Here is a 55,705-nt window from a genome sequence, read left to right as displayed (position 1 = left end):
GTGCTGCTCGGTTGCGCCCAGCGGCAGGACGGCGATGGTGTCTGCGGGCAGATCGCGGAATGCGGGGGACGGAAGGTCGGCCCAGAAGCCCCGAACACTCATCGGACGTCCCCCATGAAACTTGCCAGAAAGCCGTGAAACCACGCCTCTTGCGCGGCATCGTGCTGCTCCATCAGGCGGTCCTGTTCCTGTCTGGTCTGCACGCCGGGGCGGGTGTAGGCGTCGCGCTTCTGCTCCTGCCAGCGGCGGAAACCGGTCTTGGTCACCTCGGCGTGGAACTGGAGTCCAAAGGTGCGGTCGCCGTAGCGGAAGGCCTGGTTCTCGTAGTTGGAATTGCCGGCCAACCGGACCGCGCCCTGCGGCAGGTCGAAAGTGTGGTAATGCGCCTGGGTCACGACCAGGGGGGCGTCGAGGAAGCCGGCGGCCTCGGGCGTGGGCGTGATCGGGTAATAGCCGAATTCGAAGATCTCGACATCGCGCGGGCCGGCCCAGGCGCCGAGGTGGTGCGCGATCATCTGGCAGCCCTGGCAAATGCCGAGGACCGGGATGCCCGCAGTCAGGCAGGCGTCGATCCAGCGGTACTCCTCGTTCAGGAACGGGTGGCGGTCCGTCTCGTACACGTTAAAGGGGCCGCCGTAGATGATGGTCGCGGCAATACCCTCGTCGGGTTCGCCCAGCAGGTCGCCACGAAACGGACGAAGAGTTTGTACATCGTAACCGGCCTGTCCAAGCCAGGCCGTTGCACGATCATCCAGAGGCTCGTCGCCATGGCGCACCGAAAGCACACGCGATGCCATGTTTTCCCCCATGAGAAACTGGTTTGCGTGGCCCTGAGAATGATCCGTGCCAGAGATGTGAGAAAAATGTTTCCAGAATGTGCCCCTTCTGGCAAGGCTTTTTATCAGGCAGAGAAAGTGAAGAGAAATGAGAGCGTTAAATCCTGAAATCCTGCGAAAGCCCTTTGCCGCCTATTCTCACGGCACCGAGATTCCGGGCGGATCCCGGCTGGTCCGTACCTCTGGTCAGCTGGGGATTCGGGCCGATGATTCGATCCCGGACAGCGCCTTCGATCAGGCCGCGATCTGCTTCGAGAATATCCGCGCGATCCTGGCCGAGGCGGGCATGACCCCTGCGGATGTGGCCCATGTCACCGGTTATGTCACGGCGCGTGAACACATGGCCGGCTACATGCAGGCGCGGGACAGGTTCATCGGCCAAACGGATCGCCTGCCCGGTTCGACCCTGCTGATCGTATCGGGGTTCACCCGCGAAGAGTTCAAGGTCGAGGTCGAGGTCTGGGCAGCAAAGCCTGAATGAGACCCAGTACTGAAAGATGCTCTCAGCCTGGCTCACAGGCGGCGGCGCAAAAGACTTTGGACCGATAGCGGAATTGCAGGGAGTGCCGTAAAACGGCACTCCCGCATCTGTCAGGCTTTCAGATGAATGTCGTGCAGGGCCAGTTCGTAGAACGGATGCACATCGACATTTGCGAACTTGCCGTTCGAGTGGTTGAACACGGAACGCCAGTAGGACTGGATCAGCACGCCTTCGTCCTGCATGATCTTTTCCATCTTGGCCATGATCTCCCGACGCGCGTCTGCATCAGCGACGGAAAGACCCTGTTCCAGCAGGCTGTCGAATTCGGCGTTCGAGAATGCGCTTTCGTTCCACGCCGCGCCACTCTTGTAGGCAAGGGACATGATCTGGATGCCCAGCGGTCTCGGACCCCATTCGGTTGCCGAAAACGGGTATTTGGTCCAGTCGTTCCAGAAGGTGGCGCCGGGCAGGATCGTGCGCTTGACGTTCATTCCGGCATCTCTGATCTGTGAGGCGACCGCGTCACAGGTATTCCGCTGCCAGCCGGTATCGAGCGAAATCAACTCGATTTCGGTATCGGAATGCCCGGCAGCCGCAATCATCTCTGCGCCTTTTGCGGGATCGACTTCCAGGGGCGGCAATTTCGCATATTCGGGATGAATGGGGCAGACATGGTGGTTTTCACCGGGCAGTCCCAGACCGCCGATGCCCAGTTCGAGCACTTTTGCGTTGTCTACCATAAGCTGAATGCCCCGCCGAACCTCGCGGTTGTCATAAGGGGCGGAAAGCTGGTTGAACCGGACAGCCAGGGTATTGGCGGTGACAACCTCGCTCGATTGCCAGCCGATCCCGTCAAAGAGCGCCACGAAATCGCCATCCGTCCGGTAGGTCAGATCGATCTCGTCACCTTCTGCGGCGGCCGCAAGCGACGCCTGGTCCGTGCCGAGGTCGATGAACTCGATCCGGTCCAGCCAGCCACCCTCGCGCCAATAGTTGTGGTCGGGGTTGCGAACGAGAACCGCCTTGACACCGACCTCGTAGCTTTCCGGCAGATAGACGCCGGTGCCGATCGGGCTGGCAACGGGGTCTTCTCCAGCGTAGCTGCGGTGTACGACCGCGGCGGGGTAATCCGACAGCGCGGCCATGACGCTGATGTCGGATGTATTCAGGTTGAGTTGCACCGTGTGATCGTCGATGGCGACAACGGATCCTTCGCGCAGCTTTTTCGTGTCCGGGTCCTGCAAAGCCGCGACGCGCGAGGCCATCGAGTTACCTTCGACGGTACCATCGGCCCAGCGGTCGAAATTGTGCAGCACGTCAACCGCCGTGAAGTCATCACCGTTGTTCCACTTGACGCCCCGACGCAGGTTCAGCGTGTATTGCGTGGCGTCGTCGTTCGCCTCCCATGACTCGATTAGGCTTCCGGTGACGCTGCCGTCACGGTTGAATTGCGTCATATAGTCGAGCCACCCCCGGCAGAAGTTGGCATATTCCGTCCAGTCCCAAAGGCGAGGGTCTTTCATCGCCTTGGTTTCCATATTGACACGCAGAGTGCCGCCTTTGGCGGCCGCGGCATTCACCTTTGACGGCGCAATGGCGCCGATCAGCGCATAGGCAGCCGTAGCCGAAACCCCAAGCATGGTGGCGCGGCTCAGGAATTCTCGGCGGCTCAACTCTCCTGCGTGGTATTCGGCAGCGTACATCTCTGCGGCCGGATGCAGTCTTTTCTCTGTCATTTTCCTCTCCCTGACGAAGTTTCGCGCTTTCAAAGCGATTCGTGGACAGAACTGTCTAGACATGAGTGTCCACATCTTCTCATGCCTGCGTCAACTGAATTGATGGGTCAGGCCACGCGGGTCGTGCCGCAGCAGATTCGAAAGCCAAGGCCGCAGCGAAAACCGTGTCATCATCATAGGAGCGCCCGACGATCTGCATCCCGATCGGCACTCCATTCGCAGCTTGTCCGAAAGGGATTGAGATGGCTGGCCGGGTTGACAGCATGTTGAAGGGAACGGTCATGACCCAGCCTAGCAATGCAGGCACGCTGGTTCCCCCGATCTCGACCGTGCCGTTTGAAACATCCAGATCGGCCGGGACAGAGGGCAAGGCGTTGGTGGGACAGATCAGCAGGTCGTATCCTGCCATCGCGGCATTCAGTTCGACACCCATGCGGCCAGCGCGGGTCAACGCAGCGAGAAATTCTCTTGGTGTGATCCTTAGACCAGCGGCTGCGAAATCGCGGGCATAGGGACTCATCAACTCCCAATCCGTTGAATTCTCCGGCGCGATCGAAGTTCCGAAAATTGTATGCAGGTGAGCCATGGCGGCGTCGATCACGTCCCAGCCCCACGGCAGGTCGATTTCCTCGACGATTGCGCCAAGGTCGCGAAACCTGCGTGCTGCATCTTCCATCGCCCGCTCGACTTCGGCATCCACGGCGTAGAACCCGAGGTTTCGCGACATGGCTATTCGCAGCCCTTGGGCATCCGGTTCGGCAGAAATCCGATGGCGTGGCAGGCCTGTCGGGTCCGCCGGATGCAGCCCGCATAATACATTCTGAAACAGCAGTGTGTCTGCCACCGTCCGGGCCATCGGTCCTGTGTGGCAATAGAAGTCCAGGTTGAATGGAGGGTCCACCGGGTTGCGCCCGCGCGGCGGCTTGTATCCGACAATGCCGCAGCATGCGGCAGGAATGCGGATTGACCCCGCGATGTCGGACCCCGTGGCCAGCGTTGCCGTTCCCGCCGCCAGCGAGGCGGCAGCACCACCCGAAGACCCGCCCGGTGTCATTTTGATGTTCCAGGGATTGCGCGTCACACCCCAGCGGCGTGACCAGGTGACGGATGAACAGGAGAATTCAGGGGTGGCGCTGCGCGCATGTACGATACCGCCTGCCTCGAGGATCCGAGTATTGATCGGCGATGTCACCGGCTGTGGGTCAACATTCGTCAGGAGAGAACCTGCCGAGGTTGGTTGGCCCGCAACGTGACCTGCATCCTTGATCGCTACGAACAGACCGTCAAGAGCGCGGGATTCACCGCCCTGTCCCGAATAGCGTGCTTCGGCGTCTCGGGCCGCGTCGAGTGCGGTTTCGAAATACCTGTAGGTGAAAGCGCCGATGACCGGTTCCACGGCTTCTGCCCGGTCGATGATAGCCCTTGCAAGATCCACGGGAGAAATCTCCCGGCTGCGGAATTTCGCAAGTACCTCTGTCGCGGAGAGATAACAAAGTTTCAGGGCATTGCGGCGTCTGTGGCATCCGCGAGAACCGCCATGATCTTTGCTATGTCCGCCTCGGTGCAGATGTAGGGCGGCGCGATCGCAACGACCGGGCCAATTATCCGGAAGAACACGCCCCGTCGAACGGCCTCGTCTCCAACAGCCCTTGCCTATGCTTCTGTCTCGAACTCCACGGCGGCGAGCATGCCAACGCGACGGCACTTCAGCACCTCGGGACGGTCACGGAACGGTTCGAAGCCTTTTTCGATTTCTTTCCCAAGCCGGCCCACAAGCAGCGGCAAGTTCATCTCTTCGTAGATATCGAGGCATTCCAGCGCCACGGCAGCGCCCACGGGGTGCCCGCCATAGGTGACACCATGGCCGAAAATCCCTTTCTCATGCGCGAGGCTCTTCATCGTTTCATAGACCTCGGCCGTCATCGCGACGGCGGACATCGGGAAGACCGATGCGGTCAACTGTTTGGCCAGGGTCATCATGTGCGGCCGAATGCCGTAGGTTTCGCAGGCGAACCATTCGCCGGTTCGTCCGAAACCGGATATGATTTCGTCCGCGATCAGCAGGATACCGTGTTTCGACAGCACGTCCTGGACCGCGTCCCAATACCCGTCCGGTGGCAGAATGACCCCGCCCGCACCCATGGCAGGCTCGCCGATGAATGCGCCGATGGTGCCAGGGTCTTCCCGTTGGATCAGGTCGTCCAACTCGCGCGCCCGGCGCCTGGAAAATGCGGCTTCGCTTTCTCCGGGTTCGGCATCGCGCAGATAATGTGGGCGACCGGCACGCGGAACCGCGGACAGCGGCAAGTTGAACCCGTCGTGACAATAGCCCAGTCCGGTGAGCGCCGCACTCATCTGCTCGGAGCCATGATAAGCGCCTTCACGCGCGATGATCCTGTGCCGACCGGGATTTCCCCTGGCCGACCAGTAGTAGCGCACGAATTTGGCGGTTGTTTCGACCGCCTCGGATCCCGAAGTGCCATAGAACACCCGCGCCATGCCGGGAAGTCTTGCGACCAGCCGGTCGGCAAGCCTGTCGGACTGCGAAGGGGTACGTCCCATGAAGGAATGGTAATAGGCCAACCGCTGCATCTGCTCGGCCGCGGCGCGGGTCAGTCGTTGCGGAGAGAACCCCAGATTCGAGCACCAAAGCGCGGAAACCGCGTCGATATAGGTGTTTCCTTGCGTATCGGAAACCCGGATGCCATCGCCGCGTTCAAAGCGAACCGGCGGCTCGGACTCAACTGTCACCGGATCATTGAATGGATAGAGCTGCGCCATATGAGACTGCCCAATAAATCTGGTTCAGCTTTACGGATGCGAAAAAGTCAGTCAAATTCGAATAAATCCGGCATAGAACTCGAAAAACTCACGACAAATCGCCTTCCCAATCTGAATGGCTTGAGGGTTCTCGTCGCCGTCGCGCGGAATAACAGCTTTACCCTGGCGGCTGATGCCTTGGGTGTGACCCAATCGGCTGTAAGCAAACAGATTTCGGCGCTTGAAGTCGAGTTTGGGCAAGCTCTGTTCCGTCGATATCACCGGAGGATCGAAATCACGTCGTTCGGGCAGCGTGTGGCGGATCTGGCCGGATCCGCATTCGCGCAGATCGAAACCGGTTTGCGCGAGATGGACGTTCCCGCACCAGACCAGATCAGGTTGTTCGGGGATGCCGATTTCCTGGAACAATGGCTGTTTCCCCGGCTGCCCGAGTTCGAGGCGCTCCATCCGACGATCCGGATTTCGATCACAGCGAATATCGGAATGAACAACCCGCCCGAGGGCGAATGGGACTGTGCCGTGATCTGGGGGCGCGGGGGCTGGAACGGCTGCCGGTTCGAGGCGCTGATGACAAACCGGGTGTTCCCGGTCGCCGCGCCCAGCTATTTCTAGTCTCTTGGCCGCCCACCCCGGCTGTCCGACATCCCGGAACGGCACCTGATCCATGACCAGACACGGTTCTGGTGGCGCGCATTTCAGGAAGCGACCGGCGATCGTGTCATGGATCCGGGTTCCGGTCGGATCTACAACAGGACTGTCCTTTGTCTTGTCGCCGCCGCGCGCGGAGATGGCGTAACCATAGGCGACGAAGTGACGACCCGGTCACACCTGCAAAGCGGCACACTGGTATGCCCGTTCGATACTGTGCTGCCGTCCCCGGATGCGTATTTTCTGGTCTATCCCGAAGGCGCGGGTCGCCAGCCACCTGTAACGCTGTTTACGGATTGGCTTCGGCACGAGGCCGAGGAACATGCCGCCTTCTTTCGCCGATTCTGGGCAGGTCATGGGGCATGACATGCGGTTCCGCCATATCGCCACCGCCCTCAGCTGTCGAACGCAGGGCCCGCGTTCCGACCAATACGGGCAATGAAACCCGTGAGATAAGTCAGGTGGGCCTGGTCAACCCAGAGCTTCAGGCCCGTTCTCGTTCCGGTTACCAGCACAGGCAACCCGACGAAATACAGGGCGGCTGACGGGGAACCGACCGGAGCAGCAGAGGCCAACCCATGCGCCAAAACGTCCATTGCACCGTGTCCGGCAAGGTCGAGACAGGCGAACCGGTTGCCCGCATCGCTCAGCGCAAAGCCGGCGCTGTGCCAGCCCGGGTCCTCTTGAACGGGATTTGACGTGACCAACAGGGCGTGATCGCGTGCTATCCGGATCGCTTGCTCGGGTGTATCGGACACCTCGGCAAACCCGAGCAACGGGGCATCCGGCGCCAACATGGAAATTGCCGCCGTCAGGTCACCGGAAACAAGAGTTTGATGACCGGTCCCGGAACGCGAAATCCGGCATCCTGCGGCCGCAATGGCTTCTCCATCGGCCAGTGCCCGGTCTGTCCAAAGACGCTCATCCATCGAGATACTCCCCCTTGGGATCAAAGGCGCAAGCCATGGTGACTTCGGCTGAGCGTACCTCTCCGTCGTTGAACACCTGCACGGAACCGCCGATCCTGTCGCGTCCGTTTTCCAGCAAGGCAAGGGCAATCGGACGCTTCAGCGTGGGGCTGAAACAGCTTGACGTGACAAAGCCCAAGGACCGGCGCGCGCCCTGATCCTCGATCAGGTGCGAACCGGTTGCGATGACGGCATCGCCGTCACGCACACGCAGGCCAACCAGTTGCCGGCGCTTGTCGCCTTGAGCTTCCGGAGTGAACAGCGAACGTTTGCCAATATACTCGTCCTCGCGTCTGGTCCGAGGTCCTCCCCAGCCCAGATCATGGGGCATCGTCGCGCCATCGGTGTCCTTGCCGATGAGAATAAATCCTTTTTCGGCTCGCAGGATCAGCACGGCTTCAAGACCTATCCAGCATCCACCGACCTCCGGCAGGGCGGTATCCAGTCGGTCATGCAGAGCATGCGCCAGATTTGCCGGGACGCTGAGTTCATAGCTCAGGTCGCCGGTAAAGCTGATCCGGGCCACGCGCATTGGCGAACCTTCAAAGCTGGTCTGGCCGACGCCCATGTGCGGCAGGTCCGGCAGTTCGATCCCCGCCTTCCGGCACATTTCACGGGCCTTGGGTCCTGTTACCGTAAGTGTTGTGAAGCCTTGCGTAATGTCGTGAATGAACACCCGGCCGCGTCCAATCCTGTCCTGCCGTGCATCTTCCAGGCGATAGCGGACTCCTTCGACATGGCTGGATGACGTGGAAACCAAAAAATGATCCTCCGCCAGCCGAAGGACGACCCCGTCGTCATAGACGATGCCGGTCTCGGACAGCATGAAACCATATCGGGCACGGCCCGGTTTCAGCGTCGACATGCGGACATAACCGGTAAAATCCAGCAGGTCCGCAGCACCCGGCCCGATCACGTCCAGCTTGCCCAACGGAGAGGCGTCGAAAACCCCGACAGACTGGCGGGCTGTCTGTGCCTCGATCCGAGCCACCGTCGTTTCATCGCCCGCGCCATAGGTTGCAGGACGCAGCCATCCGCCATATTCGCGGAACCGCGCCCCGGCAGCACGATGCATGTCCTCCAGTGTCAAGCGCTTTGGCGCATGGTAAAGTGCGCCGCGGGCCGGTCCGGCTATTGCACGCAGCGGAACAGGCTGGAAGGGGGGACGATAGGTGGTTGTTCCCGTGGCCGGGATCGTGCGGTCGGTTACCGCGGCCATGGCGGTAAGGCCCGCAAAATTCGATGTGCGGCCCTGATCGGTTGCCATGCCCAGGGTCGTGTAGCGCTTGAGGTGCTCGACCGAGGAAAAGCCCTCGCGCGCGGCCAGCGTTACATCCTTGAGCGTGACATCGTTTTGCAGGTCGATCCATTGCCGTCCGGGCAGAGATGGATCGGGACGGAAAACGTGGTCCGGGGGCGATTTCGGGGCAGGGCGGTTCGTCGCCTCGATCTCCGATCCGGCGGCCCACCCATCCTCAACGGCGGTTTCCAGATCGAGTACGCCGGCCGCCGCGCCGACCACGGTCATCGGCGCAGTACCTGGGCGCGGCACCAGCATATCGCGGGAGGCGTCCCAATCCAGCTTGCCGCCCGCCTGACACCAGATATGCAGGGTCGGGGTGGTGCCGCCGGCGCAAAGGATCGTATCACAGGCAATGCGTTTTCCATTGACCGTGGCGCTGTCGACGCCCCGCCGTCCGTGGGCTGCCTCGATGCGGCCCGTCACCCTGGGCACGCCGCAATCCACCGGGGTCTTTCTGGCATCCACCAGGGTCACCTCGACACCGGCGTCGGTCAGTGCACGGGCGACCGGAACGCCGCGGTCGCTGGCCATCGCCAAAAGAACCCGTCGCCCGGGTGCGGCACCGTAGAGGATTAAATGGTGAAACGCGGCTTCGGCCGACATCACGCCCGGCAGGTCATTGTTCGCAAACCAGACGGGCCGTTCGATTCCGCCCGAAGCCAGGATCGTCCTGGTCGATCGGATACGCCAATGCCTTTCAGGGACCCCACGCTCCCACGCGGCGAAACTGCCATGATCGAAAGCGCCCCAGAGCGTCGTTTCGGTCAGGATGCGCCCGCCGGCCGCCAACACGATTTCGCGCGTTGCAGCTGCGAATTCCTGCCAGGGGGTACCGCCGATTTCACCGCCGCGCCAGCGCAACGTGCCGCCAAGCTGGCTTGACTCTTCGACCAGCCAGACCCTCTTGCCGGTTTCCGCCGCCGCTTTGGCCGCAGCAATCCCGGCAGGGCCGGCTCCGATCACCAGCACGTCGCATTCCGCCGACACCTGAGCCACATCGGCCCGCGGCGCGCAAGAGGGATCGACCCGCCCAAGCCCGGCCATGCGGCGGATCATCGGTTCATAGAACCGCCAGGGAAGGGCCATGAACGTCTTGTAGTAGAACCCTGCCGGCAGAAAGCGATGCGCAAGGTCCATCAGCCGGAACATGTCGCCGCGCGCCGTTGGCCATGCATTGACCGATGTCACGGTCATCCCGTCCTGCGCCCTTGCCAGCGTTGCCCTGGTGTTGGGCCAATGTTCCGATCCATGCCGCACGTCGAGAACGGCATTGGGTTCTTCCGCACCCATCCCCCATAGTCCGCGGGGCCGGTGGTACTTGAAACTGCGACCCAGGATACGTTGCCCGGATGCGATCAGCGCCGAGGCCAGGGTGTCGCCTGCAAAACCGTCGACGTCTTGTCCGTCAAAGGAAAACCGCAAGGGTTTCGACCGATCTATGTTTCTACCCAGGGTCTGGTGCCGCCAGCCAGTCATCGGGTCACCCCCGGTAATGTCACCGATCCAAGAACCGCGCGGGTGACGGTATCGCGCGACAGGATGAAGTACTCGCCGCAACTGAGGTGCAACCAGACTTCCCGGGACTCACCCTTGGGCGACTTGTTTGCATAAAGATAGGCCGCCCATTCGGCGTCTGACACGCGTTCGGCGGGTTCGGGGCGGCTGTGACCGGCCTCGACCGCGAAATGAAACTCTGTCTCGTTACGCAAACCGCAGAAGGGGCAGGGAAAATGTTGCATCTTGAACCTCCTAATGCGCGATCCCGGAACCCGCTGCCTCGTCGATCAGGCGGCCGCGCGCGAAACGGTCCAGATCGAATGGGCGGCTGATCTCGTGATGTTCGCCTTTCGCCATGAGATGCGAGAGGAGCCAGCCGCCGGCTGGAATTGCCTTGAACCCGCCGGTCCCCCAGCCGCAGTTGATATGCAGTCCGGACGGACCGACAGGCCCGATCAGAGGCGAACTGTCCGGCACGACATCCACAACGCCTGCCCACTGGCGCAGGAGTCTCAATTGGCCGAAGGCGGGGAACATTTCGAGCAAGCCTGCCGTTACGGCCTCCTGCACCGGCAGGTTGCCGCGCTGTCCATGCGTGGGCACACGGTCCAACCCGCCGCCAAACACCAGTTCGCCCTTGTCGGACTGGCTGACATAGGTGCCAGTGCCGAGATACAGCAGAACCGTGTCCAGACAGGGTTTGACGGGTTCCGAAACGAAGGCCTGAAGCGCGTAGTCATGGATCGGCAGGTCCACACCCACATGCGCGGTCAGTCCGGGGGTGGCACCAGCCGCCGCCAGCCCCAGCCTTTCGGTGCGGATCGGGCCAAACGTCGTCTCGACACCGGCGACCGCACCGTTTTGGACATCTATACCCGCCACCTCGCAGCCTTCGATGATATCGACGCCGAGGGCGCTGGCAGCACGGGCATATGCCCAGGCTACGGCGTCATGTCGTGCGGTCCCGGCCCGTCCTTGCCAGATGCCGCCCATCAACTTGTAGCGCGCATCCGGGCCGGTGTTGATCAACGGTACACGTGCGGCCGCTTCCTCCGGCCCCATCAGTTTGCCGTCGACATTGTTGAGTTGCATCGCGTTTGCGATGCGGTTGCAAATCTCCATCTGCGCCGGCGTGTGGGCGGCGATCAGCATGCCACGTTGCGACAGCATGATGTTGTAGTTCAATTCTCGGCTCAGCCCTTCGTAGAGGCGCAGGGCAAGGTCATAGAGGGCTACGCTTTCGGGGTAGAAATAATTCGACCGGCAGACGGTCGTGTTTCGCCCCGTGTTGCCGCCGCCGATCCAACCCTTTTCCAGCACGGCGACCCGATTGATCCCATGGATCCTGGCCAGGTAGTATGCCGTGGCCAGCCCATGACCGCCGCCGCCCACCACAACCGCGTCATAGGCGGGTTTCGGACGCGCCTTTGTCCATGCGGGCTGCCAGCCCCGATGAGCGCGCAAGCCTTCGCGGAAAAGGGAAAGTGCCGAATACCGTTTCATTGGGAAGCAACCTGCCGGGCAAAGACCTTGAAATCCTCAACCTCTTCCGGCAAAGGATGAACGCCTGTGAACGCGTAAAGATACAGCGCCGCGCGCGAAAGCCGCTCTTCAAGGGTCTCCTTCAGATCCAGCGCATAATACCCGATCTGCTGATAATAGAGAACACGGGCGCGAATGTCGGCCTCGGAAGGGTCGTAACCGTGTGCTTCGAACATTTTCATCAACGCCGAGGTGCGTATTTCGTCGGATCTGTCGATAACCCGACGTACCCCGCCATCCCGGCGCGCCCATTCGCGAACGGCAAAGTCCAACGGATGATTGAACCCGTTGGGATCCACAATGCATCGGAAAAAGTTGTTCAACGCCGCAGTTATGGTTGGCGCCGGTGTCTGGGCGGCTCGGACCAGGATCCCGGTGTTGGTCCGCTCCCATTCATGCAGAAGCTGGTCGAGCAGGTCTTTGTGGCTCTTGAAATACCAATAAAACGATGACCTCGAAACCCCGAGACGGTTGCCGATGGTCAGCACCTTGACCTCGGAGACACCATCGGACACCAGCAGGTCCATGGCGACGCGAAGCCAGTCATCACGCGTGACCTTGACATAGCCGGGCAAATCCTCCCGGTCGATGCCATCCTTGATCTGATTTGCCGTGCGTTCTGTCGCCATATGTCAGCTTTCCGGAGGGGCGCCACCCTCCATGGTGCGTTTGTCGATGAATGCCCGCAATGCATCCAGCCGGTCCGACGAAATGGCGGATTTGCGCGGGCTCGCCAGTATGGCTTCCCATACATCGGTTGCACGGATGGTGGCATCTTTTCCACCACGTTCCGTCCAGGTTCCGAAATTGGCATAGTCATGTACGATCGGTTCATAGAATTCGGTCGAATATCGCTCCATGGTTTGCGGCGCGGAAAAGAAGTGACCCGATGGCGCGACATGTGCCAGGGCATTGGCAAACCCGATCTCGTTGACTCCGGCCTTTCTTCCGGCACAAAGCTCGGCCACCATGTTGAGCACCTCGACATCGGTAACGATCTTTTCGTAGCTGACCGAAAGCCCGCCTTCGAGCCAACCGGCCGAATGGATGATGATGGTGGCCCCCGACAGCAGGCAACCCCAAAGTCCCAATTGGTTCTCGTTCGCCGCTTGTACGTCGTTGAGATTCGCGGCCGATCCGGCGGCGGACCGCCAGGGCAGACCCAGAAGGCGCGCCATCTGCCCGGCTGCCAGCGAAGCCTGGAAATGTTCCGGTGTGCCGAAAGCGGGCGCGCCGGATTTCATGTCGACATTCGAGGTGAATGTGCCGTAGCAGACCGGGGCGCCCGGTCTGGTGAGTTGTGCAAGTGTGATCGCGGCAAGGCACTCGGCATGGCTCAGTGTAATTGCGCCGGCCACCGTGATCGGCGCCATGGCTCCCATCAACGTGAACGGTGTCACAATGGACAATTGTCCCTGTCGGGCAAAGTCTATGAGACCTTGCGCCATGGGGATGTCCAGCGTTCGCGGTGAATTCGTGTTGATGATGGTAAAGGCATACACGCCAGCCTGAAACATGTCATCGTCCAGGCCACGCGCGATCTTGAGCATTTCGAAGTTGTCGCGAGTCTGCGGTGTGCCCCGCGCAAACAGAAATGGCAGCTTGTCGGTCAGGTCCAGCTGGGTCAGCGTGGTGAAATAGTGCCGCAAATGGACGGGTACGTCCTGCGGTTCAACCGAGGGGGACATCATCTGGAACACGTCGAAATGGTGCCCGATCCGTGTGTATTCCTCGTAATCCCGCGCACTGCCCGGTCGACGCCCACGCTTCAGGTCCGTGGCATGCGGCGCACCGGCCCCGGGCTGGAAGGCGAGCGCGCCAAGCTCCAGCACGATGTCGCGTTCCGCATTGCCGCCACGGCAATGAATGGACCTGGGCGCACTGGCCAGCGCGGCCTGCACGATCTCGCGCCCGAGATAGACCATGTCCCCTTCCACGCGCGCGCCAGCGGCGCGATAGATCTGTACGGCCTCGGGCAAAAGCACCTTCATGCCCAGCTCTTCCAACATCCGCAATGCGGTCTCGTGCATGTTCACCGCTTCGTCGTCGGAAAAGACCGACATGACGGGGAACGGGTTGCGTAACTGCCGATAGTTGGTTTTGCGCTGGCTGACCGGGGCCGTGCCCGAGCGTCGGTTTTTCGAACGCCGCTGAAGGGCGGCTTCGGACTCATTCCCCGTCATGCGCGCATCGCCTTTCCTTCGGGGTCATAGGGTGAGACAGGAATGACCTTTGCCTTGCGTTCCTGGCCCACGATATGCACGGACAATTCCGTTCCCGGGCTGGCCATATCCCTGTCGACCATGGCCAGCGCCAGCGACTTGCCTACCGTGTGCCCGTATCCGCCCGAGGTCACGAACCCGACCCGCCGGCCGTTTTGCCAAATCGGTTCAAAGCCGCTGGCGTCGGCGCCGGCATCCTCGACCTCCAGCATCGCAACAACCTGAGCCGGACCTGCGCCATCGCGTTCGGCCAAGGCTGCCTGACGGCCCACGAAATCGCCCTTGTCCCAATCTATCCAGCGATCCATGCCTGTCTGGGCGGGCGTGTAGCCCTGGGTAAACTCCGCCGACCATATTCCAAACGATTTTTCCAGCCGCAGGCTGAGCAGCGCGTTGAACCCGTATTCGCAGATGCCAAGATCGGCGCCAGCCTCGAGCAGCGCGCACCGCAAGCCGATGTGCTCGGCTGCCGCGCAATGAATCTCGTATCCCAGTTCTCCTGAAACCGACAGACGGCCGACCTTGCATCGGTAGAGCCCGATATCGAAGGACCCGCAGCCCATGAAGGGCAACGTGCCCACCGGGCCATCGGTCAGCCTTTCGATCACCTTGCGCGCGTTCGGCCCGGAAAGAGCGAAGCCGACGGTCGCATCCGAGATGTCGCGCAGGATCACATCCGGGTCCATATGGTCATGGAACCAGCGCATGTGCCATTCCCGAAGGTAGTAGCTGCCCATGATCCACCAGGTGCCATCGCCCCAGTTGAACAGGGTCAGATCGCCCTTGAGCTTGCCGGTTTCGGACAGCATGGGTGCCAGGCGGGCGCGGCCGGGTGCGGGCAGTTTCGATGCCATGACCCGGTCCAGCCAGGCCTCGGCCCCGTCGCCGGATACTTCGAACCGGGAAAAGCCCGAGATGTCCAGCAGGCCGACACCGCCACGCACCGCCTTGCATTCGCCCGCGACGATGTCGAAGGCGTTGGATCGTTTCAGCGTGGGCTTTTCGGCGAAATCCTCGGAAGGCGCAAAATACAGCGGTACTTCGAGGCCATAACTCGCGCCCCAGCGGCAGCCCGCGGCGGTCATCTCGGAATGCGCCGGCGCCATCTTCAACGGGCGCCCGGCAGGTAGCTGTTCGTTCGGATAGGTCATCACGAAACGGCGAGTGTAGAACTGTCCCGTGGTTTCCTTGATGAACCGCTTGTTGCCTGCGAAGTCACCATAACGCGCCACGTCCATGCCGAAGACATCCGCCTCGGGCTCGCCACGGATCATCCATTCAGCCAAAGACTTGCCGACACCGCCACCTTGCAGGAACCCCGCCATCACGGCGCAGGCGCACCAATAGCCGCGCTTGCCGCGTACCGGCCCCATAAGGGGATTGCCATCGGGTGAGAACGTAAAGGCGCCGTTGACCCATGTCTTGACGCCCACCTCTTGCAGTGCCGGGTATCGCTGAAAGCCGAGAGTAAGCTCGCGTTCGATGCGGTCCGGATCCTCCTTCTGAAGTTCAAAGCCATATTCCCAAGGGGCCCCGTCCATCATCCAGTGGTCACGGTCGATCTCGTAGATGCCCAGCAGGATACCCTTCTGATCCTGCCGCATGTAGGTAAACCCCTCCAGGTCCACGACCAGCGGCAATTCGCGGTCAAGCGCGGCCACCTCGGGGATCGTGTCCGAAATAAGGTAGTGGTGGTTGAGCGGAGAAACCGGCAGTTCGATCCCGGCCATGCGCCCCACCTGCTTGGCCCAGAGACCCGCGGCATTGACGACATGTTCGCAGGTGACGGTGCCCTTTTCCGTCACCACTTTCCAGCCGTCTGCGGTCTGGTGCAGTTCCAGAACGCGGTTGTTCTCGACAATATCGGCCCCGCGTTTCTTCGCCGCTCCGGCATAGGCATGCACGGTGCCGGTGGTGTCGATATAGCCTTCGCGGTCGGCCCACATGCCGCCCAGAATGTCATGCGGCGACATGATCGGGCAGAGCGCGGCGGCTTCTTCGGGGGTGACAAGCCGCACATCCTCGATCCCGATGGACTGGAAGGTGCGATAGGCCGATTGCAACCATTCCCAGCGGTCGGGTGTCCCGGCCAGAGACAGGCCCCCCGTCATGTGCATCCCGACAGATTGACCGGATTCCTTCTCTATCTCGGATAGCAGGTCGATCGTGTAGGCCTGTAGACTGGCGATATTCGGGTCGGCATTGAGCGCATGGAAACCGCCTGCGGCATGCCAGCTGGATCCGGCGGTCAGTATCTTGCGTTCGATCAGGCAGACATCGGTCCAACCGAATTTCGCCAGGTGGTAGAGAACCGAAGCTCCAACAACGCCCCCGCCTATGACCACTGCCCGATAATGACTTTTCATTGCAGCCTCCCTGCCGTGCATTGCAAGAGGCTAGCGTGGCCTTTCGCTCATGTCTAGACACAAGTGTCCATAGTGTTGCGAACACGCTTTTTCATGCGGGCACCCCCCCGGTACTCGACCGTGCAGGCTTTCGTTGAACCAGTTCATCCCGGTCACCAAGGATCGTTGATCTGCGATCCTTCAAGGATAGATTGTCGGTATTGTTGCTGACGCGCAATTTGCCTCCTCTGGGCGGGGCGCGCGATTTCGGAGGATTGGATTATGCAGAGAACATTCTCGATAATTGGGCTTTGCATCGCAGCGTTTTCATGGTCCGCGACTGCATGGGCGCAGGATGTTGCCGACACGATCTATCAGGGCGGTCCGATCATCACGGTCGATGATGCACACCCCATCGTCGAAGCGGTCGCGGTCAAGGACGGTCGCATCCTGTCGGTCGGTCCATTGTCCGAGATCATCTCTTACAAGGGGGAGAAAACCCGAATCTTCGATCTTGCCGGCCGCACGATGCTGCCCGGTTTCGTCGACAGCCATGGACATGTGGTCCTGGGCGGGTTGCAGGCCTTGTCCGCCAACCTGCTGGCGCCACCCGATGGCGAGGTTCGCGACATTGCCAGCCTGCAGCAGGTTCTCAGGGACTGGACCGCTGCCAACCAGGAAGCGGTCGACAAGGTCGGGCTGATCATGGGTTTCGGATACGACAATGCGCAACTGGCAGAGTTGCGCCATCCCACCCGAGCCGATCTGGATGCAGTATCGCGGGATATTCCGATCATCATCGTGCATCAGTCGGGCCATCTTGGCGTCGCCAATTCCAAGGCGCTCGAAGAGGCCGGGATTGCTGCCGGTACGCCGAACCCGCCCGGCGGCGTCATTCAGCGCGATGCGACCGGCGTGCCGAACGGTGTGCTCGAGGAATATGCGTTCTTTACCGCCTTGATACCGATGCTGTCGAAGATCGGTCCCGAAGGCATGCTGACCTTTGCCCAAGCGGGTAGCGAGCTTTGGGCGCGTTTCGGTTATACGACCGGGCAGGATGGCCGTTCCTCGGGCCCGGTGGTTGAGGCGCTCAAGGCGCTCGACGCGCAAGGGAAACTGCCGATAGACGTGGTCGCCTTTCCCGACGTTCTGGAAAGCAGGGACTATATCGCGGCCAATACCTCGCAAGACTATGCCGGGAGGGTGCGGGTTGGCGGCTGCAAACTGACCATCGACGGCTCGCCCCAGGGGTTCACCGCCTTGCGCGACCGGCCCTATTACGACCCGGTGGGAAATTATCCGCCCGGCTACAAGGGCTATTCCGCGATCACCATGGAACAGACCCAGGAGGCCGTGGACTGGTGTTATCAACACGGCTTCCAGATTCTCACGCATTCGAACGGCGAGGGGGCCTCGGACATGCTGATCGCCGCCCTGGGCGCGGCACAGCGGAAGTTTGGCGATCCGGGCAACCGCCCGGTGCTTATTCACGGCCAGTTCCTGCGCGAGGATCAGGTGGACAGCTTTCAGCGCCTGGGGGTGTTTCCTTCACTCTTTCCCATGCACACGTTCTATTGGGGGGATTGGCACCGCGACCACACGGTCGGTCCGGTCAACGGAGAGAATATCTCGCCCACCGGTTGGGTCCATCAGCGTGGCATGATGTTCGGAAGCCATCATGACGCGCCAGTGGCGTTCCCCGACAGCATGCGCATCCTGTCGGCCACGGTAACGCGCCGAACCCGGTCGGGCGATATTCTGGGCCCGTCGCAGCGCGTGGATGTCATGACCGCGCTAAAAGCGATGACGATCTGGCCCGCCTGGCAGCATTTCGAAGAAAGCAGCAAGGGTTCGATCGAACCCGGAAAGCGAGCCGATTTCGTTGTCCTCTCCGACAATCCGCTGGCCGTGGACCCGAAAACGCTGGCGGATCTTCGTGTCAAGGTCACGATCAAGGACGATCAGGTGATCTACGAGGCTGACAAGACGGAAAGGGAGGGCCGCTTGCGGATCCTTCCCTTCCTCGGCGATCCCGCCGCCGCCCACGAGTTCCTGCACGCGGTGCAGGAAGCGGTCGGCAAGATCTAGGGAGCAGGGCCTGCCCCGATGCGTCAGAATCGAAGCGACAGGCAGGACATGCCGCCGTCCAGCTTGGCGCATTCTCCGTTATTGATCTCGACGACCTCGAATCCGGCCTTGCCCAGGATATCGGCGGTCTTCGGGAATCCGGCAGGCATCAGCACCAGATTGTTGAACCGTATCGTGTTGGCGCATGCCTCTTCGCCGGGTGCCGTGTGGATCACCCGGTAGCCCTCGAAACAGCCCGAGGCGTCCAGACGCTCGGTGGACAGGATGGTTTCGCCATCGAGCAGCGAACAGTCGGTCTTGAAATGCAGAACGCCTTCGGGGGTGAACACCTCGCGCAGCCTGTAACCCCAGTCGCTGACAATTGCCGTCAGTTCCCGCACACCTTCGGCATCGGTCCGGGCCGATCGTCCGACCAGGATTTCGCGCCCGGTGACCAGGATATCGCCGCCCTCTATATGACCCGGGCCGGTGATTTCGCGAACCTCGGAATATGTGCTGCGCAGGGTAGGGGCCATTTGCGCCACTTCGCCCATGCGGCTAGGCGCGCCGGGTCGCATCAGGACAGCGCCCTTGGGCAGACAGAGGGCCGTGTCCTCGACGAACAGGGCGTCGGGAAAGCCGTCGAGCGGTGGCAATTCGATCACATCGGCACCGGTGCTTTTCAGCGTCGCTACATAGTGTGCATGATCCTTCAGCATCTGTTCCAGGTCCGGCGTTCCGATGTCCTCGGCACGCAGCCCGTTTACGACACTGGCCGCAGGGCGGCGGGTGATGGCACGGGTGAATTGATAGGTGGAATCGGTCATTTTCGTTCTCGGGGTTTATCGGGGAAATAGGGCGCGGCCACTTCGATGATCGAAGGACCGCCACGGGCAGTGGCCGTGGTCAGAAGGGCGGCCAGGCTTTTCGGGTCATCCTCGGCGCAGCTTGCATAGGCCATTCCGAATGCGGCCGCGATTGCATGAAAATCAGGGGGCGACGGATCGCAGCCCACCACTTCGATATCCGCGTCCCGCATTGCCATGTCTATTTCGCGGTAGCCGTTGCTGTTCCAGATCACGAATGTCACCGACAGATTCTCGTCTCGGGCAACCATCATCTCGGCCAGGCTGAATTGTGCACCGCCGTCACCGGCAATGCAGATCACTTGCGCATCCGGTGCCGCGATGGCGGCACCTACGGCCGCCGGAATACCATAGCCCAACGCGCCAAAGCCGGTGGCCGCGTTGAACCAGCCGCCGGGCCGGTCATGATCGTAATACAGGTTGCCCGCATAAACCGGTTGGGTGGAGTCTCCCACCATGATCGCATCGGGTACCGCATCTCGTGCGGCGTCGAGCATCCGAACCATGCCCTGCATATAGGGACCGATCTCTGCCCAGGCGTCTTGCCGCGCCCGTCCGGCCCGTGCGGCGCCATCGCCGGTCCGGTTGGCTCCTGTGAGCTGCGCAAGCAGGGACGCCATGCAGCGTGTCGACTCGCCGTGTATCCCGAGTTCCGCCGGGTGACGGGACAACTGGTCGGAACAGACGTCGATGCGAATCAAACCGGGCATGCGTGCCATCCGGCCGGTCGCGTACATGTCGTAGTCGGTCGGGCCAAGTTCTGTGCCGACCGCCAGAACGACATCGGCATCTTCGATCAACTTGCGAACCGCCGTCAGGCTTGGGCTGGCGGCAACGCCCAGAGGATGACCGTGCATCAGGCCACGGGCATTGGTGGTCTGCACGACCGGCGCGTCAAGCCGTTCGGCCAGGAGCCGCAGCGGGTCGCCTGCTCGGCGCGCGCCGCCCCCGGCGAGGATCACCGGGCGTTCGGCCGCCACCAATCTGCGGGCCGCTTCGGCCAGCAGCGTGGGATCCGGCTCCGGCGCAACCACATGGGATTGGCCGCCCGATGTCCCTTTGGCTCCGGCGACATCCAGCGGGATCTCGATATGGCAGGGGCCTTTCCGGCCCGTGGTCAACCGGGCGAAGACCGCGTCCAGTGCCGGCGCAAGTTGGCTGGCGGTCACTACCTGCCGCGCCTCCAGCGCCACCTTCGACACCATTCCCAACTGGTCCGGCAATTCGTGCAAGTGCCCCTGTCCCCTGCCAAGGCTCGCCCTTGCATTGACACCTGATACGGTCAGGATGGGCACACTGTCGGCGCGCGCCTGTCCCATCGCCGTCAGCGTATTGGTCACCCCCGGCCCGGTGATCACGAAGGCCACGCCCGGCTTGCCGGAGACCCGTGCATAGCCATCCGCCATGAACCCCGCACCCTGTTCGTGGCGCGGCGTGACATGCCGGATCCCAGATGCGGCGAGTCCGCGGTAGAGTTCGATCGTGTGCACCCCCGGAATGCCGAAAACGCATTCGACCCCACGCGTCGCCAGCCCGGACACCAGGGCTTCGCCAATCGTCGGCATCAGACCGCCTCTTTCTGGAACTGCGCGGAATGGGCGACGATACGGTCGCACGCCGCATCGAAAGCCGCATCATCGGCTGTCAACGCCACCCGCACCCAACCCGAGATGGTGTCTCCGAACGAGGCGCCCGGCATAACCGCAACCCCGGCGTGTTCCAGCAGATGTGCGGCATAGGCTTCCCCGTCCATGCCTGTGGCCGAAACCTCGACCATGGCGAACATCCCGGCCTGGGGTTCGAGCACCCGCAGGCAGGTTCTGCCGTTCAGCCGGCCGGCCATGCGCGCGGCCCTTGCCGCAAACCGCGCCCGCATGCCCGGCGCGACCGTGGAGCCGTCGCGCACCGCGGCCTCGGTCATGTCGGCAATGAACGGCTGGTTGCCGAACAGCATCGTTTCGGACAGCGGCAGCAAGGCGGCGGTGAATGCCTCGGGCCCGACGCACCAACCGCTGCGAAAGCCTGGCGCGGCATGTGACTTGGATATCGACGAGACAACGATCACGCGATCCGCCAACTCCTCTTGCGCCAGCGGGGACGCGAATTGGTGACCGTCGAACACAAGGTCCTCATAAACTTCGTCCGAGATGATCCACAGATCATGTTTCAGCGCCAGATCGCCGATCGCGGCAATATCCCCGTCCCCGAGAACCGCGCCGGTCGGGTTATGAGGCGTGGTCAGCAGTACCGCCCGCGTTCGCGGCGTGATACGGGCCGCGATATCCTCGGCCGAAATGCGAAACCCGTTTTCGGGGCGCAGGGGAACCGGAACAACATCGGCGTCCGTGGCGCGGATGACCCCGGCATAGGTGGCGTACATCGGGTCGCCGACCAGCACTTCGTCGCCCGCTTCGGCCACCCCCATCATCACGGCATAGAGCGCGGTCTGGGTTCCCGGAAAGCACATGACCTGGGCGGGAGTGATCGTACGGCCGGTGCGGTGACTGTACCTGCCGGCCAATGCCTGGCGCAGCCCGGCCTCTCCGGCACCATCGGAATATCCGGTCCGCCCGGCGCGCATCGCCTGTTCCGCCAGGTCCATCAGGTCGGACGGCGGCGGAACGTCGGGTTCTCCGATGGTGAGGCTGATCACATCCTTGCCGGCTGCGATCATCGCCTTGGCCCGCAGGTAAATGCCCCATTTTGCGCCGCCAAGGTTGGCCAGCCGGTGGGTAAGGGCGGTTGTCTTCATATCTGTTCTCCCGGATCACTCAATTCCAGCCCAAGGATCGCGCCGACCGATACCAACCCGATCCGCACCAGTTCGTCAGGTTCGAAGGCATCGGGCAAAGCGCCGCCTTCCAGCCAAAGCCCGTCGATCACCGCATTGCAGGCGATGGCGAGTTCGCGCAGATCCTTTGGCGTTGGCGTCCTGCCCGCTTCGTGCAGCGCCACATCGATAAGTGCCTGCAAGCGGTCGCGAAATTCGAAGTAGGTGCGCCTGTGCACTTCTGCCATGCTGGCGTCCTGGCGCACCATGGTTACGAATCCGGCCCAGAGGCCGACCGCCTCGGGTTCGCTCACGGGCGGGGTAAGGCTGGCCCGGACAATTCGCGCCAGTTGTACCGAGGCCGGCTCGGTCCGGTTGAACGGCAGGTCCATCGTTTCGGTCGTCAGCCGGTTCATGTGAAACTGGTAGGCTGAGTTGATCAGCGCATCCTTGCCGTCGAAATAATGCCGGATCAGCCCCAGTGTCACGCCGGCCTCTTCGGCGATGCCGCGCACGGTCGCTGCCTGAACGCCCTTCTTGCCGATCAGGGACAGCGTCGCCAGAATCAGCGCCTCGCGACGATTCTCGGCCGACTCGCGGGTGAAACTGCGGCGCGCGTTGTCCAAGATTTCCTTGCCTCCCGGGCCGTGTGAATGCAGGCTTGATTTGCGAATTTCGCGTTGTTATACGTTTGTATAAATAATCGGAACCTGAAGCCACGGCAACCGAAAAACAGGGAGAGACGCGTGACCACAGCGCAGCAAGCGACGCCTCAAGCGGGCGCGGCGACGGATGCCAGCGGCTCTCTGGTAATCGAGGATCTGCACAAGTCCTTCGGTGATCTCGAGGTTCTCAAGGGTGTTTCGCTGACCGCGAAGCGGGGCGACGTGATCGCGATCATCGGCGGCTCGGGGTCCGGCAAGTCCACCATGCTGCGCTGCATCAACTTTCTGGAAACACCGACATCGGGCCGCATCGTCATCGGGGGCGAGGAAATCCGGATGCGTCCGGACGGGTCCGCCGCCGACCGCAAGCAGCTGGAACGTGTCCGCACCCGGCTGGCCATGGTGTTCCAGTCGTTCAACCTGTGGACCCATCGCACCCTGCTGGAAAACGTGATCGAGGTCCCGGTCCACGTGCTCAGGGTGCCGCGTGCGCAAGCCATCGAGAAGGCGCGGAGCCTGTTGAAACGTGTGGGCCTGGAGGAAAAGGAGAACACCTATCCGCTGTTCCTGTCGGGCGGACAACAGCAACGCGCCGCCATTGCCCGCGCTCTGGCCGTAGACCCGGCGGTGATGCTGTTCGACGAACCGACCTCGGCGCTCGATCCTGAACTGGTGGGCGAGGTGCTGAACGTCATGCGTGACCTGGCGGCCGAGGGCCGTACCATGCTGGTCGTCACGCATGAGATGAACTTTGCCCGAGAGGTCGCCGACCATGTCGTCTATCTCTACCAGGGCCGGATCGAGGAGCAGGGCCCGCCCTCACAGATCTTTGGGAATCCGCAATCGGAACGCCTGAAACAGTTTCTGAAATCCATCAACTGACCAACAAAGAACCATGAAAACAGGGAGACCAAAAATGAACTTCAAGACATCTCTTCTGGCCGGTCTGGCCACTTTTGCGCTGATGGCAGGTGCGGCCGTTGCCGAGCAGGTCAAGATCGGCATCGCCGCCGAACCCTATCCGCCGTTTGCATCGCCCGATTCCTCGGGCAACTGGGTCGGCTGGGAGATCGAGGTTATCGACGCCGTCTGCAAGGCCGCCGAACTGGATTGCGTGCTGACACCCGTTGCTTGGGACGGCATCATCCCGTCGCTGACCGGCAAGCAGATCGACGCCATCATGGCCTCGATGTCGATTACCGAAGAGCGGATGCAGTCCATCGACTTCTCGAACCCCTATTACAACACGCCCGCCGTGATCGTGGCCGACAAGTCGCTCGATCTTGATGCAACGCCCGAGTCGCTGGCCGGCAAGATCATCGGTGTGCAGGCGTCGACCATCCATCAGGCATATGCCAACCAGTATTTCGGCAACTCTGAAATCCGTGTCTACCAGACTCAGGACGAGGCCAATCAGGACCTTTATGCCGGTCGCATCGACGCAACCCAGGCCGACAGCATCGCGATGGCCGATTTTGTTGCGACCGACTCTGGCCAGTGCTGTGAGATCAAGGGCGCCGTCGCCAATGACGAGGCGATCCTGGGCAAGGGCGTCGGTGCGGGTGTCCGCAAGGGCGATGACGCGCTGCGCGAGGCGCTGAACAAGGGCATCGCCGCGATCCTCGCCGACGGGACCCATGCCGCGATCACCGCGCGGTACTTCAGCGCGCCCATCTACAGCGAATAAGCGCTGACGGATGGAATGGGTCCTGAACGCGCTGGGTCTGGCTAAAAGCGCGGAACTCCTGTCGCTGTCACCGCCGGGCTGGGGCATGAACCTGCTGCGCGGTCTGAGCAAATCGCTCCAGATCGCGATCGGGGCGTTCGGGTTCGGTCTCGTGATCGGACTGTTCGGGGCCTATGGCAAACTCTATGGCGGGCCGGTGATCCGTGACCTGCTCGCCATTTACACAACCGTGGTTCGCGCGGTGCCGGAACTGGTGCTGATCCTGATCCTCTATTTCGTGGGCACCGACCTGATCAACCAGGCGGCCGAGGCACTGGGATACGGACGGGTCGAAATCAGCGGCGTCGCGGCCGGCATCTGGGTGCTGGGCGTGGTGCAGGGTGCCTATTCGACGGAGATCCTGCGCGGCGCCATCCTGGCCGTGCCACAAGGACAGATCGAGGCGGCCCGCGCCTTTGGCATGCCGCCGGTCATGCTGATGCGGCGGGTGACCATTCCGGCGATGATGTCCTTTGCCATTCCCGGCCTCGCCAACCTGTGGCTGATCGCAACCAAGGACACCGCCCTTCTGGCCGTGGTCGGGTTCAGCGAACTGACGTTGGAAACCCGGCAGGCGGCCTCCAGCACGCGGGCCTATTTCACCTTCTTCCTGGCCGCGGGCGCGCTCTATCTGATCGTCACGCTGCTGTCTGGCGTGTTTTTCCAGCGACTGGAAAGATGGGCGCGGCGCGGCCAGCCGTCGATCAGGGGAGCGAGCCGATGATGAAGCTGATCCGCCCCTTTCTGCTGCCGCATCGGCTGGTGCTGCTGGGCCTGTTCGTCGCGCTGGTCATCTGGTGCATCTTTTCGCTGCGGTGGGACTGGCTGCCCAAGTATTTGCCGCTTGCGATGCAGGGCTTGTGGCGCACGATCTGGCTGCTGGTCGTGAGTTCGGTGCTCGGTTTCCTGCTGGCGGTTCCTCTCGGCCTCGCCCAGGCTGTGGGACCATGGTACCTCTCGGCACCGGCACGGGTGTTCTGCACGCTGATCCGGGGCACGCCACTCCTGTTGCAGATCTGGCTGCTCTACTACGGTCTCGGGTCGGTCTTTCCACAGATCGACGGCATACGAGACAGTGCGCTGTGGCCCTATTTGCGGCAGGCCTGGCCCTATGCGCTGCTGGCGCTGACGCTGTCCTTTGCCGGATATGAGGGTGAGGTGATGCGCGGCGCATTCTCCGGTGTGAACCGAGGCCAGCTGGAGGCGGCGCAATCCTTTGGCATGCCGCGGTTCACGATCTTCCGGCGGGTCTGGTTGCCTCAGGCCGTTCGCAACGTGTTGCCCACGCTGGGTGGAGAAACCATTCTTCAACTGAAGGCGACGCCGCTGGTCGCCACGATCACTGTGGTCGAAATCTTCGCGGTCTCGTCACGGGTGCGTCAGGACACTTTCGTCATTTACGAGCCGCTCCTTCTTCTGGCGCTGGTCTACATGGTGATTGCCGGGATCATCGCGCTGGGGTTCCGCTGGCTGGAAAGCCGGGTTCCGACCCATCGTCCAGGGGCCTGACTCTCCTGGGCCGCGATGCGTTGCCGTCCGGAAATTCCTAGTGTACGTCTCGGGCAACCTTTTCAACAAGAACCGAGCCGATGAGCCGCATCTCGCATATTGAACTGGATGACAGCAATCTGCCAGCGCCCACGCCCGAGATCGAGCAAGAGCGCCGGGTGGCGATCTATGACCTTCTCGAAGACAACAGCTTTGCCCTGCCCGAGCGCGACGGCCGTGCGGTTCCCGAAGGCCCCTATCGCCTGAACCTTTCGATCCGGGACAAGAGGCTGGTCTTTGATATCCAGACCGAAGACGAACAGAAGGCGGCGGAATTCCACCTGTCGCTCGGACCGTTCCGGCAGGTGGTCAAAGACTATTTCCACATTTGCGAAAGCTATTTCAACGCGGTAAAGACGTTGCCGCCCAGCCAGATCGAGACCATCGACATGGCCCGCCGCGGCATCCACAACGAGGGAAGCCGGGTCTTGCAGGAGCGGCTGGACGGCAAGGCCGAAATCGACACCGATACCGCACGGCGCCTGTTCACCCTGATCTGCGTTCTGCATTTCGGGGGCTGAATGGACAAGCCGCTTCCGCAGTCGGTCCTGTTTTGCTGCGACCATAACGCGGTCCGCTCGCCCATGGCGGAAGGCATCATGAAGAAATTCTATGGCACGGGCACCTATGTGCAGTCGGTCGGTGTTCACAACGACATGGAAATCGACGGGTTCTGCATCGCCGTGTGCAAGGAGATCAACGTCGAACTGGCGCGCCACCGCTCGCGTTCGTTCGACATGATGCAGGATTGGGGCGACGATCTCAGTTCGTTCGACCTGGTGGTGGCGCTGTCGCCCGCCAGCCAGCGCCGGGCGCTGGAACTGACCCGCTTTTTCCACCTCGATGTCGAATATTGGCCAATAATGGACCCTACCGGACTGGGCGAGACGCGGGAAGAGAAGCTACATCACTACCGTCAGACCCGCGACCAGATCATCAAGCATCTGAAGGAACGCTGGGGAGAACCAACGGAGATATGATGAACGAGACCGTAAGACGCTATTTCGATGCCTTCAACGCAGGCGATGTCGAGGGTATGCTGGACTGCCTGACTGACGATGTGGCGCATCATGTGAACGAAGGGCAAATTCGCGTCGGCAAGGAAAAATTCGCCGCGTTCTGTGCCCACATGAACCGCTGCTACAAGGAACTCTTGACCGACATCGTCGTGTTCAACGCCGAAGGCGGCACCCGCGCAGCGGCTGAATTCATCGTCAACGGCACCTATCTGCAAACCGACGAGGGTCTTCCCGAGGCGCATGGACAGACCTACCGTCTGCCGGCCGGGTCGTTCTTTACGCTCACCGACGGCAAGATCTCGCGGGTGACCACCTTCTACAACCTGGCCGATTGGGTGAAACAGGTCTCGAATGGCTGAAGTGACAGAGGTCCGGGCGCTGACCGGCGCGGCGCTGGACGCCGCGCTGGACAACGTGGCCCGGCTGCGGATCGCTGTGTTCCGGGCCTGGCCTTACCTATACGACGGCGACCTTGAATACGAGCACAGCTATCTGCAATCCTATCGCGACAGCGACCGGGCCATCGTGATCGGCGCATTTGACGGCGAACGGCTGATCGGCGCTTCGACCGGCATGCCGCTGTCCGACCATGCCGATGATTTCGCCGCGGCTTTTGCAGGAACCGGGCTGGAACTGGATCGGATATTCTATTGTGCCGAATCCGTGTTGTTGCCCGACTATCGCGGCCATGGCGTCGGGCACCGGTTCTTTGACCTGCGCGAGGCACATGCCCGCATGCTGGGGTTCGACAAATGCGCCTTCTGTGGTGTTCAGCGCCCCGAGGATCACCCGATGCGCCCCCCCGCCTACCGACCGCTCGACGATTTCTGGCGCGCTCGCGGCTACGAAAAGGTGCCCGGTGCGATTGCCCAGTTTTCGTGGAAGGATCTGGATCAGGACAGGGAAACCCGCAAACCGCTTCAATTCTGGATTCGTGACCTCTGAGATGTCTTGCCTGGGAGACGGAAAATGAAAATCGCCACCGCCGCCTATCCGCTCGACTGGCTCGACAGCTGGGCGCAATACGAGGACAAGCTGGCCAGATGGGTGTGCGAAGCAGCAGGGCAGGGGGCCGATCTGCTCGTCTTTCCCGAATATGGCGCCATGGAGCTTTGCACCCTGGCAGGGGCGGCAACGGCCGCGAATCTCGAGAGTTCTCTTTACGCGGTCAGCGAGCGGATGGAGGACGCGGCGGCGCTGCATCTCAGGCTTGCGGCAGAATACAGGGTTCACATCCTTGGCGCATCCGGACCCGCCAACCTGGGCGAGGGGCGTCCGGTCAACCGCGCCGAGTTCTATGCGCCGACAGGCGAACGCGACCATCAGGACAAACAGATCATGACCCGTTTCGAACGCGAGGATTGGGACGTCGCCCCGGGCGGCCCCCTGAAACTCTTCGACACGGCGCTTGGAAAGATCGGTGTACTGATCTGTTATGACAGCGAATTCCCGCTCCTGGGACGCGCGCTGTCCGAGGCAGAGATTCTTCTGGTGCCCTCCTGCACCGAGAAACTCTCTGGCTACAGCCGTGTGCGGATCGGTGCGATGGCGCGCGCGTTGGAGAACCAGTGCGTAACGGCCATGTCCTCGGTCGTCGGGTGCAACGACTGGTCCGAGGCCGTGGATAGCAATACCGGCATGGGCGGGGTATTCGGCCCTCCGGACCGGGGTTTTCCCCAGACCGGTGTCATCGCCGAAGGCGTGCTGAACCAGCCCGGCTGGACCTATGCCGAGGTGGATCTTGACGCGATCGCGGATGTCCGTGCCGACGGTGTCGTGCTGAACCGGCGCCACTGGGCCGAGCAGGACAGCCGGGTCGGATCGGTCACAATGTGTTGCATGAAGGCAAAAGAAGCCTTGAACTGAGTGGGAAATGAGCGCATTTAGTCGCATGAGCCTGCGGTTTCCGCGGGCTAAACGCAATAGTGGAGAGAACATGGCCAAGGAAGATACGCTCGAATTTCCCGGTGTCGTGAAGGAACTGCTGCCCAATGCGACGTTTCGGGTCGAGCTTGAAAACGGCCATGAGATCATCGCACATACGGCAGGCAAGATGCGCAAGAACCGCATCCGCGTTCTGGCAGGCGACCGCGTTCAGGTCGAGATGACACCCTATGATCTGACCAAGGGTCGGATCAACTATCGCTTCAAGTAACGCCGCAGTCATGGCGTTCATTCTCGGATCGGGCAGCCCGCGACGGCTGGACCTGTTGACACAGCTTGGCATTACGCCCGATGCAGTGCGCCCGCCCGAGATCGACGAAGACCCAAAGCCGGGTGAACTGCCGCGATCCTATTGTGCCCGCATCGCGCGCGAGAAGGTTGCTGCGGTCGAAGCCGCGCCCGACGATATCGTGCTTTGCGCCGATACCACGGTCGCGCTTGGTCGCCGCATTCTGGGCAAGCCTGCCGACGCGGGCGAGGCCGCAGATTTCCTCTATGCCCTGTCTGGACGCCGCCATCGGGTGATCACCGCTGTCGCGGTACGACGCGGTGACCAGGTGTGGGAGCGCGACGTGGTGAGCCAGGTCAAGGTCAAGCGGCTCTCTGACGCCGAGGTGAACGCCTATCTTGCCACCGAGGACTGGCGCGGCAAGGCCGGCGGCTATGCGATCCAGGGTCCGGCAGGTGCCTTGATCCCTTGGATTTCCGGGTCCTTCACGGGCATCGTCGGCTTGCCGCTAGCCGAAACCGCAACCCTGCTGGCTGCGGCGGGCCATCCCAAGTTCAGAGGTGACGCATGAAGGGCCGGACCATCGTTCTGGATCACATTCAGGGACGCGAAGCCGCGGCCCTTATGGTTGATGGCCAGCTGGACGATTTCCTGATCGCGGGCGATGCGCCGCCGCCCGGCACCATCTACCGCGCCCGCGCCGATCGGCCGGTCAAGGGACAGGGCGGGATGTTTCTGACAACACCCGACGGCCCGGCCTTTCTGCGGCAGGTGTCCGGTCTTGCACAGGGTGCGCGGCTTCTGGTGCAGGTCACCGGCTATGCCGAACCGGGCAAGGCGATCCCGGTCACGTCCAAGCTGCTGTTCAAAAGCCGCTATGCCATCGTCACGCCGGATGCGCCCGGGTTGAACCTGTCACGCAACATCCGTGACGAGGCCGAGCGCGACCGGCTTTTGGAAATTGCGCATGAGGCGATGGAAGGCTGCGCCTTTGGCCTGATCCTGCGCTCGTCCTGCGCGGGCACGGAGGCCGATGAGATTGCCGAGGATATCGTGGCGATCGTCGATCAGGCCCGACAGGTTCTTGATGACACGGGGCAGGAAGCCGAGACCTTGACCGAAGGCGACGGTCCCCATGTTCTGGCCTGGCGCGACTGGACCGACCCGGCCGAGGTGGTGACCGAACCGGGCGGATTTGCCGAACATGGCGTGCTGGATGCGCTGGACCGGGCCCGCGGCATTGCCGAACCACTGCCGGGGGGCGGGCATCTCTACATACAACCGACCCGCGCACTTGTCGCAGTCGATGTAAATACAGGCGCCGATACATCGCTCGCGGCAGGGCAAAAGGCGAATTTCGCCTGCGCCAAACTGCTGGCCCGGGCCTTGCGCGTACGCGGGTTGGGCGGGCAGATCACGCTCGACCTGGCGCCGATGGCCAAGAAGGACAGGCGCGGGTTTGAATCCGCGTTGCGTGCCGGTTTCCGTGGCGATTCCGAAGAAACCACTCTTGCGGGCTGGACACCGCTTGGCCATTTCGAGTTGCAGCGAAAACGTGGCCGCGTGCCGCTGGCAGAGGTGCTGAAATGACTTGTCCAATCTGTGGAGCTGAAACCGTCGTCAAGTACCGACCGTTTTGTTCAAAGCGGTGTTCGGACCTGGATCTTGCACGATGGTTGAACGGCTCCTACGCGATCCCCTCGACGGGTGACGAAGATCAATCCGCCGAGGAGGAGCAAGGCCTTGCGCCGGACCGGCGCCATTGATCGAGCAATACATGTGACATAATCATAGTTATGTTAATTTATGCCGGTCTTCCTACGCCGCAGCCTGGGCCGAGTTGTCTTCCATGACCATTTTTGCCGCTCTGGCCGCCAGCATCATGGTCGGAGCGTTGGTGTTGCCGGAGGTGACATTCGGAAATGCCGAGGCATCGATAACACGAAGCCGCCCGATCCCGTGAACGCGTAAACGGCTGTCTGTTACAGAAACATCCTGGCTATCCCCCATGCGGCAGGTGCAGCTGGGGTGATAAACGGTCCCGGACCGCTGGCGAAAATTATCGAGCAGTTCCGGATCGTTCATCTCCAGAATATCCGGCGCGCGCCGGGCCCGTGTCACGTTGCGCAGACTTGACGTTTGCGCCAGCTGTTGAAGCAGGCGGCTGGCAGCGACAGCGATCTGCTGATCTTCGGGAGTGGAAAGCGAATTAGGCTGGATACGCGGCTGCGCCGAGGGATCGGCGGAGCTAAGGGCGATCCACCCCCGGCTGGTTGGCCGGCAGGGTTGCACGCACAGGAGAAAACCGTTGTCCCGATCGACTTTCGGCGTCCCTTCGGGCAGGATCGCATAGCTTGCAGGGTTGCAGTAAACCTGAACATCCGGAACAGGCGCGCCGGCTGTCCGAAGATAGCCGCTTACCTGGTTGACCGGGACAGACAGCGGCCCGCTGCGGTTCAGCAGATAGGCCACTCCAGCCCGCACTTGTCCAGTCCTTCGCCCAAGCAGGCTGTTCAGCGTCGGTTCGGTCGCCCAGTAGAAATGGGAAACCGCCAGATGGTCCTGCAATCCCTTTCCAACCTGCTGATGGTTCAGGACGACATCGATACCGTGTTTCCCGAGATCCGACGCAGGGCCGATCCCGGACAGCATCAGCAACTTGGGCGAATCCACTGCACCCGCACTCAGGATGACCTCTCGCCGCGCCCGTGCTTCCTGAACCGAACCGTTCAACCGGTATCTCACGCCGGTGGCCTGCCTGTCGCGCATCAGGACCCGCTCGACCAGAGCGCCGCTGATGATCGACAGGTTGCGACGCTTCTGCGCCGGTCGCAGGAAAGCGTCGGCGGCGGACCATCTTTGCCCGTTCCGCACGGTCGCGCGCATATAGCCCATCCCTTCATTGGGGTGATGGTTCATGCCTTGCTGCCCGGCATCGTTCAGATCGTCCAGGACAGGCCAGTTCAGCTCCCGGGCCGCTTCCAGGAAATGGCGGCTGAAGGGCGACATGGCGTTCTTGAGGTCGCTGACGATAACGGGCCCCGACCCGCGGACCGTTCCATCCGCTTCAACGACGGTTTCGAGCTCCTCGTATGTCGCGCGCACGGCTTCCCAGTCCCACCCGGTGGCCCCGGCTTTTTCCCAATCGTCAAAGTCGTGCGGCAAACCGCGCATGTAGGCCATCGCGTTGATCGAAGAAGAACCGCCGATGACCTTGCCGCGCGGCCAGTATCCGGACTTGCCGCCAAGCCCCGCATCCGGCTCGGTCTGGTATTTCCAGTTCACCCGTCCATCCGAAAAGGTCAGACCATAGCCCATCGGCATCTTGATGGAAAACTTGCGATCGCTGCCGCCGGCTTCGATTACCAATACGGTGAACCGCCCGTTTTCAGACAGTTTATCGGCAAGAACACACCCTGCCGAGCCCGCGCCGACGACGATGAAATCAAATTCTGGCGCTTCAGTCATGATCGATCTTTCGGAAAATCTGCTGGCACTTTCCAAAGGAAAATTGGACAAATCAAACGATGCGTTTTAAGCCTATGACCAAACTGAGATTGAAGGTCGACCATGCCCACCCTGCCCCATGTGACCTGGCTCAAGGCATTCGAAGCGGCCGCACGACACAACAGTTTTTCCTCTGCGGCGGCTGAACTGAACCTGACGCCGGCCGCCGTCAGCCAGCAAATCCGTCTGCTGGAACAGCACCTCAAGGCGCAACTGTTCCAGCGTTTGCCGCGCGGGGTCAAGTTGACGGATATCGGGTTGGCCTATGCGCAAACGATCCGCAAAAGCTTTGACGAGATGGCGGCCGCCACCGATGGCCTGTTCGGCAAACAGCGCAAGAGAGAGGTGCGGGTGCGCGCGGCGATTTCCAGCGCGACCCTGGTGATCGCGCCGCGTCTGGCAGAGTTCCAGAACGCACATCCGGACGTGATTGTCCGTTTTGTAACCTCGATCTGGGCCGATCGGTTCGATTTGTACAATCTCGATCTGGATATCCGCTGGGGTCTGGGGACCTGGGACGAACCATTGGTTCAGCATCTGGGCCACGAATCTGCGGTGCCGGTCTGCCATCCTGACTTCGCCGCGGCCCTGGGTAATGCGCCCGATGTTGCGGCCCTGGCGCAGTCGCAGGTCGTGCAGATCATCGGGTCGGAAACCGACTGGCGCAAACTTTCGGACCTGCATGGGCTCAACATCGGACCGACAGCCGACTGGATGTTTGCCGACAGTTCGCTGAGCGCCTTGCAGATCGTCAGCGCCGGTACCGGCGTAACCATGGTGCTGGAAAGCTTTGCCCGCCCCTATCTGGAACGGGGCGAGCTGATCGTGCCGGTCGAGTGCAAACTGCCCAAACGCCGGGCGCATTACCTGGTGACCCGCGACGAGGCGGCCCAGCGTGACGAGGTGCGCCAGTTCGCGGCGTGGATCACCGGGCTTTATCGCGACCTGTTGTCGGACTAGGCCAGGGTTCAGGCGATCGTGGCGCGCGCCTGCATCGCAAGTGCTCCGTCGTGCCGCCGGGCCCAGAGCCGGAAGGTCCGGCCATCCGGTTCGGCGGCGCCATGCACCGAGAAATCGGTGGTGTCGAACACGGTCGAGACTGCGCGGAACTCGAAGCTTTGCACGGTGGCTTGCGGTTTCTCGCGGCGCAGCAGGTCAAGCAGCAGCGTGGCCAGCAGGGGGCCATGCACGACCAGCCCCTCATACCCTTCGGTGGTGACACAGAACGGCTGGTCATAGTGGATGCGGTGGCCGTTGAAAGTAAGCGCTGAATAGCGGAACAGCATGACCGGGTCAGGGTGTATATCGCGGGCGAAATCCCAGCTATCGGGGGCTTTGGGCGGCGGCGGCACCGGATCGCCCGGTTTGGCAGCCTCGCGGTAGACGATGTCGTGTTCTTCCTCCACGCACAGTGTCTCGCCGTCGAACACCTGATGCCCGACGGTGACAAAGACAAGCTGGCCTGTTCGCCCCTCTTTCGGAACGACCGAGCGGACGGTGGAAACCTTGCGCAGCGCGCGTCCGATCCTGAGCGGTTCGAGGAACCGCAACCGACTGCCCGCCCACATCCGGCGCGGCAAGGGCACCGGCGGCAGGAAACCGCCAAGCGCCGCATGCCCGTCATAGCCTGCGTCGGACAGTTTGTAGACCGGCAGGAAGTGCATCCAGTGCCAGAGCGGCGGCAATTCCGAGCCATCTGCATATTCGGGATCATCACGATCCAGCGTTGCTGCCAGGGCATTGGCAGGGAAAGGCGCAATGCGCTCGCTGCGCGTCTCGCTCCGCCCGATCCAGGCAGTCAGGTCGAGGTCATTTGTCATGCCGCAAGGTTGTGGTGCGCCACCTGCCCGCTGTCAATTGTTTGCGGCCGCGCCGGTTCGATACAGCGCGGCCGCCTTGTCGGTAGTCGCCTTATTCGGCGGCTTCCTCATAGGCGCTCATCGGCGGACAGGTGCAGACCAGGTGACGGTCGCCGTAAGCGTTGTCCACCCGGTTGACCGCCGGCCAGTACTTGTCGACGCCCAGATTGCCCGGCGGGAAGCAGGCCTGTTCGCGGCTATAGGGCCGGTCCCACTCGCCCACCAGGTCACGCACCGTATGGGGGGCGTGTTTCAGCGGGTTGTTCTGCGGGTCGATCTTGCCGTCGATGATGTCCTGCGCCTCGGCCCGGATCGACAGCATCGCCTCGCAGAAGCGGTCGAGTTCTTCCTTTGGTTCCGATTCGGTTGGTTCCACCATAAGCGTGCCCGCCACCGGCCAGCTCATCGTCGGGGCGTGGAAGCCACTGTCGATCAGGCGCTTGGCCACGTCATCCACCGTCACGCCGCCCTCGTCGTTCAGCGGGCGGGTGTCGAGGATGCATTCATGCGCGACCCGCCCGGTTTCCGAGGTGTAGAGGATCGGGTAGGCGTCCTTGAGCCGGGCGGCGATGTAGTTGGCGTTGAGGATCGCAACCTTGGTGGCTTGCGTCAGTCCTGCGCCGCCCATCAGCAGCACATAGGCCCAGCTGACCGGCAGGATCGAGGGCGAGCCGAAGGGCGCGGCCGAGACCGGGCCGACGGCGGTGCCATATTCCGGATGGCCCGGCAGGTGTTCGGCCAGATGCGCCTTGACCCCGATCGGTCCCATGCCGGGGCCGCCGCCGCCATGCGGGATGCAGAAGGTCTTGTGCAGGTTCAGGTGGCTGACGTCGCCGCCAATGTCACCCGGCCGCGATAGGCCGACCATGGCGTTCATGTTGGCCCCGTCGATATAGACCTGGCCGCCATGTTCATGGGTGATGTCGCAGACCTCCTGCACGGTGGTCTCGAACACGCCGTGGGTCGAGGGGTAGGTGATCATGCAGGCCGCGAGATTGTCGGAATGCTCGGTCGCGCGGGCGCGGAAATCCTCGACGTCGATGTTGCCCTTGTCATCGGACTTGATCGGCACGACCTTCCAGCCGACCATCTGCGCCGAGGCAGGATTGGTACCATGGGCCGAAGTCGGGATGAGACAGACGTTGCGATGTCCCTGCCCGTTGGCGAGGTGATAGTTGCGGATGGTCAGCAGACCCGCATATTCGCCCTGCGCGCCCGAATTGGGCTGCTGGCTGATCGCATCGTAACCGGTGATCTGGCAGAGTTTCGCGTTCAGGTCCGCGATCATCTCGTGATAGCCCCTCGCCTGATCCACGGGGACAAACGGGTGCAGATTGCCGAATTCGGGCCAGGTGACCGGGATCATCTCGATGGTGGCGTTCAGCTTCATCGTGCACGAACCCAGCGGGATCATCGCCCGGTCGAGCGCGAGGTCGCGGTCGGCCAGGCGGCGCATGTAGCGCGTCATCTCGGCTTCGGCCCGGTTCTTGTGGAAGATCGGGTGGGTCAGATAGGGCGTCTCGCGCAGCGCATAGTCCGGCAGGCGGTAGTGCTTGATCGAACTGTCGTCCTTCTTGTCTATGCCGAAGGCGCCCCAGACCGCTTCGATGGTTTCCGAACGGGTCTGTTCGTCCAGACTGATGCCGATGCGGTCGTTACCGACCTTACGCAGGTTGACGCCGTGGGCGACGGCGGCTTCCATCACGGTCTTCTGGAGCGGGCCCACCTCGACGGTGATGGTATCGAAAAAGACCTCCGGTTCCACCTTGAAGCCGTGCTCCTCGAGCCCTGCGGCAAGCCGCGATGTCTTGCGATGCACCGATTGCGCGATGGCCTTGATCCCGTCGGGGCCGTGATACACGGCGTACATCGACGCGATCACGGCCAGCAGCGCCTGCGCGGTGCAGACGTTCGAGTTGGCCTTTTCCCGGCGGATGTGCTGTTCGCGGGTCTGCAAGGCAAGGCGGTACGCCTTGTTGCCGCGCGCGTCGATCGACACGCCGATGATCCGGCCCGGCATCGCGCGCTTGAGCTTGTCGGTTGTGGCCATATAGGCGGCGTGGGGTCCGCCATACCCCATCGGCACGCCGAACCGCTGGGTCGAGCCGATGGCGATGTCGGCGCCCATTTCGCCCGGGCTTTTGAGCAGCGCCAGCGACAGGATATCGGCGGCGACGATGGCGATGGCATTGTGTTCGTGCAGCGCCGCGATTTCCCTGGTGAAGTCGCGCACATGTCCATAGGTGCCCGGATACTGGAAGATCGCGCCAAAGACGGCGCCGGCTTCTAATTCGTCAGGATCGGCGACCTTCACGTCGATGCCCAAAGGTTCGGCGCGGGTCTTGATCACGGCGATGGTCTGCGGGTGGCAGTTCCTGTCGACGAAGAAGGCGGCATTGTTGGCCTTGGACCGCCCGCCGCGCTGTGCCATGGTCATGGCTTCGGCGGCGGCGGTGGCCTCGTCCAGCAGCGAGGCGTTGGCAATGTCCAGCCCGGTCAGGTCGCTGACCATGGTCTGGTAATTGAGCAGCGCCTCGAGCCGGCCCTGGCTGATTTCCGGCTGATAGGGCGTATAGGCAGTGTACCACGCCGGGTTTTCCAGGATGTTGCGCAGGATCGGCGCCGGGGTGGTGGTGCCGTAGTATCCCTGCCCGATCAGCGAGGTGAGAACCCTGTTCTTCGATGCAACCTGTTTCATGTGGTAGAGCACATCGCGCTCGGTCATGGCCGGACCCCAGTCCAGCGGTTCCTTCTGCCGGATCGACGGCGGCACGGTGGCGTCGATCAGTTGATCCAGCGTCTTGAATCCGATCACCTGCAACATGTCGGCCATCTCGCGAGGGCTTGGGCCGATGTGGCGGCGATTGGCGAAATCATAGGCTTCGTAATCGGTGAGCTTGAAGGCCATGGGTCCGGGTCCTTGTCAACGGAAGGTGTCCGCCGGCGGGTCCGGCGGGAAACAGGTTTAGCCGATCAGGTTCTTATAGGCAGCCAGATCCATCAGCCCGTCAAGCTGCGAGGGGTCGCTGAGCTTGATCTTGTAGATCCAGGCGTCGCCTTCGGGGCTTTCGTTCAGCGCGCCGGGGTTGTCGGCCAGGGTCTCGTTGACCTCGACGATTTCTCCATCAACGGGGGCATAGATTTCCGACGCGGCCTTGACCGATTCGATCACGCCGATTTCGTCGCCTTGCGCGAACTCGTCGCCTTCTTCTTTCTGTTCGATGAACACGACCTCGCCCAGTTGTTCGGCGGCGTGCTTTGTGATGCCAAGGATGGCGATGTCGCCTTCGACGGTGATCCACTCGTGCTCTTCGGCGTAATAGGTGCTCATGGGAGAGGGCCTTCTGTTGGACTGGGCTTGAATGCCAGGTCAGCGTTTGTAGTTCTGGGGTACAAAGGGCAGCGCCACGATCTCGGCCGGTTGCGCCTTGCCGCGGATGATCAGGTTGACCTTTTCGCCGGGCGTGCCGTGGCCGGCCGAGACATAGCCCATGGCGACCGGTCCGCCGACGGTGGGGCCGAAACCGCCCGAGGTGATCTCGCCGATCGTATTGCCTTCGAAACTCTGGATCTCGACATGTTGGCGGGCGGGCGCGCGGCCTTCGGGCTGAATGCCGACCAGCTTGCGCGGGGCGCCTTCGGCGATTTCCTTCAGGATGCGGTCCGCGCCGGGAAATCCGCCCTCTTCGCGGCGGCGTTTCTGGATCGCCCAGAGCAGGCTGGCCTCGACGGGCGAGGTGGACTGGTCGATGTCGTTGCCATACAGGCAAAGCCCCGCCTCCAGCCGCAGGCTGTCACGTGCGCCGAGACCGGCCGGTTCGCAATCGGGATGCGCGAGGAACAGTTTCGAGAGGCGGATGGCCTCGGTCTCGGGGATCGAGATTTCGTAGCCGTCCTCACCCGTGTAACCCAGCCGCGAGATACGGCATTCGACGCCGTCGATCTCTCCCAGCGTGGTTTCCATGAATTTCAGGTCGCGTGCGGCGGGGCAGAGGCTACCCACCACATCCTCGGCGCTGGGGCCCTGCACGGCAACAAGCGCACGGTCGAATATCTCGGTCACCTCTACACCATCCAGATGTGCGGCCATGTGCGGGATGTCCTGATGGCGCAGCGCGGCGTTGACCACGACAAAGAAATAGTCGCCCGCGTTCGACACGATCAGGTCGTCCATGATGCCGCCGGCCTCGTTTGTGAAGAAGGCGTAACGCGCCTTGCCGACGGGCAGGGTCGTGAACACCTGCGGGCACAACTTTTCGAGTTTCGCCCCGATATCTTCGCCGCGCAGGATCACCTGTCCCATGTGCGACACGTCAAAAAGTGCGGCTTTTTCCCGGCAGTGCCTGTGTTCGGTCATGATGCCGGCGGGATACTGGACGGGCATTTCCCATCCGGCGAAATCCACCATCTTGCCGCCAAGTTCGACATGCAGGTCATAAAGCGGTGTGCGTTTGGGCGTGTCTGACATGATCTGGTTCGTCCTTGATCTTAGGTCATGACCATGCGCTGGCTGGACAGCAGGTCGGTGTCGAGGTCAGCCCGGCGTGCGGGTCACAGGATGGGTCCTGGTGACCATTTCTGCCGATCGGAGCCGTAACTGACGCTTCCACAGCTTACCCCTTGAATGTCGCGGCGCGCACGGACTGTATTCCATGGCGCACAATCATTTTTCTCCTATAGGAAACTTTTCCCTTATTGGCAACAAAAGAATTGATCAGGAAAATGGGAACACGCTATGATCAAACCCGGACTTTCCGACAAAACCAAGGGATGCGCGCATGGAACCGGTTCTGACAGAAGACGAGGGGATGAGCGCCGAAGGGTTGGAAGCACCCGATGGCGAAACGCTTGGCCGGATGATTCGCGATGCCCGTAAGGACAAGGGCATGACGCTGGAAGAGGTGGCGCGGGCCGCCGCAATCGGCCGATCGACCCTCTCGAAGATCGAAAACAACCAGACACGGGCCAGTTTCGACATCATCCGCCGCCTGATGCAGGCGCTGGACCTGGAAACGCCGCAGCTCTTCGTGCAATCGGGCAAGAGCGACATTTCCGGCCGCCGCGATTTCACCCGCAAGGGCCAGGGCGAACACCAGGAAACCCGCACCTACGATCACGAGCTGCTGTGCACCGAACTGACCAGCAAGCGCATGCTGCCCTATATCAGTACGATCAAGGCCCGCGACGTCAGCGAGTTCGACACCTGGGTGCGCCACCGGGGCGAGGAGTTCATGTTCGTGCTCAGCGGCGAGGTGACGCTTTATACCGAACACTACCGCCCCTTGCAGATGAAGGCAGGCGACAGCGTCTATTACGACAGCGGCATGGGCCACGGGTGCGTCTCGACCAGCGCCGAAGACGCTCGGGTGCTGTGGGTTTCGCTGGATGGCTGACGCGCGCGGCAGGTTTCCCTGCCGCGCCGTCGGCAGATCAGAACCCTTGCAGATAGGAAATCACGTTCTCGATCTCGTCTTCCTTCCGGAGACCGGCAAAGGTCATCTTGGTGCCCTTCATGAAATCCTTGGGCTTGGCGAGAAAGGCGGCCAGGTTCTCCTCATCCCAGACCAGCCCGCCGGCGGCGGCTTCGGTCAGGGCGTCTGAATACTTGAACCCGTCGACCTGGCCTGCGGGGGCGCCGACGATGCCATTCAGCTGCGGCCCTACCTTGTTTGCGGCACCCTCGCCCACCGCGTGGCAGGCCTTGCACTTGTTGAACACCTTTTCGCCCTTGGCTGCATCGCCATCGGCCAGCGCAGGCACGGCCAGCGCGGCGGCAAGCGCGGTCAGGATCAGTCCGGCTTTCATTATCTCTGTCTCCTTCTTGGTTGAGGTTGGTCTTTGCTTGCTCATGCCGGGTTTTGCAGCGGCTGGTTCAGGTCGACCGGTCCCAGAACCTCGGCATCGGGAATGGCGTCGAGCTGCAAGGCCCGCCCGCCATAACGCGTAATGAAGCGGTCAGCCGCCGACGGATCGCCAAAGGGGACGACTTCGGGCGCGCCCATGCCGCCGGCCACGCCTGCACCGACCACGAAAACCGCCTTGTCCGCAGCGATCCAGTTCGTTGTGCCGGGTTCTGCCCAGCTGACCGCCGCGCCCATGTCGCTGACATAGACGGCAGTGATCTCGGCTTCGCGTTCGGGGCTTTTCAGATAAGTCACCAGATCACGCACCTGGGCGAAAAAGATCGGGGCCGGGTACCCCTGGAGATGGATCTGGCCCTTGGGACCACCATGCTCGGCGACGTTCATCTGGCAGAAATAGCTCAGGGCGGCCTCGGTCAACGCGACCGGTTCCGGCGCGATGGCCGCCTTTTCTTCCTTGCAGGCGGCAAGGGCCACAAGGGCAATGAGGGCAAGACGTTTCATGGTTCGACCCTCCGGAACGCGGCGCGGGCCAGGATCAAGCCCAGAACGGGCCAGACCAGCAGCGATGCGGGCGCCGCCCAGACCGGCAGGGCCTGCGCCGCGCCGGTCATGCCCGAGGCCATGGCGACCCCTTCGGTGGCGGCGATGTTCCACAGACGGAATGCGTCGGCCGGGTTGGCCACCATCACCCAAGGGAAGACGGATCGGGTGAAGGTGCCGCCCTGATCCATGACCACGGCCCCCAACAGCCCCAGGTCATAGAGGACGACAAAGACGAGCCAGAGCCCGGCCGACAAACCCGCTGCCGCCGTGGCGCCCCGTGCCAGGGCCGACAACAGGTATCCAAGCGCCAGGAACACGGCGCCCAGCAGGATCGAGGTCAGGATGAGACGCAGCAGCGCCATCAGGCTTTCGGCGCCTGCCCCGCCGAACCAGGCGGCCACCGCGCCGGCGGTCCCGAACCCGACAGTCATGGCAAAGGCAAGCGCGGCCAGATGCGCAGTGAATTTGCCCAACAGGATCTCGCCCCGCCCCGAGGGATAGGACAGGAGCAACGCAAGGCTGCCCCGGTCGACTTCGCCCGCGATGGCGTCAAAAGCGATCATCAGGGCCAGCAGAGGCGCCAGATAGACGCTGAGCGTCGTCATCGAGGCAACCGAGATGGTCAGCATGTCGACGCCCAGCGTACCCGTGGGCGCGCTGCCGGCGAAGGTCAGCGCCAGCGCGAAGAGCACCATGATCAGCGTCGCGACCAGAAGCCAGCGGTTGCGGCGCAGGACCAGCATTTCGGCGCGGGTGATGGCAAGAAAACGGGTCATTGCACGGTCTCCCTTGCATAGTGGCGATAGAGGTCTTCCAGCTTGGGCGGGGTCATTTCCAGATCGGCCACCGCCTCGCCCATGGCGGCGATGCGGCGCAGCGCCTCCATCTTGTCGGTCGGTGAACAGAGCAGTTCGACGGAGGCGCCGTTGACGCGGTTGCCACCCAGCCGGGCCGCGAGCGCATCGGCGTTTTCGGTCGCGCGCACCCGCATGCGGATCGGCAGGCCGGCCAGCGCAGACAGATTGGCCAGCGTGTCATCGGCCACCTTCACCCCCTTGCGCAGGATGGCGATGCGGTCGGTGCGGGCTTCGACCTCGGTCAGGGCGTGACTGGCGATCAGCACCGCCACCCCCTGCCCCGCCAGCTCGTCGATGATGGCATAGAGATCCTGCCGCGAGATCGGGTCGAGGCCCGAGGTGGGCTCGTCCAGCAGGGCGACGCGGGGTTTGCCCAGCAGCACCTGCGCAAGGCCAAGCCGCTGGCGCATCCCCTTGGAATAGGTGCCAATGCGACGGTCCAGGGCGTCGGCCAGGCCGACACGATCGAGCAGCGCCGGGATGTCGGGGCGTTCACCGGACAGGCGGGCAAAGAGCGTCAGTTGTTCGCGCCCGGTCAGGGCCGGATGGAACGAGACTGCTTCGGGCAGATAGGCGGTATCGCGGCGGGCCCGGGCGCTGCCGGGGGCCGCATCGCCGATGCGGATCGTGCCGCTGTCGACCCGGGTCAGGCCGAGAATGGCCTTGATCAGGGTCGACTTGCCGGCGCCGTTGTGGCCGAGAAGCGCCACACGCTCGCCAGGGGCAAGATGCAGCGAGACATCGTTGAGAACGCGGGTCAACCCGCGGTCCTTGCTGAGGGTTTCGATGGTCAGGGCCTTATCCGTCATGAGGCACCTTTTTCATTGCTGGGGGTTTGGGGGCTTTGATCAGGGGGTGGCTGTCGATCACGCCGCCCGGCAGCAGTGCCGGGAAGGCGGATTGCGACCAGCGCACCAGCTGCACGGCGGGGGAGCCGAGCAACAGCTTGGCTGCGGGTTGGGTCCACAGCACATGGTCCATACTGTCGTTGGGGCGATAGGGGGCGTCGGCGATGCCGTCGCCGTTGACATCATAGGCGGCAAAATCGGACCAGTAGTTGCCGCGCCCGTCCTCGGACCATTCGACCCAGCGGGTCGACACGTATTTCACCTGGGTCCGGTTGCCGACAAAGGCGTTGCCGACGATCCGGTTGCGTTCGGACCCGGCGGTGAAATGGATGCCGATGCCGCAGCCTTCGAACCAGTTGTCGGTGAAGTCGTTCTTGTTGGCATTGTAGAGGAAGGTGCATTTCTCCTTTGCCCCCTTCACCACATTGCCCGAGATCACGCTGTCATTGGCATAGTTCAGCATGACCCCGTGTTCGCGGTCGCCGACCGAGACATTGTTCAGCACCTTGACCCGGCTGGTGAACATCACCGCATAACCCAGGTCGTTGCCGATCGAGACATTGCCCGAAACCTCGGAATTGTCGGCGTACATGTAGTGGACCGCAAAGCGCAGGTCTCGGAACAGGTTGTCGCGGAAAACATTGCGGCGCGAGGAATTCACGAAGATCCCGTCGCGGCCGTACTGGATATCGTTGCCCTCGACCACCGAACCTGGCGCGTTCCAGACATAGACACCGTTGCCGCGCGCATTCATGTGGCGGTCCGTGCGGCCCTCGATCCGGTTGCCCTTGACAAGGGCATCCCTGGCGCCATGAATATCGACCCCGTAAAGGTTGCCGATCAGCACGTTGTCTTCGACTACAGGCGCACGGGCGGTCTTGGTCAGCTTGATGCCGCTGTCGATCCCGTCATGGTCCGAGCCCGAGCCGATCACGGTGAGCCCGCGCAGGATGACATCCGGGCCGGTCACGGTGATCACGCTGCCCGCACCCTGCCCGTCGATTGTGGCCTGTCCCAGCCCGTCGATCGTGACGGGCCGGTCCAGCACCAGTGTCTCGGCATAGCTGCCGGGCGCCAAGCGGAGGGTGTCGCCATCCGCCGCCCGGGCCAGGGTCGCGGCGATGGCCCCCGCCCGGTTGGGCACGTCCCAATCCGCCGCCCACAGGGGCGTCGCGAACAGGAGCGGTATCAGCAGGGGCCAGCGCATGGGTCATGCTCCTCTGGGTTCTACAAGCATCCGGCCGCGCATTTCCATGTGCAACGCGTGGCAGAACCACTGGCAATAGTACCAGTGCACGCCCGGACGGTCGGCAATGAAGGTGACCGAGGCGGTGGCCTGCGGCCCCACTTCCATGGCGATGCCGAAATTCGCCATGCAGAGGCCGTGGGTCACATCGTCCACGTCGTCCAGGTTGGTGACAAAGATCGTCACCTCGTCGCCCTGTTTCACCGTGAACTTCTCGATGCTGAACTGCGGCGCCTGGCTGGACATGTAGACCCGCACCTTGTTGCCGTCACGGATGATCGTGTCCTGCCAGTCGTCCAGATCGACGCCATCGGCCTCGGCCTGCTTGCGGGCCTCGGCCCACATCGGATCCTGCCGGTTCCAGACGCTGAGCGGGTTCACCTTGGACCTGTGCACGATGATCGAATCGTGCGGCTCGGCAAAGGTCGGCCCGTCGTGCACCACTTTCATCTTGTCGCCGGAAATGTCGATCAGCTGCTCGTTCTCGGGCTTCAAGGGGCCAACGTTCAGGAACCTGTCCTTCGAGAACTTGTTCATCGAGATCAGCCACTTGCCGTCGGCCTCGGCGGTTTCACCCATCGAGGTCGAGTTGTGGCCCGGCTGGTACTGCACATCGACCTTGTCGAGGATCGGGTCGACATCGGCGCCGGCATAGGCCTCGATCGCCTTTGCGATGTTCCACTTCACCACCTGGCTGTCGAGGAACAGCGTGGTATAGGCGTTGCCCTTGTTGTCGAAGGCGGTGTGGAGCGGCCCGAGGCCCAGCTGCGGTTCGGCCACGATGGCCGAGCGCGGATCGGCGTTGTCGGAAAACAGCGCGTCCACCTTCTCGACGTCGATCACCGACACGGTCGGGCTGAGCTTGCCGTTGATCATGATGTGCCGCCTGTCGGGTGCGGCGTTGCAGCCATGCGGGCTGTTGGGGATCGGGATGTAGCGGGTGTAGTTCTTGCCCGAGCCCTTGCGCCCGTCCACGACCTTGACGCCGTTCAGCTCCTGGTAGTCGCCCGCGGCGATGCCGGCCTCGATTTCCTTGAGGTTGAAGACGACCACGTGGTCCAGCTCGTTCTCGGTCATCTCGGCCAGGTTCATGCCCATTTCGGAGTTGTACGAGGTCGAGAAGGCGTATTTGCCCTGATAGTCGCAATCAGTGTTGTCGAGGTTGCCCGACACGATCACCTGCCAGGCGATTTCCATGCTGTCACCGTCGATGGCGGTGAAGATGTTCACGTATTGCGACGGATCGTCGAGGATCTGGCCATCGTTGACCAGAGGCGCCTCGTGCTCGCCGTTGGCAAAGACATAGCCGGTGCGCGGGTATTTCTGCGGGCGCAGGCCGTGGATGTCATGCGCGTTGGGGATCTCGATGATCTTGTCGCATTTCATCACGTCGCAGCGCACGCGAGCGACGCGGGTGTTGGCCTTGTCGTTCATGAACAGGTAGCGGCCGTCATAGGTGCCGTCGGTGAACGACATGTGCGGGTGGTGCAGGTCGCCGTTGTCATAGGTGACCTTGCCGTTGGCGGCGAGGTAGCGTTTGGTGTCCTCGGTCAGGCCCTCGGTCAGGATCTTGAGGCTTTCGTTGGTCTGGCCCCAGCCGGTGGCCGAGCAGCGGTTGAACACCGGCACCCGCATCAGCTCGCGCATGGACGGGATGCCCAGGATGCGCAGCTCGCCGGTCTGGCCCGAGGACCAGAAGCCGTAATATTCATCCAGCTCGCCGGGTTCGAGGTTGACCTTGGCGGCGGCGGATGCCTCGCGCGCGGTCATCAGCGTGGCACCCAGGCCGGTGCTGGCGAGAACGGCCCCGGTGGCAGTCGCGCCCAACAGGCCGCGGCGGGTAACGCTCAGGTTCTTATCGTGGTCCGACATGATCGTTCCTCCTTTCAGGAAACTTCTTGCGGTTTGGCGTTTGGATGGTTCGCCGGTGGGTGTCCGAGATTGAGTTTCGGGTCGACCGACCCGGTCCGCGCCCGCCGCTTCAACTGGCGGATGACGACGGGGCATTTGGTCTCGGACTGGTAGAGCACCTGGCAATGCAGGCAGGTGATGCATTCGTTCGGGTTGATCTCGCCCGTGGGGTGGATCGCCTGAACCGGGCATTCGTTGGCGCAGGTCTGGCAGGGGTTGCCGCAGTCCTTGTAGCGGCGCAGCCAGTCGAACATGCGGATGCGGGCCGGGATCGCCAATGCCGCGCCCAGCGGGCAGAGGTAGCGGCAATAGAACCGTTCGATGAAGAGGCCGATCAGCAGCAGAAGCAGCGCAAACACCACGAAAGGCCAGTCGCGCATGAATTTCAGGATGATCGCGGTCTTGAAGGGCTCGATCTCGGCATAGGTTTCGGCCAGCGGGATCGAGACAAAGCTGATCCCGAAAAGACCGAGGAAGATCATGTATTTCACCGGCCAGAGGCGTTCGTTCAGCCCCCAGGGCAGGCTCCATTGCGGCAGGCGCAGGGCTCGGGCGATTTTGTTGGTCAGTTCCTGAAGCGCACCGAACGGGCAGAGCCAGCCGCAATAGGCGCCCCGGCCCCAGAAGATCAGCGCGGCGGCCACCGCGAACCACTGGATGAACACCAGCGGGTCGAGCAGAAAGGCATCCCAGGTGAAGCCCGTGCGCAGGCTGCCGGCAAGCGCCATCAGGTTGACGACACTCAGCTGTGCATTGGCGTACCAGCCGATGAAGAACAGCGTGGCGGACAGATAGGCGACGCGGAACCAGTAGAACACGCGGGCGTTCATCGTGGCCTGGAACTGGAAGAAGAAAGTCGCGGTCAGGATCAGTAGCATTGCGCAGAGGATGGCGATTTCCGTGGTGCGATCCTTCCAGATCCGCTGCCACAGCGCGGCCTTGGCGGCAGCCTCGCCGGTGGCGTCCTCGACAACGGCAGGGGCAACGGCAGGCAGCAGGAAGCGTTCCGGCAGGCGGTAGCCCAGATCGAAGGTGAGGAAGCTCTTTTCCACCGCGCCCACCGCCCGCTGTACCAACAGTTGCAGGCGGAAGGGGGCGGCCGGGTCGAATTCGGCATCGGCGGGGATCTTGAAGATGTCGAGCTCGGTAAAGGCGGGGGCGTCGGGCGCCGCAACCGCACCCAGCCGGCGTTGCTGGCGGTCGAAGAAGCGGACCGAGCGGTCGCCCTGGATCAGCTGGATCCGGTCGAAGATTCCGCCGCGCACATAGCCCGATCCCTTGAAGCTGTAGGTCCCGCGCCCAAGCACGAGGATGGCGTGTTCGCCCGGCTCCAACCAATTGACAAGATTTTCATATTCCGCCTCGCCCAGCAGGGTCCGGCCGATCTCGGGAACTGACACGAGGGCCAGGTTCATGTCGATGAACGTGTCTTCGGGCGCGCCGGTTTCGGGGCGTTTGATGGCGCGGGCATCGCCAGTTGCCTCGAAGGCGGCGTTGATCTGGCCCACGTCCAGCGTCATCCGGCGGATCGAGCCGTCGCCCGACAGCGTGGTCCAGTCGCTGCTGCCGGTCTGGGTCATGTCGATCTCGCGGCGGGGGCCTACGGGGGCGGCGGGCGACAAACCGCCCAGACCCAGCGCACGCGCCACCTTGAGACCCGCGCGCACGAGGCTGTCGTCGATCACCATGATGGTGACCGTGGCGCCCGAGATGATGTCGAGATCATGCCCCTCGCCGCCGGTCTCGGCCTCGCGCTTGAGGTCGAGCCCCTTGTAGCCTTCGGTGAGTGCGACCATTTTCGAATTGGGGATGCCAATCAGAACAATGGGTTCCGAGTGCGCCACCAGCTTGACGCCGGTCAGGACGGCATCCGCGTCGATGGCGGCGACCACGTGAATGGGCTTGCCCGAATAGCCGGTCGTGCCGACAAAATCAGAGGTCAGAAAGGCCCAGGCGACGGGTTCGCCGGCCTTGAGCACGGGGGCCACCATCACATCTTCGCGGACCGGACCGAAAGCATCGGCGCCGGGGGCGAGATCGGCCGGGGAAATTTCGGGAAGGAAACTGGCCAGGCTGTCGGCGCGGGCGGTGACAGCCAGCAAGCAGGACAGTGTAAGGACCAACAGGAATTCAGCTGCGCGTTTCAGGAGCATGGCGCTTCTCCGATATTTTGGATGGACGCCGGATACGCGCACGGGGGACCGCGGGTTTCTGGCCTTAGACGGGGTGAATTGACCGTTTTGTACTGGCGTCGCAGGGGCGATTGACCGTTTTGTAGCGCTACGAACGGGACCCATCCGGACAGGTCGGGCACCGGGGCTTCAGCGGTCAAGGCGCAGAGCGCGCAGTCAGCGCACCGGGGACAGGGCGCGTTCGGGTCGGGGGTTTCGCCCTCGGTGACCTGCACCCAGACCGCGCCGCCGTCGGAACAGATCTCGATCCAGTTGCCCTGCCCGGCCTGCGCCAGTTGCGGTGCCACCATTTGCAGCAGCAGGAGCAGGATCGCGGCGCAACCAGCCAGCGCGCGCAAGGCGCGGTGGGGCAGGTTTTCTATTTTGCGCCGACAGGACATGGGGGCTCCGACTCGGGGTTTATGGTTGTTCCGAGTTCTAGAAGCCGGGGCGGCACATAGACTTGACTTAGGTCATGTGTGACGATTTTCCTGCCAAAACGTTGGTCACCGCCAGCGCAAAGAGTTGCCGGACCGGGGTTTCGGGATGGTCGGGCCGGGTCATCAACCCGACCGGCCCCTGGGTGAGTTCGGTGCGAAACGGTAGCGCGACCAGGCGGCCCTCGGCGATCTCGTTGGCGACCACGCCGCGCGATATGATCCAGACGCAATCGGATTGCCGCGTATGCACCCGGCCGAAGGCACCCGAGACGGTTTCGAGACGGTTGGGAAACTCCCCCACCCCGTTGGCGATCAGGAACTGTTCGACCAGCGGCCGGATCGCCGCGCCTTCGGGCGGGTAGATCACCGGCCAGTCTGCGACGCGGCGCAGATCGGGGGCGGACAACAGCGGATGACCCGGACGCACCACGAACACCACCTGTTCGTCGTAGAGCTGGGTAAAGGAAATGCCCTGCATGGTGTCCGAAGGGCCAAGCCGGCCGATCACCAGATCAAGCTCTCCGAGCCGCAAGCGTTCGGTCAGATAACCGTGCGGGCCGTCGAGGATGCGCAGCAGAGCATTGGGGGCGAGGCGCGCGAATTCGGCCACCACAAGCGGCATCAGATGGGCCGCCACGCTGGGCAGAGCGCCGACCGACAGCTTGTCCTTTTGCCGCCGGCCTTCCAGTTCGATCCCGTCGAGCCCCTGTTGCAGGCTGGCGATCGACATCTGCGCGAAATGCAGGAACACCTCGCCCGGTCGCGTCAGGTCTACGCCCGAACGGCTACGCCGCATCAGGGTGGCGCCGACGATCTCTTCCAGCTCTTTCAAAGTCTTGGACATCGCCGGTTGGGTCAGGAACAGTTTCTCGGCGGCGGTTTTGAGGCTGCGTTCGCGAGCGATTTCGACAAAACACTGGATGTGCCGGAACTTGATACGCCTGTCGATCATTTACTTTCCAGTTTCGATAATCAAATGGCAGCATAACTCATTTTACATGCCGGCTCCAATCATTCACTTTGACATCAGGGAGGATCGGACATGCGGACTCAGGTTGTCATTATTGGCGGAGGACCATCAGGGTTGCTTTTGGGGCAGCTGTTGCACCGCAAGGGCATCGACACCGTGGTGCTGGAGCGCAAGACCCGCGAATACGTGCTGGGCCGCATTCGGGCCGGGGTGCTGGAGGTGGGCTTTGTCAACCTGATGCGCGAGGCGGGCGTGGCCGAGCGGATGGATCGCGAAAGCTATATCCATGACGGCACAGTGATTTCCTATGGCGACATGCAGTTCGGTGTCAATTTCCAGAAGCTGACCGGCAATCATGTGGTTGTCTATGGCCAGACCGAGGTGACGCGCGATCTGTATGATGCGCGCGCGGCGTCCGGGGCCAAGATCGTGTTCAACACCGAACATGTCGAAATTCATGGGGCCGACAGCACCGCGCCCTATGTCACCTATCAGTTGGACGGCACCGAGCACCGGATCGACTGCGACTATGTGGCGGGCTGCGACGGGTTCCACGGGATCAGCCGCCAGACGATCCCGCTGACGGTGCGGCGGGAATACGAAAAGGTCTATCCGTTTGGCTGGCTGGGCATCCTGTCGGAGACCCCGCCGGTGAATGACGAGTTGATCTATGCCGGGTCGGATCGCGGGTTTGCTCTGTGTTCGATGCGCAACGCCAACCTGAGCCGGTACTACATCCAGTGTTCGTTGTCCGACCATGCCGAGGACTGGACCGATGCGGCGTTCTGGCAGGAGCTGAAACGGCGCATTCCGGCCGAGGCGGCGGAGCGGCTGGTAACTGGCCCGTCGATCGAGAAATCCATCGCACCGCTCAGGTCGTTCGTCTGCGAGCCGATGCGCTGGGGGCGACTGTTTCTGTGCGGGGATGCGGCCCATATCGTGCCGCCGACCGGGGCCAAGGGGCTGAACACGGCGGCGAGCGACATCCATTACCTGTATCACGCGCTGGTGCAGGTCTACGAGACCGGCGAGACCGAGGGCATCGACCGCTATTCGGAAAAGGCGCTGGCGCGGGTGTGGAAGACGCAGCGGTTCAGCTGGTGGATGACCACATTGCTGCACCGGTTCCCGCATCAGTCGGAGTTCGACCTGAAGATCCAGCATGCCGAAGTGGAATTCCTGCGCGACAGCCGGGATGCGCAGACGGTGCTTGCACAGAACTATGTCGGTCTGCCCTACTAGGCCACAGCGGAAAGGAAGACGGATGTCCGAACGCTATGACAACGGAATGAAGGTGCGCCGCAAGGTGCTGGGCGATGCCTATGTCGACCGGGCCGAGGCGGCCAAGACCGAGTTCGACGTGCCGTTCCAGACGCTGATCACCGAGGGCGCCTGGGGCACGGTTTGGGCCTCGGGCGGGATCAGCGACCGGGAACGGTCGATGCTGACGCTGGCGCTGTTGGCGGCGATGGGGAATTTCGAGGAGATCCCCATGCATATCCGCGCCACCGCCCGCACCGGTGCCAGCAAGCAGGACGTGCTGGAGGCGTTCCAGCATGTGGCGATCTATGCCGGTGTGCCGCGCGCCAACCAGGCGCTGAAGCTGGCCAAGCAGACTTATGCCGAGATGGAACAGGAATAGTCCGGGAAACGCGCGAAACGTCCCGCCCGAGAGAGGAGACCACAAAGATGCTCAAACCCGGTGAATTCTACCAAAGGGACAGGGAGTGGCACCCGCCTGCCTATGTTCCCGACTACAAGACCTCGGTGGCGCGCTCGCCCCGGCAGGCGCTGATCAGCCTGGAGAACACGGTGAGCGAGATCACCGGCCCGGTGTTCGGTCACAATGACATCGACGGGGGCGACAACGACCTGATCTACAACTATGCCAAGCCGGGCGAGAGCGCGATCGGCGAGCGGATCATCCTGCATGGCAGGGTTCTGGACGAGAACGGCCGCCCCCTGCCCCATACTCTGGTCGAGATCTGGCAGGCCAATGCGGGCGGGCGGTACCGGCACAAGAAGGACACCTATCTGGCGCCCATCGACCCGAATTTCGGCGGCTGCGGCCGGACCCTGACTGACGAGAACGGGTATTACTATTTCCGCACGGTGAAGCCCGGCGCCTACCCCTGGCGCAACTGGGTCAACAACTGGCGGCCGGCGCATATCCACATGTCGATCTTCGGCACGGCCTTCGCGCAGCGGCTGATCACGCAATGCTATTTCGAGGGCGATCCGCTGATCGCGAAATGCCCGATCGTGAACACCATTCCCGATCCCGCGGCGATCGACCGGCTGATCGCGCCCCTGGACCTGAACGCAACGATCCCGCTGGATACCATCGCCTACAAGTTCGACGTGGTGCTGCGCGGGCGCCGGTCGACCCTGTTCGAAAACCGTCTGGAGGGGAACTGATGCCGCAGTCTCTTGAATACCTCAAGGAAACCCCGTCGCAGACCGCCGGGCCCTATGTGCATATCGGGCTGGCACCGGGAGCCGCCGGGTTCGACATCTACAAGCAGGAACTGGGCTGGGACATCGCCGGGCCAAATGCGCGCGGCGAACGAATCCGGGTCGAGGGGTTGGTGATCGACGGCACCGGCAGCCCGGTCAAGGACGTGCTGCTGGAAGCCTGGCAGGCCAATGCCGACGGCATTTACGCCCATCCCGAACACGCGGGCGCGGTCGAGGAGGGGTTTCGCGGCTGGGGCCGGGTGATAACCGATTTTACCACCGGCGAGTGGGGCTTCGACACCGTCAAGCCGGGGGCAGTCCCGGGCAGGAACGGAGCGGTGCAGGCACCGCATATCAACCTGTGGATCGTGGCGCGCGGCATCAATGTCGGCCTCAACACAAGGCTCTATTTCGAAGACGAGACCGAGGCCAATGCCGCCGACCCGGTGATCAACATGATCGAGTGGGAGAACCGCCGCCAGACGCTGATCGCCAAGCGCAACGAGAAGGACGGCAAGGTGGTCTACCGGTTCGTCATCCGATTGCAGGGTGAGAACGAGACGGTGTTCTTCGACATCTGAACCGGGAGAAAGCCATGACCAAACCCTGTATCATCTGCGTCGCCATCACCGGGTCGCTGCCCACCAAGGCCAACAACCCGGCGGTGCCGATCACGGTCGAAGAACAGGTCGAAAGCACGCAAGAGGCGTTCGAGGCGGGCGCAAGCATCGCCCATTGCCATGTGCGCAACGACGACCAGACGCCCACCAGCGACCCCGAGCGGTTCGGTCGGCTGCTGGAGGGGCTGCGGCAGCACTGCCCCGGCATGATCGTGCAATTCTCGACCGGCGGCCGGTCAGGGGCGGGACAGGCGCGGGGCGGCATGCTGCCGCTCGCGCCTGACATGGCCTCGCTGTCGGTGGGGTCAAACAACTTTCCGACGCGGGTCTATGAAAACCCGCCCGATCTGGTCGACTGGCTGGCCTCCGAGATGCGGACCTATCACGTGACGCCGGAGATCGAGGCCTTTGACCTGAGCCATATCCTGCGCGCCATCGACATGCATGGGAAAGGGCAGCTGTACGGCAAGCTCTACGTGCAGTTCGTGCTGGGGGTGAAGAACGCCATGCCCGCCGACCGCGAGGTGTTCGATTTCTACGTTCACATGATGCAGAGCCGCGCGCCGCAGGCGGAATGGTGCGCCGCAGGAATCGGCCCGAACCAGATCGTGGTCAACGAATGGGCCATCGCGGCGGGGGGTCACACGCGCACGGGGCTTGAGGATAACGTGCGGCTGGACCGCGACCGGCTGGCGCCATCGAACGCGGCGCTGGTGCGGCGGGCAGCGGAGCTTTGCGAGAAATACGAACGCCCGGTAGCCAGTTGGCAAGAGGCGCGCGAGATCCTCGCGCTGGCCTGACGGACCGGGCGGAATTGAAAACCGACCCTTCGCCCGCTATGCCGGTGGCACGGGCAAACGGGGGCACAGGTGACACGGGCAGGCATGTATCTGGCGGTATTCGCGGGCGGCGCGGCGGGCTCGCTGCTGCGCGAGGCGCTTGCGCTGGAGATCCCCGGACTGCCGCTGGTGACGGCGACATTTGGCATCAACACCGTGTCCTGCCTGATCCTGGGCTGGCTTTTTGCCGTGCGGAACCGGGTCCATGCGCATGTGCTGCACCTGGGCGCGGTGGGGTTCTGCGGCGGGCTTTCGACCTTTTCCTCGTTCATCTTCGAGCTTGACCGGATGGTCCGGCTGGAGGGCTGGACCACGGGACTTGGCGCCATGGCGCTGGAGATCGCCGCCGGTCTTGCCGCGGCGGTTCTGGGCGAGGCGGTTGGACGCCGCCGAGAGGCGCGATGAGCGGCCTTTACCTGCATCTCCTCTTTGCCCTTGGCGGCGGTTTGGGCGCGGTGCTCAGGCACTGGACCGCGCGCCGCATCACCCATGACCTGCCGCTGGCGACGCTTGCCGTGAACGTCGCGGGTACGCTGCTGCTGGGCCTTTGGCTGGGGCATCTGGACGCCGTCGGCGCAGCCGTCAGCGAAGACGCGCGCCGGCTTGTGTTCGGCTTTTGCGGGGGGCTGACCACATTTTCCAGCTTTGCCTACCAGACGCTGGACCTGCATCGCTCGCGCACGATCCTGACCGCGGCGGGCAACATCCTTGCCAGCGTCGCGCTCTGCGTCGCGGCCTTCCTGTTGGGACAAAAACTGGCCGGATGAACGAGTGAACCGCGCCGGGGGGCCAGCCCCCCGGACCCCCTGGAGTATTTCCGACCAGAAAGAAGCAGCACCCTTCGGGCTTCTTTCTGGTTCGAAATACTCCCGCCGGAGGCTCCCGCACTCTCAACCCAGCGCAAGGGTCGGGACGGATCACAGGGGTTACAGGCACTCCTGCACGGCGCGGGCGCGGCAAGTGAAGGGGATGCAGTTGGTGAACGTGCCGACATCGGAACGCGTGTCATCGTGGTCGCCATCGGGCTGGTTGTATCGGTGGGATCCATCTGACTGTGGCACTCGGCGCAGCTTCCACCATCGACCCGGCGGGTAAACACCTCGCGCGCCCTGGCGGATATGGCCCTGCGCATCCTGCCTTGCATGGCCGTAGCGCATCCTGGCGGCCGCGTTCTTGTCGGCCAGCGTCGGCGCACCTTCAATCCGAAAGCGATGGCGCTGGTCGGTGATCTCGTTGGTTCGGCAGACCGAGCATGTCAGCCCGACCCAGGTTTTGCGCACGCTTGGCGCAGACCCTGGATCTTGCGGCACCACCAGCGCTGTTGGGCGTCGTTCCAGCCCTGGTCGAGGCATTCGAGGCCCCGGCAGACGCTGTGTCTCGAAATCATGACTCACCTCTGATCCGGTGCCAACCGCGCCGCCCGTCGCAACGGGGGCGGCGGTGTCATTGTGCCGCCAGAACATGTTTTTCAAATTACTTTTTCAATTTTGACATGTCTTTGCGTCTTCCAGTTCGCATATTTCCAACGTGCTGACCGGTGTCCGCTTTGCGCATGTCCCGATCAGGGTCGGCTCCCTGAATATCGTCGATCTTCCGGATCAGTTTTGATGAATGGCACGTGACAGACACCAGCCTGGCACGATAATTCTCTTTTCCTCGAGTCACTCACTTTCAGGCTTGAATGAAACGCAGGGTAATGAACCGGCGATTTACAATAATCACCGGAATTGGCGAAACCCGCTATATTCATTTCAACAATCCGAATCACCAAGACCCATGTCCACAACTGACCGGCACGACCAGATAGTAGTTTCCATTTACGACGCTGCGTTGGATCCGGGAAAGTGGCCCGCTCTGTTGACCGAGATCGCGCATTATGTCGGCGCGATGGGTGCCATGATCTTCGAGGTGGGAACACCCGATGACAAGCCGCATCTGCTGGCCTCTCATTTCAGCGACACCTACGATGCCGACCTGGTGCGTGGCTACCTGTTGCTGCACAAAGATCTGGAAATCGCCAACCAGGCGATATTTGCCCGCCATTCCAAGGCGACGGACGAGATCCAGCTGATCCCGGATTCCGTTCTGGCCGCGACGGAAGCCGAATTGCTGGCACGCCCCAATCAGAAAACCATGATGCAATATGGCATTCGCTACCGGTGCGGCGCGCTGCTCAACAAGGATCAGCTGTTTCATGACCGGTTTTCCATGCAGTTCGGAGCGGATGCCGCCAATGACCTGCCGATGCGTCTGGCCAAGGCATCCCGGCTGCTGCCGCATATAGCCAAGGCCCTGAGCATCGGACGGCCCATTCAGGCCATGCAGCGGCGGCACGGTACAATCGTTGAAGCGCTCGACAAGCTGGACGTGGGGTTCTGTG

General features: G+C 62.5%; 56 protein-coding genes and 1 pseudogene (2 of these 57 cut by a window edge). 26 read left to right on the top strand and 31 right to left on the bottom strand.

What is annotated here, in order from left to right; all coding sequences use genetic code 11:
- Together BLT75_RS11735 and BLT75_RS11730 are read right to left on the bottom strand one after the other, a co-directional pair.
- Window positions 1-102, bottom strand: the 5' end (the start) of a protein-coding gene (locus tag BLT75_RS11735; protein WP_093031460.1) for a creatininase family protein. It extends 693 nt beyond the left edge of the window; the window shows 102 of its 795 coding nt (coding positions 1-102); the start codon lies at window positions 100-102; its stop codon lies off the left edge, out of view.
- Window positions 99-797 (bottom strand): glutamine amidotransferase-related protein, encoded by a 699-nt coding sequence (locus BLT75_RS11730; RefSeq protein ID WP_093031742.1) that lies wholly within the window; start codon window positions 795-797, stop codon window positions 99-101. The genes BLT75_RS11735 and BLT75_RS11730 overlap by 4 nt, the downstream gene beginning before the upstream one ends.
- A gap of 127 nt (window positions 798-924) precedes the next feature.
- Between BLT75_RS11730 and BLT75_RS11725 the strand changes: the two genes are divergently transcribed.
- Entirely contained in the window at window positions 925-1,317 is a 393-nt protein-coding gene (locus BLT75_RS11725; protein WP_093031457.1) for a RidA family protein, read from the top strand.
- A 110-nt stretch (window positions 1,318-1,427) separates the two neighbouring features.
- Here BLT75_RS11725 and BLT75_RS11720 read toward each other — a convergent pair whose 3' ends face one another.
- From BLT75_RS11720 to BLT75_RS11710, 3 genes are all read right to left on the bottom strand, one after another.
- Window positions 1,428-3,053 carry an ABC transporter substrate-binding protein gene (locus tag BLT75_RS11720; RefSeq protein WP_245706499.1) on the bottom strand — a complete coding sequence of 542 codons (1,626 nt, stop codon included), beginning with the start codon at window positions 3,051-3,053 and terminating at the stop codon, window positions 1,428-1,430.
- Between the two features lie 79 nt (window positions 3,054-3,132).
- On the bottom strand, window positions 3,133-4,488 hold the full coding sequence (locus BLT75_RS11715) for an amidase (protein ID WP_218128884.1): 1,356 nt from the start codon (window positions 4,486-4,488) through the stop codon (window positions 3,133-3,135).
- A 218-nt stretch (window positions 4,489-4,706) separates the two neighbouring features.
- The gene (locus BLT75_RS11710; RefSeq protein ID WP_093031454.1) at window positions 4,707-5,834 is read right to left on the bottom strand and encodes an aminotransferase class III-fold pyridoxal phosphate-dependent enzyme; all 1,128 of its coding nucleotides are present in this window, start codon (window positions 5,832-5,834) and stop codon (window positions 4,707-4,709) included.
- On the opposite strand from BLT75_RS11710, the pseudogene BLT75_RS24820 reads away from it, so the two are divergent.
- A pseudogene (locus BLT75_RS24820) lies at window positions 5,835-6,848 on the top strand (LysR substrate-binding domain-containing protein).
- Window positions 6,849-6,877: 29 nt separating this feature from the next.
- Here the strand turns inward: BLT75_RS24820 and BLT75_RS11695 are convergent.
- The 7 genes from BLT75_RS11695 to BLT75_RS11665 are packed head-to-tail and all read right to left on the bottom strand — an operon-like array spanning window position 6,878 to window position 16,380.
- Window positions 6,878-7,411, bottom strand: coding sequence for a hypothetical protein (locus BLT75_RS11695; protein ID WP_143028547.1), 534 nt, complete (start codon window positions 7,409-7,411; stop codon window positions 6,878-6,880).
- Window positions 7,404-10,229, bottom strand: coding sequence for a 2Fe-2S iron-sulfur cluster-binding protein (locus tag BLT75_RS11690; RefSeq protein WP_093031442.1), 2,826 nt, complete (start codon window positions 10,227-10,229; stop codon window positions 7,404-7,406). Before BLT75_RS11690 ends, BLT75_RS11695 begins: the two co-directional genes overlap by 8 nt.
- Entirely contained in the window at window positions 10,226-10,492 is a 267-nt protein-coding gene (locus tag BLT75_RS11685; RefSeq protein ID WP_093031439.1) for a sarcosine oxidase subunit delta, read from the bottom strand. The genes BLT75_RS11690 and BLT75_RS11685 overlap by 4 nt, the downstream gene beginning before the upstream one ends.
- 10 nt (window positions 10,493-10,502) lie before the next feature.
- Window positions 10,503-11,753, bottom strand: a complete 1,251-nt coding sequence (locus BLT75_RS11680) for a sarcosine oxidase subunit beta family protein (protein ID WP_093031436.1) — start codon at window positions 11,751-11,753, stop codon at window positions 10,503-10,505.
- Entirely contained in the window at window positions 11,750-12,421 is a 672-nt protein-coding gene (locus BLT75_RS11675) for a TetR/AcrR family transcriptional regulator (RefSeq protein WP_093031433.1), read from the bottom strand. Before BLT75_RS11675 ends, BLT75_RS11680 begins: the two co-directional genes overlap by 4 nt.
- A gap of 3 nt (window positions 12,422-12,424) precedes the next feature.
- Window positions 12,425-13,975 (bottom strand): trimethylamine methyltransferase family protein, encoded by a 1,551-nt coding sequence (locus BLT75_RS11670; RefSeq protein ID WP_093031430.1) that lies wholly within the window; start codon window positions 13,973-13,975, stop codon window positions 12,425-12,427.
- A complete protein-coding gene (locus BLT75_RS11665; RefSeq protein ID WP_093031427.1) occupies window positions 13,972-16,380 on the bottom strand; it encodes a GcvT family protein in 2,409 nt (802 codons plus the stop codon). Before BLT75_RS11665 ends, BLT75_RS11670 begins: the two co-directional genes overlap by 4 nt.
- Window positions 16,381-16,641: 261 nt before the next feature.
- Between BLT75_RS11665 and BLT75_RS11660 the strand changes: the two genes are divergently transcribed.
- Window positions 16,642-18,447: an amidohydrolase gene (locus BLT75_RS11660; RefSeq protein ID WP_093031424.1), complete on the top strand. Its 1,806-nt coding sequence runs from the start codon at window positions 16,642-16,644 to the stop codon at window positions 18,445-18,447.
- Between the two features lie 23 nt (window positions 18,448-18,470).
- On the opposite strand, the gene BLT75_RS11655 is transcribed toward BLT75_RS11660, so the two are convergent.
- From BLT75_RS11655 to BLT75_RS11640, 4 genes are read right to left on the bottom strand one after another with little or no spacing between them, the layout of a single operon-like run.
- A complete protein-coding gene (locus tag BLT75_RS11655; protein ID WP_093031421.1) occupies window positions 18,471-19,253 on the bottom strand; it encodes a dimethylarginine dimethylaminohydrolase family protein in 783 nt (260 codons plus the stop codon).
- Window positions 19,250-20,857, bottom strand: coding sequence for a 5-guanidino-2-oxopentanoate decarboxylase (locus BLT75_RS11650; protein ID WP_093031419.1), 1,608 nt, complete (start codon window positions 20,855-20,857; stop codon window positions 19,250-19,252). Before BLT75_RS11650 ends, BLT75_RS11655 begins: the two co-directional genes overlap by 4 nt.
- The gene (locus BLT75_RS11645; protein WP_093031416.1) at window positions 20,857-22,044 is read right to left on the bottom strand and encodes a pyridoxal phosphate-dependent aminotransferase; all 1,188 of its coding nucleotides are present in this window, start codon (window positions 22,042-22,044) and stop codon (window positions 20,857-20,859) included. Before BLT75_RS11645 ends, BLT75_RS11650 begins: the two co-directional genes overlap by 1 nt.
- Entirely contained in the window at window positions 22,041-22,688 is a 648-nt protein-coding gene (locus tag BLT75_RS11640; RefSeq protein ID WP_093031413.1) for a TetR/AcrR family transcriptional regulator, read from the bottom strand. The genes BLT75_RS11645 and BLT75_RS11640 overlap by 4 nt, the downstream gene beginning before the upstream one ends.
- A gap of 180 nt (window positions 22,689-22,868) precedes the next feature.
- Between BLT75_RS11640 and BLT75_RS11635 the strand changes: the two genes are divergently transcribed.
- The 13 genes from BLT75_RS11635 to BLT75_RS11575 all read left to right on the top strand — a co-directional run bounded on the left by BLT75_RS11635 (window position 22,869) and on the right by BLT75_RS11575 (window position 30,959).
- Window positions 22,869-23,609 (top strand): ABC transporter ATP-binding protein, encoded by a 741-nt coding sequence (locus tag BLT75_RS11635; RefSeq protein WP_176827977.1) that lies wholly within the window; start codon window positions 22,869-22,871, stop codon window positions 23,607-23,609.
- 34 nt (window positions 23,610-23,643) lie between these two features.
- On the top strand, window positions 23,644-24,414 hold the full coding sequence (locus tag BLT75_RS11630) for a transporter substrate-binding domain-containing protein (RefSeq protein ID WP_176827956.1): 771 nt from the start codon (window positions 23,644-23,646) through the stop codon (window positions 24,412-24,414).
- A gap of 10 nt (window positions 24,415-24,424) precedes the next feature.
- Entirely contained in the window at window positions 24,425-25,177 is a 753-nt protein-coding gene (locus BLT75_RS11625) for an ABC transporter permease (RefSeq protein WP_093031407.1), read from the top strand.
- Window positions 25,174-25,962, top strand: coding sequence for an ABC transporter permease (locus tag BLT75_RS11620; RefSeq protein ID WP_425441135.1), 789 nt, complete (start codon window positions 25,174-25,176; stop codon window positions 25,960-25,962). The genes BLT75_RS11625 and BLT75_RS11620 overlap by 4 nt, the downstream gene beginning before the upstream one ends.
- A gap of 80 nt (window positions 25,963-26,042) precedes the next feature.
- Window positions 26,043-26,522, top strand: a complete 480-nt coding sequence (locus tag BLT75_RS11615) for a UPF0262 family protein (protein ID WP_093031404.1) — start codon at window positions 26,043-26,045, stop codon at window positions 26,520-26,522.
- A complete protein-coding gene (locus tag BLT75_RS11610; RefSeq protein WP_093031401.1) occupies window positions 26,523-26,981 on the top strand; it encodes an arsenate-mycothiol transferase ArsC in 459 nt (152 codons plus the stop codon).
- Window positions 26,981-27,379: a ketosteroid isomerase-related protein gene (locus BLT75_RS11605; protein WP_093031727.1), complete on the top strand. Its 399-nt coding sequence runs from the start codon at window positions 26,981-26,983 to the stop codon at window positions 27,377-27,379. The genes BLT75_RS11610 and BLT75_RS11605 overlap by 1 nt, the downstream gene beginning before the upstream one ends.
- Window positions 27,372-27,965, top strand: a complete 594-nt coding sequence (locus tag BLT75_RS11600) for a GNAT family N-acetyltransferase (RefSeq protein WP_093031398.1) — start codon at window positions 27,372-27,374, stop codon at window positions 27,963-27,965. Before BLT75_RS11605 ends, BLT75_RS11600 begins: the two co-directional genes overlap by 8 nt.
- Window positions 27,966-27,989: 24 nt before the next feature.
- Window positions 27,990-28,886 (top strand): carbon-nitrogen hydrolase family protein, encoded by an 897-nt coding sequence (locus BLT75_RS11595; RefSeq protein WP_093031396.1) that lies wholly within the window; start codon window positions 27,990-27,992, stop codon window positions 28,884-28,886.
- 70 nt (window positions 28,887-28,956) lie between these two features.
- Window positions 28,957-29,175: a translation initiation factor IF-1 gene (gene infA / locus BLT75_RS11590; RefSeq protein WP_005620785.1), complete on the top strand. Its 219-nt coding sequence runs from the start codon at window positions 28,957-28,959 to the stop codon at window positions 29,173-29,175.
- Window positions 29,176-29,185: 10 nt separating this feature from the next.
- Window positions 29,186-29,764, top strand: coding sequence for a Maf family protein (locus BLT75_RS11585; protein ID WP_093031393.1), 579 nt, complete (start codon window positions 29,186-29,188; stop codon window positions 29,762-29,764).
- Window positions 29,761-30,783: a ribonuclease E/G gene (locus BLT75_RS11580; RefSeq protein WP_093031390.1), complete on the top strand. Its 1,023-nt coding sequence runs from the start codon at window positions 29,761-29,763 to the stop codon at window positions 30,781-30,783. Before BLT75_RS11585 ends, BLT75_RS11580 begins: the two co-directional genes overlap by 4 nt.
- On the top strand, window positions 30,780-30,959 hold the full coding sequence (locus tag BLT75_RS11575) for a DNA gyrase inhibitor YacG (protein WP_093031387.1): 180 nt from the start codon (window positions 30,780-30,782) through the stop codon (window positions 30,957-30,959). The genes BLT75_RS11580 and BLT75_RS11575 overlap by 4 nt, the downstream gene beginning before the upstream one ends.
- 52 nt (window positions 30,960-31,011) lie before the next feature.
- Here BLT75_RS11575 and BLT75_RS11570 read toward each other — a convergent pair whose 3' ends face one another.
- Complete coding sequence (locus tag BLT75_RS11570) at window positions 31,012-32,661, bottom strand: GMC family oxidoreductase (RefSeq protein ID WP_093031724.1); 1,650 nt, start codon at window positions 32,659-32,661, stop codon at window positions 31,012-31,014.
- A gap of 102 nt (window positions 32,662-32,763) precedes the next feature.
- Here BLT75_RS11570 and BLT75_RS11565 point away from each other — a divergent pair, with 102 nt between their 5' ends.
- Window positions 32,764-33,660 carry a LysR substrate-binding domain-containing protein gene (locus tag BLT75_RS11565; RefSeq protein WP_093031384.1) on the top strand — a complete coding sequence of 299 codons (897 nt, stop codon included), beginning with the start codon at window positions 32,764-32,766 and terminating at the stop codon, window positions 33,658-33,660.
- Between the two features lie 8 nt (window positions 33,661-33,668).
- Here the strand turns inward: BLT75_RS11565 and BLT75_RS11560 are convergent, their stop codons facing one another.
- From BLT75_RS11560 to gcvT, 4 genes are all read right to left on the bottom strand, one after another.
- Window positions 33,669-34,520, bottom strand: a complete 852-nt coding sequence (locus tag BLT75_RS11560; RefSeq protein WP_093031382.1) for an HTD2 family dehydratase — start codon at window positions 34,518-34,520, stop codon at window positions 33,669-33,671.
- Between the two features lie 91 nt (window positions 34,521-34,611).
- Window positions 34,612-37,467, bottom strand: a complete 2,856-nt coding sequence (gcvP, locus tag BLT75_RS11555; protein ID WP_093031380.1) for an aminomethyl-transferring glycine dehydrogenase — start codon at window positions 37,465-37,467, stop codon at window positions 34,612-34,614.
- A 57-nt stretch (window positions 37,468-37,524) separates the two neighbouring features.
- A complete protein-coding gene (gene gcvH, locus BLT75_RS11550) occupies window positions 37,525-37,890 on the bottom strand; it encodes a glycine cleavage system protein GcvH (protein WP_093031378.1) in 366 nt (121 codons plus the stop codon).
- 39 nt (window positions 37,891-37,929) lie between these two features.
- The gene (gene gcvT / locus BLT75_RS11545; protein ID WP_093031376.1) at window positions 37,930-39,027 is read right to left on the bottom strand and encodes a glycine cleavage system aminomethyltransferase GcvT; all 1,098 of its coding nucleotides are present in this window, start codon (window positions 39,025-39,027) and stop codon (window positions 37,930-37,932) included.
- 310 nt (window positions 39,028-39,337) lie between these two features.
- Between gcvT and BLT75_RS11540 the strand changes: the two genes are divergently transcribed.
- Complete coding sequence (locus tag BLT75_RS11540; RefSeq protein WP_093031374.1) at window positions 39,338-39,952, top strand: helix-turn-helix domain-containing protein; 615 nt, start codon at window positions 39,338-39,340, stop codon at window positions 39,950-39,952.
- 37 nt (window positions 39,953-39,989) lie between these two features.
- Here BLT75_RS11540 and BLT75_RS11535 read toward each other — a convergent pair whose 3' ends face one another.
- The 9 genes from BLT75_RS11535 to pcaQ all read right to left on the bottom strand — a co-directional run bounded on the left by BLT75_RS11535 (window position 39,990) and on the right by pcaQ (window position 49,391).
- On the bottom strand, window positions 39,990-40,364 hold the full coding sequence (locus BLT75_RS11535; RefSeq protein WP_093031372.1) for a c-type cytochrome: 375 nt from the start codon (window positions 40,362-40,364) through the stop codon (window positions 39,990-39,992).
- 41 nt (window positions 40,365-40,405) lie between these two features.
- Window positions 40,406-40,924: a nitrous oxide reductase accessory protein NosL gene (locus tag BLT75_RS11530; RefSeq protein WP_093031370.1), complete on the bottom strand. Its 519-nt coding sequence runs from the start codon at window positions 40,922-40,924 to the stop codon at window positions 40,406-40,408.
- Window positions 40,921-41,742, bottom strand: coding sequence for an ABC transporter permease (locus BLT75_RS11525; protein ID WP_093031368.1), 822 nt, complete (start codon window positions 41,740-41,742; stop codon window positions 40,921-40,923). The genes BLT75_RS11530 and BLT75_RS11525 overlap by 4 nt, the downstream gene beginning before the upstream one ends.
- Window positions 41,739-42,632 carry an ABC transporter ATP-binding protein gene (locus BLT75_RS11520; RefSeq protein ID WP_093031367.1) on the bottom strand — a complete coding sequence of 298 codons (894 nt, stop codon included), beginning with the start codon at window positions 42,630-42,632 and terminating at the stop codon, window positions 41,739-41,741. The genes BLT75_RS11525 and BLT75_RS11520 overlap by 4 nt, the downstream gene beginning before the upstream one ends.
- Window positions 42,622-43,878 (bottom strand): nitrous oxide reductase family maturation protein NosD, encoded by a 1,257-nt coding sequence (locus tag BLT75_RS11515; protein WP_093031365.1) that lies wholly within the window; start codon window positions 43,876-43,878, stop codon window positions 42,622-42,624. Before BLT75_RS11515 ends, BLT75_RS11520 begins: the two co-directional genes overlap by 11 nt.
- 3 nt (window positions 43,879-43,881) lie before the next feature.
- Complete coding sequence (nosZ, locus tag BLT75_RS11510; protein WP_093031363.1) at window positions 43,882-45,789, bottom strand: TAT-dependent nitrous-oxide reductase; 1,908 nt, start codon at window positions 45,787-45,789, stop codon at window positions 43,882-43,884.
- Window positions 45,790-45,803: 14 nt separating this feature from the next.
- A complete protein-coding gene (locus BLT75_RS11505) occupies window positions 45,804-47,981 on the bottom strand; it encodes a NosR/NirI family protein (RefSeq protein ID WP_093031361.1) in 2,178 nt (725 codons plus the stop codon).
- Window positions 47,972-48,400 (bottom strand): DUF2946 family protein, encoded by a 429-nt coding sequence (locus BLT75_RS11500; RefSeq protein ID WP_093031359.1) that lies wholly within the window; start codon window positions 48,398-48,400, stop codon window positions 47,972-47,974. The genes BLT75_RS11505 and BLT75_RS11500 overlap by 10 nt, the downstream gene beginning before the upstream one ends.
- Window positions 48,401-48,467: 67 nt before the next feature.
- A complete protein-coding gene (gene pcaQ, locus BLT75_RS11495; RefSeq protein ID WP_093031357.1) occupies window positions 48,468-49,391 on the bottom strand; it encodes a pca operon transcription factor PcaQ in 924 nt (307 codons plus the stop codon).
- Between the two features lie 90 nt (window positions 49,392-49,481).
- Between pcaQ and pobA the strand changes: the two genes are divergently transcribed.
- From pobA to crcB, 7 genes are all read left to right on the top strand, one after another.
- Window positions 49,482-50,651, top strand: a complete 1,170-nt coding sequence (gene pobA / locus BLT75_RS11490; protein WP_093031355.1) for a 4-hydroxybenzoate 3-monooxygenase — start codon at window positions 49,482-49,484, stop codon at window positions 50,649-50,651.
- 22 nt (window positions 50,652-50,673) lie between these two features.
- Entirely contained in the window at window positions 50,674-51,051 is a 378-nt protein-coding gene (gene pcaC, locus BLT75_RS11485) for a 4-carboxymuconolactone decarboxylase (protein ID WP_093031354.1), read from the top strand.
- A gap of 47 nt (window positions 51,052-51,098) precedes the next feature.
- Window positions 51,099-51,827, top strand: coding sequence for a protocatechuate 3,4-dioxygenase subunit beta (pcaH, locus tag BLT75_RS11480; RefSeq protein ID WP_093031352.1), 729 nt, complete (start codon window positions 51,099-51,101; stop codon window positions 51,825-51,827).
- Window positions 51,827-52,447: a protocatechuate 3,4-dioxygenase subunit alpha gene (gene pcaG / locus BLT75_RS11475; protein ID WP_093031350.1), complete on the top strand. Its 621-nt coding sequence runs from the start codon at window positions 51,827-51,829 to the stop codon at window positions 52,445-52,447. Before pcaH ends, pcaG begins: the two co-directional genes overlap by 1 nt.
- A 14-nt stretch (window positions 52,448-52,461) precedes the next feature.
- Window positions 52,462-53,286, top strand: a complete 825-nt coding sequence (locus BLT75_RS11470) for a 3-oxoadipate:acetyl-CoA acetyltransferase (protein WP_093031348.1) — start codon at window positions 52,462-52,464, stop codon at window positions 53,284-53,286.
- A gap of 69 nt (window positions 53,287-53,355) precedes the next feature.
- A complete protein-coding gene (locus BLT75_RS11465) occupies window positions 53,356-53,730 on the top strand; it encodes a fluoride efflux transporter FluC (protein ID WP_245706497.1) in 375 nt (124 codons plus the stop codon).
- Entirely contained in the window at window positions 53,727-54,092 is a 366-nt protein-coding gene (gene crcB / locus BLT75_RS11460) for a fluoride efflux transporter CrcB (protein WP_093031344.1), read from the top strand. The genes BLT75_RS11465 and crcB overlap by 4 nt, the downstream gene beginning before the upstream one ends.
- 159 nt (window positions 54,093-54,251) lie before the next feature.
- On the opposite strand, the gene BLT75_RS11455 is transcribed toward crcB, so the two are convergent.
- A complete protein-coding gene (locus BLT75_RS11455) occupies window positions 54,252-54,605 on the bottom strand; it encodes a hypothetical protein (protein ID WP_093031342.1) in 354 nt (117 codons plus the stop codon).
- A 577-nt stretch (window positions 54,606-55,182) separates the two neighbouring features.
- Between BLT75_RS11455 and BLT75_RS11450 the strand changes: the two genes are divergently transcribed.
- Window positions 55,183-55,705, top strand: partial view of a helix-turn-helix transcriptional regulator gene (locus tag BLT75_RS11450; RefSeq protein WP_245706495.1) — the beginning only. Its footprint extends 572 nt past the window's final position; the window shows 523 of its 1,095 coding nt (coding positions 1-523); its start codon is at window positions 55,183-55,185; the stop codon falls past the right edge of the window.

This window comes from Ruegeria marina (assembly GCF_900101475.1).
Lineage (GTDB): Bacteria > Pseudomonadota > Alphaproteobacteria > Rhodobacterales > Rhodobacteraceae > Ruegeria_B > Ruegeria_B marina.
The sequence above is the reverse complement of the archived record's forward strand: the minus strand, read 5'-3'. Positions and strand labels throughout refer to the sequence as shown.

Coding starts and splice junctions, on each gene's coding strand:
- BLT75_RS11730 (WP_093031742.1), bottom strand. CDS start 797: ATGGCATCGCGTGTGCTTTCGGTGCGCCATGGCGACGAGCCTCTGGAT.
- BLT75_RS11725 (WP_093031457.1), top strand. CDS start 925: ATGAGAGCGTTAAATCCTGAAATCCTGCGAAAGCCCTTTGCCGCCTAT.
- BLT75_RS11720 (WP_245706499.1), bottom strand. CDS start 3,053: ATGACAGAGAAAAGACTGCATCCGGCCGCAGAGATGTACGCTGCCGAA.
- BLT75_RS11710 (WP_093031454.1), bottom strand. CDS start 5,834: ATGGCGCAGCTCTATCCATTCAATGATCCGGTGACAGTTGAGTCCGAG.
- BLT75_RS11695 (WP_143028547.1), bottom strand. CDS start 7,411: ATGGATGAGCGTCTTTGGACAGACCGGGCACTGGCCGATGGAGAAGCC.
- BLT75_RS11690 (WP_093031442.1), bottom strand. CDS start 10,229: ATGACTGGCTGGCGGCACCAGACCCTGGGTAGAAACATAGATCGGTCG.
- BLT75_RS11685 (WP_093031439.1), bottom strand. CDS start 10,492: ATGCAACATTTTCCCTGCCCCTTCTGCGGTTTGCGTAACGAGACAGAG.
- BLT75_RS11680 (WP_093031436.1), bottom strand. CDS start 11,753: ATGAAACGGTATTCGGCACTTTCCCTTTTCCGCGAAGGCTTGCGCGCT.
- BLT75_RS11675 (WP_093031433.1), bottom strand. CDS start 12,421: ATGGCGACAGAACGCACGGCAAATCAGATCAAGGATGGCATCGACCGG.
- BLT75_RS11670 (WP_093031430.1), bottom strand. CDS start 13,975: ATGACGGGGAATGAGTCCGAAGCCGCCCTTCAGCGGCGTTCGAAAAAC.
- BLT75_RS11665 (WP_093031427.1), bottom strand. CDS start 16,380: ATGAAAAGTCATTATCGGGCAGTGGTCATAGGCGGGGGCGTTGTTGGA.
- BLT75_RS11660 (WP_093031424.1), top strand. CDS start 16,642: ATGCAGAGAACATTCTCGATAATTGGGCTTTGCATCGCAGCGTTTTCA.
- BLT75_RS11655 (WP_093031421.1), bottom strand. CDS start 19,253: ATGACCGATTCCACCTATCAATTCACCCGTGCCATCACCCGCCGCCCT.
- BLT75_RS11650 (WP_093031419.1), bottom strand. CDS start 20,857: ATGCCGACGATTGGCGAAGCCCTGGTGTCCGGGCTGGCGACGCGTGGG.
- BLT75_RS11645 (WP_093031416.1), bottom strand. CDS start 22,044: ATGAAGACAACCGCCCTTACCCACCGGCTGGCCAACCTTGGCGGCGCA.
- BLT75_RS11630 (WP_176827956.1), top strand. CDS start 23,644: ATGAACTTCAAGACATCTCTTCTGGCCGGTCTGGCCACTTTTGCGCTG.
- BLT75_RS11625 (WP_093031407.1), top strand. CDS start 24,425: ATGGAATGGGTCCTGAACGCGCTGGGTCTGGCTAAAAGCGCGGAACTC.
- BLT75_RS11620 (WP_425441135.1), top strand. CDS start 25,174: ATGATGAAGCTGATCCGCCCCTTTCTGCTGCCGCATCGGCTGGTGCTG.
- BLT75_RS11615 (WP_093031404.1), top strand. CDS start 26,043: ATGAGCCGCATCTCGCATATTGAACTGGATGACAGCAATCTGCCAGCG.
- BLT75_RS11610 (WP_093031401.1), top strand. CDS start 26,523: ATGGACAAGCCGCTTCCGCAGTCGGTCCTGTTTTGCTGCGACCATAAC.
- BLT75_RS11605 (WP_093031727.1), top strand. CDS start 26,981: ATGAACGAGACCGTAAGACGCTATTTCGATGCCTTCAACGCAGGCGAT.
- BLT75_RS11600 (WP_093031398.1), top strand. CDS start 27,372: ATGGCTGAAGTGACAGAGGTCCGGGCGCTGACCGGCGCGGCGCTGGAC.
- BLT75_RS11595 (WP_093031396.1), top strand. CDS start 27,990: ATGAAAATCGCCACCGCCGCCTATCCGCTCGACTGGCTCGACAGCTGG.
- infA (WP_005620785.1), top strand. CDS start 28,957: ATGGCCAAGGAAGATACGCTCGAATTTCCCGGTGTCGTGAAGGAACTG.
- BLT75_RS11585 (WP_093031393.1), top strand. CDS start 29,186: ATGGCGTTCATTCTCGGATCGGGCAGCCCGCGACGGCTGGACCTGTTG.
- BLT75_RS11580 (WP_093031390.1), top strand. CDS start 29,761: ATGAAGGGCCGGACCATCGTTCTGGATCACATTCAGGGACGCGAAGCC.
- BLT75_RS11575 (WP_093031387.1), top strand. CDS start 30,780: ATGACTTGTCCAATCTGTGGAGCTGAAACCGTCGTCAAGTACCGACCG.
- BLT75_RS11570 (WP_093031724.1), bottom strand. CDS start 32,661: ATGACTGAAGCGCCAGAATTTGATTTCATCGTCGTCGGCGCGGGCTCG.
- BLT75_RS11565 (WP_093031384.1), top strand. CDS start 32,764: ATGCCCACCCTGCCCCATGTGACCTGGCTCAAGGCATTCGAAGCGGCC.
- BLT75_RS11560 (WP_093031382.1), bottom strand. CDS start 34,520: ATGACAAATGACCTCGACCTGACTGCCTGGATCGGGCGGAGCGAGACG.
- gcvP (WP_093031380.1), bottom strand. CDS start 37,467: ATGGCCTTCAAGCTCACCGATTACGAAGCCTATGATTTCGCCAATCGC.
- gcvH (WP_093031378.1), bottom strand. CDS start 37,890: ATGAGCACCTATTACGCCGAAGAGCACGAGTGGATCACCGTCGAAGGC.
- gcvT (WP_093031376.1), bottom strand. CDS start 39,027: ATGTCAGACACGCCCAAACGCACACCGCTTTATGACCTGCATGTCGAA.
- BLT75_RS11540 (WP_093031374.1), top strand. CDS start 39,338: ATGGAACCGGTTCTGACAGAAGACGAGGGGATGAGCGCCGAAGGGTTG.
- BLT75_RS11535 (WP_093031372.1), bottom strand. CDS start 40,364: ATGAAAGCCGGACTGATCCTGACCGCGCTTGCCGCCGCGCTGGCCGTG.
- BLT75_RS11530 (WP_093031370.1), bottom strand. CDS start 40,924: ATGAAACGTCTTGCCCTCATTGCCCTTGTGGCCCTTGCCGCCTGCAAG.
- BLT75_RS11525 (WP_093031368.1), bottom strand. CDS start 41,742: ATGACCCGTTTTCTTGCCATCACCCGCGCCGAAATGCTGGTCCTGCGC.
- BLT75_RS11520 (WP_093031367.1), bottom strand. CDS start 42,632: ATGACGGATAAGGCCCTGACCATCGAAACCCTCAGCAAGGACCGCGGG.
- BLT75_RS11515 (WP_093031365.1), bottom strand. CDS start 43,878: ATGCGCTGGCCCCTGCTGATACCGCTCCTGTTCGCGACGCCCCTGTGG.
- nosZ (WP_093031363.1), bottom strand. CDS start 45,789: ATGTCGGACCACGATAAGAACCTGAGCGTTACCCGCCGCGGCCTGTTG.
- BLT75_RS11505 (WP_093031361.1), bottom strand. CDS start 47,981: ATGCTCCTGAAACGCGCAGCTGAATTCCTGTTGGTCCTTACACTGTCC.
- BLT75_RS11500 (WP_093031359.1), bottom strand. CDS start 48,400: ATGTCCTGTCGGCGCAAAATAGAAAACCTGCCCCACCGCGCCTTGCGC.
- pcaQ (WP_093031357.1), bottom strand. CDS start 49,391: ATGATCGACAGGCGTATCAAGTTCCGGCACATCCAGTGTTTTGTCGAA.
- pobA (WP_093031355.1), top strand. CDS start 49,482: ATGCGGACTCAGGTTGTCATTATTGGCGGAGGACCATCAGGGTTGCTT.
- pcaC (WP_093031354.1), top strand. CDS start 50,674: ATGTCCGAACGCTATGACAACGGAATGAAGGTGCGCCGCAAGGTGCTG.
- pcaH (WP_093031352.1), top strand. CDS start 51,099: ATGCTCAAACCCGGTGAATTCTACCAAAGGGACAGGGAGTGGCACCCG.
- pcaG (WP_093031350.1), top strand. CDS start 51,827: ATGCCGCAGTCTCTTGAATACCTCAAGGAAACCCCGTCGCAGACCGCC.
- BLT75_RS11470 (WP_093031348.1), top strand. CDS start 52,462: ATGACCAAACCCTGTATCATCTGCGTCGCCATCACCGGGTCGCTGCCC.
- crcB (WP_093031344.1), top strand. CDS start 53,727: ATGAGCGGCCTTTACCTGCATCTCCTCTTTGCCCTTGGCGGCGGTTTG.